Consider the following 57,671-nt stretch of genomic DNA (forward strand, 5'->3'; position numbering starts at 1 on the left):
ACAAATAGTTTATACTCTTTAATGCCGCTAAAACGTGCAATAAGTTTTGCTATGTTTGAAAGCTTTGAATCTAACTCTTCTCCATATAGTGTTATGTATGGATTTTTGCTTCCAATGGATAAGAAAATGCTGCCAATACCATAGCATGGATTATAGACGCATTCCCCATTATGTAATTCTAGGAGCATTATAAGGAGTTCGTTTACTTCTTTGGGCGTGGAATAATAATATAGCTTATTTGTAGTTCTTTTTTGTGATATGATGTGTAGAAATTGTTCTATATCAGATATTTCAATACGACTTGAGTATATAACTTTTAGCACTTTTAGGATATTTAATGTTTTGCTGATTGGAATATATAGTTCATCACCTATTTGCTCACGCAATTCAAATTCAAATTCTTCTTTTATAGGTTTTCTCTTATGTGCTTTTATAATTAACTCGGAGATATTTTCTTGTTTCTCCTTATGAAATACAAACAGCTCAAGCATGATGTTTACTACATCTAATATATCAGAATGATATTGTTTAATATAATCAAAACAATCAAGTAATTTTTTCACAAAAATCCCCAAGTGTTAGTAGCATTACAGAAGCTTCTGTAAGTTTAAAGTTTGCTAATTTTTCGAATATATTATATCTCAAATTTTTATGTAAGAAATTCACTATTATTGAAGTAGGAGGGATTCAGCTAATATTAGCACTTCATCAGGCGTTATGAGTTTCATGCAATTATGGTGAGAGAGTGGGCATACTCTCTTTTTGCATGGCATACAGGGGAGATTTTTTTTTAAAACAATACTAGAATCAATGCTTATTGTTTCTGTGTTTGATTCTATTTCAAGTTTTAAAACTTGATGTTTTTTGCTTGTGGATAAGTTGTTTGTAATGTTTTTGTTGCAGTTTGTGTATTTGTTCTTTGTATTTGGCATGAATTGTTCTTGGTAATATTTGGGATTCCAAGGTGCACACCAAGATAGTGGCATAGGACCAAAGAATATAATACTAGGTATTTCTAGAGCTTTAACAATATGCATAGTGCCACTATCATTACCAATATATAAAGAGCATTGTTTTAGTGAATAAATTAAATTTTGAATTGTGGTTTTTCCTGTTAGATTTTGTAATCTATTATGATGTTTTTTGTGTAATATATTTAGTATTCTATTCTCTATGTGTTTATTATATTCTTCTTCGCTTTTTGTGCCATAGATTCTAACTATATATCCCTTATTGATTAAAGTCATGGATATTTCACTAAAATATTCTGGAAGCCACATTTTTGATTTTCCATAGCTAGCGCCAGGGCTTATAGCAATAATTGGCACATCAGACATTTTTCTTTGTTCTTTAATCTCTTGGTTTGGTATATATAACTTACCAATTTGTGAGAAAAGCTTATTTTGTAGATTACTTGCGTTAGGATTAGCTATATAGTTAATCTTGTCTAGGTTTATCTCTTCAAAGAATGAAGCAGGTAAAATGGGCAAAATAAGATTAGCATAGTTTAAAACTTGGTGATTACAAGCAGGTGGGCGTCCGCTTTTAAACTTAATAAGATGCGTAAGAATAAATTTGCGCACACCAAATACATTTCTATCTCCATAGCCTATTTTCATGCCCACTTTAATTTTTGAGAGCAACATTGCAGAGAAAAGATTATTTTGTGCAGTCAATGCACAATCAAGTTTTAGATTTGATTGTTCTAGGTAAGTATTAATGCTAGTAGCTAGTGCATTTATAGAATCAATCCTTTTTATAACGTTAATGGCTTTTTTACTATCATCTATAAATATTTTCATTATATATTCATTTTCACAAAAAAGACCTGTGCTTATATCATTCCCTACTAAAATACATTTCATATTGGGATATACTTTATTTATTAATCTAATAGTTGGCATAAACATAACTGTATCACCTAGCCAATTAGGGAGTCTTATGAGAATATTCATTTGCAACCTTATTAATAAGCTATGATTCTATAATCTGCCCATAATTAATAAATTTTGTATTTTATATAGAATTGAATATCTAATTAGCTAATAACTTAGTAAAAATAATAGCAGACTTTAGCTTAATATAGCTTACATTAATATAGTGGGTCTATTCAAACTTTTGTATTTTAATTCTAAGTTAAGTTTTTTCATTTTTCTTAAATTGGACAATAATAAACAAAAATTTTCAGCATTATTAAATATTTAATGTGATTTTTAGCAGAATCAAATCTAACATTAATAAGAATGAATAATGTTACTATTAAATTGCTAATATGGCATTTATATTACTATAAGTTACATTTGAAAATTTCAAAACACAATTACATGATAGCTAACTAAGCAAGTAAGTAATTTTTATAGTAAAGTTTAAAATTCAAAGCCAGAGAGAGTGCTTTAGAGATTTAATATAAGGAAATAATGTATGGAAAAGATGGCAACTAGACAAAATGCTGTCATAAATCACCCCCAAACTTCTGATAGCAAAAGAGTAACACTGAATTACACCCAAAACCCACAGGGAGACAATCTAGAATTCACTACTAAGAAAGGATTATTTCGCAAGATTAAGGCAAGGTTAGAATCTTTATCTAAGTTACCATATTTGCGTAAAGATAAGAATAAAGAGGAGTTAAGTGAGGTCTTATTAAAAAAAGGAGTGCAAAGACGTGATTTCATGAAATGGGCAGCAGTTATTACTACATCGCTAGGACTTCCAGCATCTTTTGCGCCGCTTACAGCTAGGGCTGCAGAACTTGCTGGTAGAGTGCCTATTATATGGCTACATATGGCGGAATGTACAGGCTGCAGTGAGAGCCTTCTTAGGTCTGAAGATCCGGGTATTGATTCGATAATATTTGACTATGTGAGTATGGAATATCATGAAACTATCATGGCGGCATCTGGCTATCAAGCAGAAAAGAGCCTAGAGGATGCAGTAAAGACATATAGCGGACGATATATTATGATGGTTGAAGGTGGGATTCCAAAAAATACAGAATACTTCCTAACTGTTGGTGCACATGGTAGGACTGGTGCAGAGGAATGTAGGCATGTCGCCGAACATGCTGCGGCAATATTTGCTATTGGGACTTGCTCTAGCTTTGGTGGGGTCCAAGCAGCTGCACCAAATCCTACAAATGCCCAACCTCTAACAGAGATTATTTCAAAGAGAGTTATAAATATACCTGGTTGTCCTCCAAGTGAAAAAAATATTGTAGGCGCATTGATACATTATATACTTTTCCAAGAGTTACCCGCAGTAGATGCATTTAATAGACCAAAATGGGCATATGGGCATAGAATTCATGACCTCTGTGAAAGACGTGGACATTTTGATGCTGGGGAGTTTGTTCAAAGTTTTGGTGATGAGAATGCAACAAAAGGATTTTGCCTCTACAAAGTTGGATGTAAAGGTCCATATACATTTAATAACTGTTCTAAATTACGTTTTAATTCCCATACAAACTGGCCAATTGGCGCAGGGCATGGTTGTATTGGTTGTAGTGAGCCTAATTTCTGGGATACTATGAGTCCATTTGAAGTGCCTCTTGGCAATCGCTATCAAACTGCGTTTAGTGGTGCTGGAGCAGATAGGACTGCAGATACAGTTGGCATTGTTTTGCTTGGTGTTACTGCCATTGGAATTGCAGCGCATGCGGCACTCTCTGGCGTAATAAAACCCAAATAGAACTATTAATTTTTTGAATCAAATTTTACATTAGCCCATTATTGAAGGAAATAATTATGTCAAAAAGAATTGTTGTAGATCCTATTACTCGTATAGAAGGACATTTGAGGATTGAGGTTGTTGTTGATGATAACAATGTAATAACTGATGCTTTTTCTAGTTCAACATTATGGAGAGGATTAGAGACTATTATCAAGGGAAGAGATCCAAGAGATGCTGGATTTATTGCTGGTAGAATATGTGGCGTTTGCACTTATTCGCATTATAAGGCTGGAATTACTGCTGCTGAAAATGCTCTTGGCATTGAGATTCCATATAATGCTAAATTAGTGCGAACACTTATGAATCTAGCTTTATTTTTCCATGACCATATTGTTCATTTTTATACTTTGCACGGACTTGATTGGTGCGATATTATAAGCGCGTTAAGTGCCAATCCTGCAAAGGCTTCAAAGCTTGCTTTTGAATATACAGATAATCCTATTGCAACAGGTGAAGATGAGCTTAAGATGGTGCAACAACGTGTGAAGGACTTTGCTAGTAAAGGCTCTCTTGGTCCATTTGCTAATGGATATTGGGGACATAGTACATACCATTTTAGTCCAGAACAGAACTTAATTGTTTTATCTCATTATCTTAAACTTCTTGAGGTTCAAAGAGAGGCAGCCAAAATGATGGCAATCTTTGGCGCAAAGCAACCGCACCCACAAAGTTTAACCGTTGGTGGCGTTACATCAATTATGGATATACTAGATCCAACTAGATTGGCAGAATATAAGTTTAAATTTGAAACTGTGGCAGATTTTATTAATAGAGCATACTATCCAGATTTGATTATGGCTGGTATGGCTTATTCTAAAGAGCATAGTGTTTTAGTTGGTTGTAATCTTAAAAATTTCTTAAGTTTTCAAGAGATTCAAGTTGCACATGATGAATATTTACTTAGCAGCGGATATGTGCTTGATGGCGATATTAGTAAGGTAGATGATGTTAATCTTGATTTGATAGCAGAGGAGGTAACCAATTCTTGGTATAAATATGAAGGCAAGCATAGCGATGGAACTCCTATAAAACCAACAGATTTATTACACCCATATGATGGGCAGACAACACCAAACTATATTGGAATGCAAGATGGTATGAGTATTGGACCAAGCGGTAAGGAAGAAAAAACCAAACTTCTTAAAACAGATTCTAAATATTCATGGATAAAATCCCCTAGATATGATGGTAAGCCGATGGAAGTTGGACCTTTAGCTTCTATAGTAGTAGGACTTGCAAGAAAGAATCCGCATATACAAGAGGTAGCAGAAGACTTTTTGAAAAGGACTGGATTAACAACAGCACATCTATTTAGCACATTAGGTAGAACCGCGGCTAGAGGATTAGAAGCTAAAGTATTAGGTGATTATGGTCTAAAGGCATTTGATGAATTAGTTAAAAATCTCAAGGTAGATACAACAACTTGTGCTCCATATGTGATTGATAAAAATAAAGAATATAAGGGATATTATATAGGAAATGTACCAAGAGGAATGCTTAGCCATTGGATGCGTATATCTGATGGAAAGGTGTCAAATTATCAAGCAGTAGTCCCATCTACTTGGAATGCAGGACCAAGAGATTCCAAAGGACAAAAAGGTCCTTATGAGATGAGCTTAATTGGGACTAAGATAGCTAGCCTTACGCAGCCTTTAGAGATTATTAGACATATTCATTCATTTGATCCATGCATTGCATGCTCAGTTCATGTAATGGATATAAGTGGTAATGAGCTTGGTCAGTATAAAGTAGACCCTTCATTCGCCAAATTCTAGGGGTTAGGTTTATCCTTAGGATTTAAGATAGTCATAGATTCTATATAAATAGAATTTGTTCACATATAGTTTACATTATTTAAAGGAGCTAGTATGGTTTCTACAGGAGACAATAAGGCTATTAAAAAAGAGCTAGAACAGCACTTAGAGTTTGGTGGCGCAACTAGATTTTTACATTGGGTACGTGCCTTTATGATTATATTCTTAATTGCAAGTGGATTTTATATTGCCTATCCTTTTTTGCAACCTAATGCCAATAGTGAGCCTACTGGTTTTTTACAAGCATATAGTCGAGCATTTCATTGTATTGCTGGTTTTGTGTTGATTTGTGCATCAATTTTTAGGTTGTATTTGTTTTTCTTTGCTAGATCAAGCAATCCAGAGAGAGTTTCAATCTTGCAAGTCTTTAATCCGATAGTATGGTTTAAAACAATAGGCGCATATCTCTTTATAGCTCGTCATCCTCATATTAAAGGAGCATATAATCCTTTGCAATTCTGCACATACTTAATGCTTAGTGTTTTAACTTTAGTTATTTGCATTACAGGAGTATCTTTATATAGCAATGTTTATCATAGTGGTTTAGGTGCTTTTTCTGCAGCTTGGTTTGGTTGGGTTGAAGTTGTATGTGGAGGATTAGCAAATGTAAGGGCTATTCATCATATTGTTACATGGGTATTTATTATATTTATACCTGTTCATATCTATCTTGTTATTTGGAATTCTGTGAGATATCCAAATGGCGGAGCAGATGTTATGATTAGCGGTATTCGTTATGTAGATAAAATACGTGTATAGCCCAATAAATAGAGTGTAAAGTGAAGTTACTTGTGCTTGGAATAGGTAATATTCTGTTTGGTGATGAAGGGATTGGTGTGCATCTATGTAATTATCTTAAGGTGAATTATGAATTTAGTTCTGATTCTGATCCAAATAACAAAATAGAGTTTGTTGATGGTGGAACACTTGCAAATGCTTTAATCCCACTCATTGTGGAATATGATAATGTGCTTATTCTTGATTGTGTAAATGTGAATAATGCCAAGATAGGGGAAGTATATAGTTTTCCATTTGATAATGTTCCAAACTTTATTACTTGGGCTGGTAGTGCGCATGAGGTTGAAATGCTTCAAACTCTTCGTTTAACTAAACTCATGGGAGATTTACCCTATGTCCATATTATAGGTATAATACCTGAAGTAATTGGCGAAGATACTGCTTTTACTCTAAGCTTAGAATTATTAGAAGGTGCAAAAATTATGGAAAATGAGGCTATATCATATATTACATCGCTTGGTTTTGGTGTAAAAAAAATAGCTCAAACTAACTTACAAGAAATTGCAAATAATTCTTACAAGGGTTTTTAGGATATTTCAAATCTAAATTTTATTAACTTATTTATTGATTTAAGGCTTTTGTATTGAAAGAAGAAGTAATTTTTATCAAAAATCAAGAGTATGATATACTCCAGTCCCAAGATTCTAAATCCCAAGAAATAGAGTCAAGAATTTTGGCTTGTATAATGGCATTCCATTATACAGATTCGCTAAGTTCTAAAGCTCTTATTGACTTATTAAAGAATCTATCTTGCAATTTTTTGTTTTGCGCTATAAAGCAACATCAAAACAGTGAAAAAGATAATGTAAATAATCAGAATCATAATGATGACAAAAATTTCCAAGATATACAAATAACAAAAAATCAAGATTCTGTAGTTCAAGATAACTGTATTTGCCTACGATATGAGACACAAGATATTCCAAATCATATTAATTCTTATTCAAATCTTTTTCGCATTTTTATATATGCCAATTCAAACTTAATTTTAGAATTTTGCGACATGCTGTCAAACGAGCTACCATTATCCCTAAATTTTACTTTTAGCTCCTTTGAGGAAATTAATGATAGAGATCTTCAAGTTATTGATATTAGCAAATGGAAAAGCTTTGATATATTACATTCCTCCCTTATAGATAACAAAGATAATATATATAAAAAAAGTTTGATTCCAACAGTTAAAAACCTAGCTCAAATTATAGATTCAAATGATGCCAATTTTCATCAAATAAGCCCCTTTGTCACATTGCTTGATTGTAATATAGACTCTTTCAATAAGCTCTATAATATAGATGATTTTTCTCTTGTTTCATGTCAAGAGATTCTAATTGAATCGCTAGCTAATGAATTGCTAACTAAACAAGAGATTATTTTGCAATGTAATGATTTGTATTACATGTTGGGTATAAATCCAATGAACAATGATGGTAACTCCTATGTTATATTTGTTGATTTGTATAATGCTACAAGCTATTTGCGTTTAAATGACGCACAAAAAAAAGCCCTAGCTAGCATAGAAAAGCCTTTTATCATGGCAAATTGCAAGGAAGTTTTTGCTAGGAGTTTAGGCGGAGATAGATCTGATAGAATATTTGCTGGTTTACCTAGTGATTGTTTGTTATTATTATTGCTTAATTTATTGCAATCTAAACATGGCATGGATTATATTTTCTTTTCATTAGTTAGATTAGATATCAATATGCCAAAGCCTCTTGTTTGCTACAAGGAGAATCTAATAATAAATAGTGATAAAGCTCTAGGTTATATTGTTGTAAATAGTCCTCCTTATTATTTACCCTATAAGCGATATGGTGATAGTATATTTGAATTAGTCAATGCTAACCCACTAAATGCAGGACAAGGCAAAAAGAGATTAATCGTATGTCTATCCCAAACAAATCCGAGTGCTTTTTGGATTGAAAGCGTGGCTGGAGAGAGATTTCAACAAATTTTAGATATTAACTTGTCTCTTAATCTTGCGGAACATATTAAAAACTTATATGGCTATAAGAATGGAGATAGATTATTGCATAATTTTGCTAAGAGTAATGCTGGCTTAGTGCAAACATGGGGATTAGATTCAGAATTATTAGAACTCATTATGCAGGGCAATTCTAAAGATTTAAATGCTAGTGCAAATTCTTTAGAATCTAATCTAATAAGAGATTCTGAACATTCTTCTCATTCATTAAAATCCAATAATCTAATTGATATATTTGCGCTTATAGAGCAGATGTTGCAACTTGATATAAGCCTTATTGAATATGCCAGTAAATGTGTAAGAGATAGAGGACCTCGTATTGATTATAAGCTAATTCGTGTAGGAGATTCTATAATATTAGATTATCCGCGTATATTGCGAAGCATGCTAAGCTTTCATTTAGCAGGAGTTGAAAAAGAATTGCTTTGCTATGGTGCTGTAGAATCTCTAGCAGAGTTTATAGGAACATTAGCGGGTGATATGCTTGTAAATTATGGTATTGATGAAATTTTTATTTGTGGAGATTTGCTTTTGTGGCAATGTTTCCTAGATAAGATTGTTTATGCTATTCCAAAAAATATTTCTTTATGCCTACCTAATCAATTAGGTATAGATTATAATGCATTACCTCTAAATACAAACTAAATCTATCTTGTTGATATTAGTTTACTCTTTGCGTCTCGTTATGAAAGCGTATAAATAGTTATGGAGGGTTAGCATGTATATATTAGGCATTGATCCAGGAAGCAGAAATTGCGGATATGGAATTATCCAAATTCAAAATTTTAAACCATTCTTGGTTGATGCGGGTATTATCAAAATACAAACTAGGGATTTACAATCTCAAATAGTGGAATTTGTTGAGGGTATCGACTTAATTTTAAAATCCTGTGCAATTAATCAAGTTGCAATGGAGGATATATTTTATGCTTATAATCCAAAGACAGTAATTAAGTTAGCGCAATTTCGTGGTGCAATTAGTCTTAAGATTCTCCAAGATATTGGGAATTTCGCGGAATATACACCCTTGCAAGTTAAAAAATCTCTAACAGGCAATGGCAAAGCTGATAAGAGCCAAGTTGCATATATGGTAAAAACCTTACTCAATATTTCAGTTGATATAAAACCTCTAGATGTGAGTGATGCTCTAGCTGTAGCCCTAACACATGCACAGAGCATGAGGTATGGGGCTATATATAGTAGATAATATTAAGGACATATATCACTAAACTAGCTAATCATAGATTTAGCAAAGGATTGATTTCTTACTATACCTTAGCTTACTTTTCTTCTGTTGTGTCTTAGCCCTTTCTTTCCTTGTGATTTAAGAATCTTTGGGTGAAGTTCTTAGAATTTTAGAATTTATATTTGATTCTCTTAGATGTTTCGGCTATGCCTTATATATTCTGTAAGTAACATGACAGAGAGGTTGGACACAACAGAATAAATACTCAATACGATAAGAAAATACATCGACAATAATATGACACATATTCATTTATTCATTGAAATTAGCTATATGAATTTATTTGATATGGATTTTAATATAAGCTTATTCCTGTTTCAAGCATTATAGTAAAGTTGTTATTTGCGGGATATTGTATCCCATTTGTAATCTCAAAAGCTTTGTTTATATAATAGATTCCTTTTAGTTTTGCATAAAGATATGCCTTATTCCCTCTTTGAAATTGTCTATTTGTATAGTATATCATGCTAAAAGAGGCTTCGATTCTATGTGAATTATTATTTGTTGAAGTTATGTCAATGCGACTTAGTTCATAGCCTCTCAATACACTATAAGCATATCCAGCGGAGTATTCTATACCAATTTTATCATCTAGCATATAGCGATGATAGATATTACCACCTAAAAATAGAGTGGACATTATAAACTTTTCTGAATTTGCATTAGTAATATATGCTTCTATTGGCATAGAAAAAGAGATAACCAAAGGATATTTGAAACTCCCTAGATTAAGCCCAATATTTGGTGTAGTTATTATAAGAAAGTTTTTATTATTACCTATTCCAAATGCTCCTTCAATAGCAAGAGATAGCCTTGCTGCATAATATCTTGTATCTAATGGGATATATGCGCCTATATTGTTTAAATCTCTAGTAGGAGTAGAAAAAAAGCTATAATATAAACCTATCCCAAGCTTTGCTTCAATGCAATAAATATCATTACATTGATAAGCTGAGGCTCCGTTATATAAGGCTAGCAATGATAGTATAATCTTGCGTAGCATATTTGTATGCTAGGGAAGTGGGTATTTGAAGTTAAATTTTATGGTTGCATGCCTATTTTTCAATATATAACGATTGAATCCCCAAATTACAAGATTTCCTAAAAGTGGCAACCAAAACTCACCCTTAGTTTCCATCATCTCCTCATTTGAAAGTATATATACATCTACTTTCTCATCTCCAAATAAAAACTTATAATCTGCTTGTTGTAATTCATTATTTGCTATTTGGTTGGCGTTAAGGGAAGCAATATTTAGACTAGCTAAAGCAATTAAAATAATACAAAATTTTAAAATTTTCATAATATATCCTTTATGCTAATACTAATTAATTAGTATTAAAGCCTTAAAATTACTAATTAATTATACCTAAAGAAGCTTAAGTCAATCTTAATATATAATATTTGTTAATGGCGGCTTGTTATCAATATTAGGTGCTTTAAGTGGCGGTAGCATGTCATGAGTGCTTGTATCGTAGCTTTCAAATCGACTATTAAGATGTGAGGCGATACCAAATTCAAATAAAATAGCAAAGCTATTATTTGCAGGATAATTTATTGCCTTTGAATTAACAATGATTATATCTGAAGCATTGACATTTCGATAGATTCCTTTTAGTTGTATATAAAAGTCTAGTTTCCTATCTATTTCAAATTGACTTAAATTAGACATATCTTGCCTTAAAAGCATTCCAATGCTAGCTTCAATCCTATGTCCACCGTTTAAAAATGATTTATTACTCATGGCATGTATTTCATAAGCACCACCAAAAATATAGCCATATCTTAAACTATATTCTATGTCTATATTTTTGTTTATTGTCTTTAGTCCAGCAACGCTAGTTCCAATAAATGGCATGGATATGCCAAGCTTATGCTCTCTATTTCTCCATGCTAAATCATATCCATCGCTACCGACAGTTAGCAAGAGTAAAATAGGAGTTTTTAATGAGCCCAGATTAGTGCCAATAGAGAAATCAACACCAATAAAACCACCATAATTTTTTACTAATAAATTATTATTAAATACATTAGAGCTACCAATACCAAGATTTATATTTGTATCAAAGGCAGCCCACTTCCAATATTTTCCAGCGTATATTGATAAATACCCTCCTGTGTTATTGTATTCCGCTTTGCTGCCATTATCATAATTGAATTTAAAATTACTATGAAATGCTCCTAACCCTACTCTAATATCGCTACATGAAGTTTCTTTACAACGGTAGGCATGTGCATCATTTAGGAGAATAGTAGAAAAAATAGCTGAAAATATTAGTGATTTATATCTTTGTGCCATTGTATTTTTCTAAAACTTTGTATTGTTTTGATAGTAGAAATCTGGTTTTTTGCTACAACTACCACCTATGCAAGACATCGCCCAGCCAATCCCTGCTACACCTATCGCAGTTAGTAATCCCAAAACTCACCCTTAGTTTCCATCATCTCCTCATTTGAAGCATATATACATCTACTTTCTCATCTCCAAATAAAAACTTATAATCTGCTTGTTGTAATTCATTATTTGCTATTTGGTTGGCGTTAAGGGAAGCAATATTGAGACTAGCTAAAGCAATTAAAATAATACAAAATTTTAAAACTTTCATTATATATCCTTAGTAATAGATTTTAATAACATTAAAATCTATAATTAATCTAAGTGTTATTACTCATTATAGTTTAAGATAATTTAAACTATACTTAATTAAAATTTAGATTCCACGTTAGTTATAGCACTTCTTTAATGCTTTGATTTATATCTATTATTTGATAGTATTTGTCTTTGCTATCTGTGCTTTTAGCTTCCATATTAGAATTATTTTTGCTTGAATCTTTATTTGAATAATCTTTTTCTTCTAAGTCTTTTTTGGAAATTTTTGACATGTAATTATTAAGATTACCAATATAGCTAGAGATTGAGCCTCTGCCATTTAGCTGTGTGTCTGCTTTTTGGTATGCTGCTTTGGCACTCTCAAGAGATCTTTCAATCTTTTCCATGCTTTCTTTGAAGCCATCAAATTTTTTGATAAGTTTCAGGCACTCATCAAGTATTTTTTCTGTGTTTTTATCTCTTGCTTCATTTTTCCATAGATAATCAATAAGTCGCAATATAACCATTAATGTGGTTGGAGCGGAGATAACAATTCCTTTTTGGTAGGCTTCTATAAATATTTTCATATCTTCTCTTAGAATCTCATTGTAAGCCCCCTCGCTTGGTAGAAACATAATAACAAAATCTAGCCTATTTCCTTTTGTGTGGTCTTGGTAGGATTTTGTAGAAAGATTCTTGATATGGGATTTAATACTATCTAGGTGAGATTTTAAATAACGCTCTTTTTCTGTTGAATTATCCGCATTGCTATACTCAATATACGCACTAAGGCTAACTTTAGAATCCACCACAACAAGCCGATTGTTTGGCAAATGTATAATAGCATCTGGTCTTAAGTTTTGCTGATTATCATCTTTTATTGTAGCTTGCAAATAGTATTCTCTATCCTTTTCTAACCCACTATTTTCCAAAATCCTCTCTAAAACTACTTCGCCCCATTGTCCTTGTTTTTTAGAATCTCCTTTCATAATGTTGGCTAGATTATTTGCTTCTTTTGAAACTATATCATTTGCTTCTTTTAGTAACCTAATTTCTGTTATTAAGCTTGTTTGTTTTTCTTGATTCTCTTTTGTATTTTGTGCTATTTCATTCTTGAATCTCAAGATTTCTTCAGTCAATGGTTTTAGGCTTAAAGCCTGTTTTTCTTGGAATTGATTGCCTCGTTGCTCAAGCAATGAGTCGCTAATCTCATAGAATCTTTGCATCATTAAAGCCTCTTGCTTTTCACGCTCTATTGCTAATGTACCTTTTAACTCTTCTTGCTGGATTTGATATTGAGCATTTAGCTTTTCTTCTTGTTCTTTTAATGCTTTGCTTAACCTTTCTTGGAGCTCTATTTTATGAGATTCTTGAAGTTCTTGTATTTGTTTTGAGTTGTAAATATATGATTCTTGCAAGGCATTATCTTTATCTTTCAGTTTATATTCATATTCTTGCTTTAGTGATTCTATATTGTGCATAAATTCTTCATGTAGTCTTTGATTGTCAGCTTGGGCTAGATTTAGCATGTCTATATTGTGCTGTTCTCTTAGTTTTAGTTCTTGGATAAGCAAGTTTGCGTTATATTGCTTGGACATTGAATCTTCTTGTATATCCCTTAAATTTCTTTTGAGATTAGCAATATTATTTTTCTGCAATACATATAATATTGCCAAAATAATAACAACACCTAGCATAGCATAAGTAGTGATTGTAGGTTGATCAAGTAATATTTCCATAAAAATCTCCTGATAATCTTTAAATTTAAGTATATTAGCATTAAGGGCACGATAAATGCTTAGCACCTCAGTATAGCATTTCAATGAAATTTTTTTTGTCGATTTGCTTATGTCTATTTATTTAGACTAAATAAATGATTAAGGATACACAGATGAAAAAGTTAATACGAGGAAACTTGAGAAAAACTTTTTTTGCCAGCAGTACAGCTCTAGTTATGCTAGCAAGCTCTGCTAATGCTATAGAGATCACGCCTTTTGGTAAGGTAGGGGCAATAGGAAACCTTGCTTTTGGTGATAATACAATTGGCGACAAGAAGCTAACTGGATATTTAGGGGTAACTGGGCATTTAGGTGTAGATTTCAATTTTAATGGATTTAGATTAGGCGTTGGTGCTATGGCTGGTTTTGCTCCATTAAAGATTGGCGTAGATGGCGGATATGGCAGTAATGTTTTTGTAAATGTTAATGGTATATATAAAAGTCCATATGTTGATGCGTCTGATTTATATGTAGGTTATTGGACAGAGGAACTTACATTCCTGCTAGGTAGATATAATGGCAGTAAGGCAATACCTAATGCTGATTGGATTGGTGGATATAATCAAGGTGCGGCATTTGCCTATAATAACGAATTTTTTGGTGTATGGGCTACTTGGATAAATGATTTCTTACGAAACGGTTATAATGCCAATGCTAACTTTAATATAGATGGTCGCTATGGAATGGACTTATCTGGATTTAGTGGATACAGCTCAAGTTGGAATAACTTTAACTTAAGGAAAGAGTTATTTGCTGCTGGAGTAGATGTTAGGATTGGAGAGTTTTTTGAGTTTTCTCCATTTGCACATTATTGGTTATTAAGAAAAAATGATAATTATCTGCAAGCTGGGGCAAGAATGGCATTGTCATTCGACCTTGGAATTCTTAAGAGTACAACAACACTTAGAGGAATGTGGACACGTAACCTTGATAAAAACCGAAATGGTGTATTTTGGCAGGCTGACGAAGAATTATTATTCCTTGACCTCATTAAGCTTGGTGGAGGTTTTCTTAGCGTTGGTGGTATAGGGCTTAATGGTTTGACTCTTATTGATAGAACTAGATTCTATGGTCAATACCTATTCCCTGTTACATTTGATGGCACAGGTATTGGATATAGAAATTACTTGAATGCAGCTTCTAAATCTTATTATGTATTTACTGGCTTTAAACTTGGAAGTTATGTAGATTTAGATATTCTTTATGCCAATGGTGACTATAAAGAGTTCTCTGCTATTGTTAATTATAATATCATAGGCGGAAGTATTGATGATGAAGGCGGTGAGAGTGGGATTACTTGGTCTGTTGGTGGTGGTTATGTAACTGACAATTTCAAATCTCATGCTGCTTTAGTTTATACAAAACTAAAGTTCTAGGATTGTTAGTTATAGACTATTATAACTTTGACTATAAATCATCATGATAGTTTGGATTCCATATAATTTATTTATATGGATTGATGGTTAATTTTGTTTTTACGAATAGATTTAGTTTGATTTTAGATTTATCGGGGCTATTTCATGTTGACTTAGCATACTTTCTAGCATTTTTAATATTTGCTCTATTGATTCTATTTCTTGACTTTGACTTATTTCATTTAAGGGCTTTTCTAAGAAAATATATTTCTTATTATGGGTAGCCCATCGCCTTGTATCATACTTGGGATATACGCCAATAGTTGGGATCCTCTGGTTACAGGCTACGTGGATAGCACCTGTGCTAGGGCTTATTACTAGGCTTGTTTGCGATATTAAGCATACTAGATTAAGCAGATCATCATTATTTTCAAATATTATGATGTCTTTTGTATCTAAGCCTTCTTTCTTGACTGTTTTCATAAACTGTTCATGCACCTGTGGATATGTGGCAATTATTGGTATTAGCTTCATATTCTCCGTTTCTTTAGGCACTTTTCTAGCAATTTTTCTTGCTAATTCTATCCACTTATTTAGATGTAGACTATATGGACACGCTTTATTGAATGGATTGACTAGAATCAAAAATACCTTATCTGTTGTGTTTGTAAGGTTTTGCACTTTATCTTGGATTTGAGATAGGACAAATTGCTTATGTGTTTTGGTATACGTAATCTTTGCCTGGCTTAGGTCTATCATATTTATCTTAGAATCATAATAGCTAGGATTTATTTTTCTTACATAGCTTAATAATAATTCTCTCTCATCTAGATTCTCATATTTCTTACAAAAATAAATTGGTACAGTCTTGCATTTTATTGAAAATAGGCTAGTGATTTTGGTAGCACAGATGATACATTTAGCATTAGTTCCTTTTGCAAAATTGATAAACCAGCTCTTAGAGTTACTTAGAATCAAATAGTCGACATTTTGGCTATTTATATCATTTGCTTGTGTTGGCAAACATAAATCTACAAAATTACAATATTCCAATAGATTTTTCATACATTCTTGTCCAAAAACTACAAGCTTTGCATTATAGACTTTTTTTATAGCATAAAATGCCTCAAATCCTATAGCAATCTCACCTAGCCCTAATTGTGAGAATAAGAATCCAACTACCATAACATTCTTATGCCTTTAGATTTTACGTAAATATGTGCTTTGTGTAATGGACAATCCAAGACTAAAATCAATATTGCCTTTGGCATTTTTCTTTAAAAATAATGGCAATTCAAGCGTAGCGCTTACGTTTTGCGCTTGCAACTTTGGCACAATATCTAATATTAGAGATAAATTATTTATACCAACTTCTCCATCAATACTATATTTGGTCTTTTTTAGTTGATTTTGAGGAATATTTTCTTCACCAATCCTTTTGACATTAATCTTTAGGAATCCTTGTTGCACAATTTTATGTATGCCTGCAGCATTTGTTGATATGGAAAATGTATCTAACTTTTGAGCATTTCTTGAAATAGAATTTATTTTTTTCTTAGCATCTTCATTAATGGAGCGAGTTTGTTCAAGTGTGCTTTGGGTTACTCTATTGTGCCTAATCTGCTCTTTGTATTGATTTGATTCTGACATTATATAGTTATTTATATAATACCCTGTGCCAGTGATAAAAAGAACGCTCCATACAAGATGTCTAAATATAATGTCTGGTTCTACTTCATTAAATAATTCCATACTTAATCCCCTTCTTTTATCACATTCCTTAATTACTTGTGCGCTGTAATAATCCATCGCCCTCCATAGTTTGGCTAACAGATTCGAAGTTATACCAGCCTGATGGTAATTCATAAAAATTTGATTCGCTTTTTGAATACACTGCTCTTAGTTGGGACTGCAATGAAGTTTCAAATATTTCTTTGCTAGAGGTTAGCCCACGCATAAATAGTCGATCATTATCAAATCTTATTTCAGAAATAGCTACTTGTGCTGGAATCATATTTAAAATATTTCCTATTTGTTGACGCAGTTTCTCATCTTGGTTTTTTACTTGTGTAATCACATCAAGTTCATAATACATTCTTTCCCCCTCTTTTGCTAGAGCCTCAGTAGAGCGTTTAATATGTTCTTGTTCAACTCTCATGAGCTCTTGATCTTCTTTTAAATCTTCGATTTGTAATATTAAAATAACTCTAAAATACATAAGGATTCCAAAGGCTACAATAAAATAAAACACCCATACCTTTGTTGCAAGCTTAAAGATATGTTTTGAAATGGGCTTTGTAAAGCTATACTTCATCATAACACCTCAACTATCAAGCTCGATTTGGGACAAATTTATAATTTCTTTGGGCAAATCTATAGGAATTAATGATACATCTATCATAAGATTTGATTTAATATTATGAACTGATTGTGATGACATTCCATAGCAGTCAAATATGACAATCTCCTCTACAAAATCACTGTCATACAGTGTATTTTGATAGAAATCTCTAAGACTTGATTGCAGTAATTGAATAATACTAGTAGATCTTCCTAAATCTTGCAGGTTATCTCCTGATGAGACGATTTGCTTCTCTCCTCCCCCTCCTGCATCTTCTTCTACATTCATATCTTGCATCTCTAGCTCGCTAAAATCAAAGGAATCAAAGTCTTGCAAATCTTGCTCTAAGTCATCTAATTCAGTATCGAGATTTTTAAGGTCTTCAGAGTTTTTTGCATTACTTTGGACTTTAGATTCTTTGTTTGATTGCTCTTTTGTGCTTGCAATTGTTGTTAAGTTTTCTTGCGAGTTAATACGGAATAATGAGCCATATAAAATATCCTTTCTAGTGGCAATCAATGTTGCTAGATTTTCCTTTTCTTGTAAGACAAACATTTTTGGTCTATTGCCTGTGATTGTTTTGGATTTGAGAAATAATAAAATAAAAGGAGAGAACAAGAAATCAAGCCCTTTTGCTCCTTTGAATGTCTTTTGATAATTTAATATTTCGTCTTTATGTATAAAGATAGATGAATTTGGAAGTTTTATGCTTTTAAATTCTTTGTCATTTACGCCGAAGTTTGGAAAAACATCTTTTTTAATGCTCGGGACTAAAACCTGATCTGTATTCTTGCTAAGTGTTGCCAGATAGCTATAAGCATAGCGTTTCTTGAATTTGTTAATGTATTTGATTGTTTCAGCAGATGGCTCTCCGTTTATGATTTTAAATTCTTTCCTTATGTCGTCTACTATAGAGTCGCCTCGTTTTTTTATTACATGCACTACACATACGTCTTCATCATGGTTAATACTAATGAGCACCGTTGCAAAAAGAGGGCGAAGAATTGTTCCAATAATGCTCATCAATAAACCTCAAATTATGTTTTATTATAAAGTTAGATAGCAAGACCATATCACAGTCTAGCATTTTTACTTTGAGTATAATAATAGCATTTTTTAAAAATATCATTTCAAAAATAATCACAAAAAGATTTTAGGAAAATAAATGAAAGACCTTTTAGAATCTCTAAATACTGCCCAAAGAGAATGTGCCCAGCATATAGATGGCTCGCTATTGATTTTAGCAGGGGCTGGCAGTGGAAAAACCAAAACTTTGACTACTAGATTAGCTTATTTACTAAGTGAGATAGGAATACCAGCACAAAACACTCTAACTCTTACATTTACCAATAAGGCAGCAAGCGAAATGCGAGAGAGAGCCTTACAGTTAATTGCAAAAACAAATCTATCTATAGCCACTACCCCATTGCTTTGCACATTTCACAAATTTGGCTTATTGTTCTTGCAAAGATATATACATTTATTAGAAAGGAAACAAAGCTTTATCGTAATAGATGAAGATGACAGAAAGAAGATTCTAAGAGATATAAAAAAGCAAAACAAACAATACGATATTCCTAATTTATCTAGCCTATCAAGCTTTATTTCAGATTCTAAGAATGCCAATATTATGCCTGATGATATTACGAGTCAAGATATATCATTGGATTTTCAAGCAAAAATAAAGACAAGAATTTATAAACAATATCAAGATTCCTTAAGAGAGTACAATTTAGTTGATTTTGATGACTTGTTGCTGCTTCCATATAGAATCCTTTGTAATAATAAAGAGCTAGCAATAGGCCTTAGCAAAAAATATCAATACATCATGGTTGACGAATATCAAGATGTAAATAATTTACAAGCAGACTTTTTAAAGCTTCTTTGTGTCTCACATGAGAATCTTTGTGTAGTTGGCGATGATGATCAAAGCATATATGGTTGGCGTGGGGCAAATATTAGCAATATACTTGATTTTGATAAGCAATTTAAGAATACAAAAATTATCACACTAGAGCAGAATTACCGTAGTACACAGCAAATACTAGACATTGCAAATAAACTAATATCATATAATCCACAAAGATATAACAAGACTCTTAAAGGACAAAAGCAAGGAGATAAGGCTAGAATTCTAAGTAGTATAGATGATAAAGAGGAGATGCGCAAGGTAATCTTAAGCATTAAAGAGTTAGTGCAAAATGGTTGCAAATATAGCGACATTGCAATTTTATTCCGACTTAATCCCCTTTCTTTGAATGTGGAGAAATCCCTATCCCAAGCCAAGATTCCTTATCAAATGATAGGCGGAATTAAATTTTATGAGAGACAAGAAATAAAGGACGCCTTAGCCTATTTGCGATTAGGGCTTGATAGCCATGATGACTTTGCACTTCAAAGAATCATTAATAAACCAAGGAGGGGCATTGGAGAGAAAAGTCTAATAGATATTATGGATTTGTCTAGCATTCATGGAAGTGTTTATGAGGCATTTAAAAATAATGCCTACAAAGATAGCAAATATCAAAAAAAACTACAAGATATTTTTGAAATCATAGATTTGATAAAGGAATGTATACGAGATAATCTTCATTTTTTAAGCCAGATTTTCTCTACAAGAATTAAACTTTACCATGAAGACGATAAGCCAGATTTTACAGGTATTAGCAATGCAGATAGGCGGAAGAATATTGACGAATTGTTTAGGCAATTTTGGGAATATTGCGATGAGATTAATCCATTGTCATTTTCTAATCAAGAGGATATTTTGCGAGAATTTTTAAATAACATTGCTCTAGCTTCGCCCATAGATAAGGTAAATGAGCAAGGCGTAGTGTGTATGAGTATCCACAATAGCAAAGGACTAGAATTTGAGCATGTCTTTTTAATTGGTATGGAAAGGGGATTATTTCCGCTATATGATAGATATGATGATGAACTAGATGTTGATAGTGGTCAGATAAGGCGAGCCGATATATTTGAAGAGAGGAGATTAGCCTATGTAGCATTTACTCGTGCTAAGACAAATCTTATATTGAGCTATGTTAATAAACGATCTTATAGGGGACAGACTAGAGAGCGTGAGATTTCACAGTTCTTTATAGAATCTAGTGCAGCTAGTTTTATTGATTTTGAAAATACAATAACAAAGAGTAGCTGGGATAATATGATTGCTTCTCTTGGATTTGACAATAAGGCTATCAAGAATAAAGAAGATTTAGTGCACTTAGGCAAAGATAGTTTAAAAGAAGAATCTTTTAGTGCTGGTGACTGTGTGCAGCATAAAGTCTTGGGATTTGGCAGAATTGAGAGTATAAAGGGAGTAGGGGCACAATCTCGAGCGGTAGTGAATTTTGGAGGCTTAAGGCGTGAAATCTTGCTTTCTTTTCTAATAAAATTATAGAGTTTAAGTATAGATTTTAAAATCTATACTTAAATTTTGGTTTTAGATTTTTTATCTTATGTTTTGAAGTTATTTTGTGCTTAATATTTAGGACTTGGAATCTTATTTTTAGTAAGCTTGCCCTAATGTATCTCTGGTTTTTTATCTTATAACTTTTCATATATATTTATATTTGCAAATTACGCCTTATTTCATTATATTGAGACCTTGCTAATCCTAGCCAACTCTAAGTCAATAAGATATAATCATAATTTAGTATTTAGTGATTTTTTAAGAGTTATTAAAGCATCAAAGTTTATTCGTTTGTGTTTGTGGCTTGGGTTGATTTAGTTTATTTCTTGTTTGATTATAATATTTTGGTAATACACAAAAGCTCTCTACAATGCAGTTATGAATAGTAAATATATTATATTCCTCTTCATATTTGTATGATAGTTCTAGATTCTGTGCATCTAATGCGCTTTTCACAATATACATACCAAGCCCAAATCCTTGTGATAGTGGATTTTTTATATCCTTTAGGTATGGTTTGAAATATTCATTAATATCTAATGCTAATGGATTTCCCTTATTTTTAATGATTATATCTTTCTTTGTTACATCAATGATAACTTTAGAATCTGTGCTATATTTAAGTCCATTGTCAACTAAGTTTTTAACCACTAGGGCAAATAAGTCAAAATCTGCTTTTATTAAATCATTATTGTGATTGATTATTATTTTATCTTGAGTGCTTCTATCTGCTAGAAGCATATCTTCTACTTCTTCTATCAAATCAACTAGTAGAAATTCCTTTTTTTGTATATTATAATTTTTGCTTGCTAACTCTTCTATCTTTGCTAATTCATCAATAAGTCTATTCAACCTCTCAAAGACATTGCAAAGTTGACTTTGTTTCTTTTCATCGTTTATGGTTTCAGCTACGATTCTCCCTTTTGTGATTGGAGTCTTTAGTTCATGCATGATTGAGCGCAAAAATAGCATACGAGATTTTTGGTTTGACTGTAACTTATCTACTATGTGGTTAAATTCTCGCACTAAATCACCTATTTCATCATGATGGTTTGTAGCACATACAATTTTTTGTATATTTTGATTCTTAACCATGTTAATTAACTCTTCTTTAATGCGTCTAATTGGCATTAGTCGATTGATTATAGCTATGTATACTAGCACTAGCACGATTGATCCTAGAATGATTATTGCATGATATTTCGTCCATGAAAAGTCAATGTTGTCATGATATACAATGAAATATCTTGTAGTATGTAATGTTATAAAGATGTTTTTATTCTCTTGGGTGATGTTTATGTTTAGGCTGCCGGGTATTGGCTTTTGGCTTGATTCAATAATTTTGTTTTTAAAGCTTTCGCTAGGCATAATTTCGCGGAAACCCTGCTCTTCTAAAAAACTTCTAATTTCGTTGATATTGGCATTAAATTGCTTCATCTTGCCAATAGAATTTACTATGCTATTGTATTGGGCTATGCTCTCTAAATCAAGTTGAATCTTTACATAAAAGATTGAAACTGCTAGAAAGCTTGCAAATGCAAATGCAAATAGAATGCCCACTTGAAATAGTATTGATGAATTTTTCCGCATATTGTGCCTTGTAGTTTTGTTGCTAAACGTTATAGTGAGTTTTGCGCAATGAATTCTATTATAAAGATAGCCAAATATAACTGCTATATTATTTGCTCAGGATTGTCGTTTGATATTTGAGTGTTGTGTGCTAATGTCTGGGTATTTCTAGTGTTACATTAATATTATTATTGAAATACTTTTTATGTTAATGCTAATTATATTTGAATATTTCTTGTGTAATATTGAGCTAGACTAACGCTATCTAATAACAAATAGCCTAATATAAGCAATGAGCATGTAGATTATGCAAAACTAATGTCATATTTCCTTAAATATTTTGATAGTTATTACTGTTTTTTTGGCTGCTAGTAGGAAATATGATTAGAATATAAAGATTATTTGTGTGCCCATTGTTCTCATAGTATATTTTTGGACTCATTTAAGAATGCTTATATTGGTTTATATACATAAAAATAGGTTAGACTACTTTATTTCTGTGTAGAAAGCGTTACCTTGAATCTCTTTTATTTTTTGTATATTGCTATTAGCTTCGACTTTAGATGAATATGGACCAATTAAATATTTCACTATTATTTTGCCATCTCTGTCATCTGTTTTAATTCTATATGGATATTTTGAGATTCTATTTAGGAAATTTTTATCTACATTTCCTGTAAAAGAGCCTACTTGTATATAATGTCCTTTTGTTGCTGCTTTGCCATTATTTTCGATTTGCTGGGTCTTTTTTTCTATGATGTTATCTGATTTTGGCTTGTCAGAACTATTTGCTGGGTTTTGGGCAGGCTGCTGTCTTTGTGCAGTCCTATTGTCTGCTGTTTTCTTATCGTCTATTTTTTTATCATCATTTTTCTTGTCATTTGGGCTTGGATTCTGTCCTTTTGTTTGCGCATCTTTAGCTTGTGTATTTGGAGGCTTTATATCTGGTTTGATTGTATTTTGTGTATTTTTTGAATCTATTGCTTTTTTTTCTTCTTGTGTAGGATTTGCTTTATTTTCTGCTAATCGCGCTTCCCTTGGGCTTGGAGCTGGAGCTTTTTGTGCTACTGTAATTGATTTATTGGAATCTTTATCAGCTTGTGCACTCTTGCTTTTTTCTAAATGTTTTTGTTGCAATTCTTGTAGTTTTGCTTGCATTTTTGGATCATTGTCCATTTCATTGGTTTTTTGTGATGAACTAGTTGTACTTAACATTGGAATGTTTGTAGGAATAGTTGTGGGCGGAGTATCAGACATCTTTGTCGCGCCTATGTCAAATGGATCTAGCATTGTTGTTTGGGCTTCATTGTTGTCTTTGTTCTCATTTATGTTATAACCATATGGTGGTTGATTTAGCACTTTTGTATTTTGATTATCTTCTGTTAGCTGTATTGATTCTATTGTATTATCCCTTGCCATTACCCATGCTATAATAAGAAAGGTTATTATAAGAATCATTGCTACTATAGTCAATAACAGTATGGTTTTTGTTTTATTGTTTTTGCTATTTTCATTCTGAAATATGTCATTTACATTGGATTGATTTTTCATTAGATTTTCTCCTTAGTGGACATTCAGGCTTACATATGTTTAGACCATGCAGCTCCGCGCTCCTTGGCATATACTTCATACGGTAATGCAAGAATATTAAATTGTTGTGGCATATCATCATTAGGGAACATGTGCCATTCAACAGCACATTTTGTAGATAGCTTTAAGGATAAACTTTTTGCCAATCTCTTGCCCTCTTCTAAGTCTGTGTGTCCTTTGTGGACATATAAATGCAGATGACCAGGAGTTTTTGTTGTATATGCAGTAAAATTAATAAAGCCTTCATCGCGTAGCATAAGTTGCGCCCTATGGTAGAATCTCTGTGGATCCCTACCATTGTAGTCAAATACAATGTTTTCTACTTTGTTTCCACGTAAAATCAATGAATGCGCCACAGTGATTTCCTTGCGAAAATGGCTTTGTATAATTTGTGAGCTTAATAATGAGTTTACCCTTTCAAACTTATCATAGAAGACTCTTCCGACATGAACTGTCTTTTTTCCTAAGCCTTTGCTTTTAATATAATAATGGCTTGTATCTATTTTAATTAACTTTAACTCCATTTCAGTCATTACAATTCCTCTATTTTATAATACATGGCTATAATTAACTTATTACTTAATTTTAACATATTCTATCAAATATTAGATTGTATATATTCGTTAGGCATGTGCTTAAAATATTGGCTTTTCGTATATTGGAAATTGTTTATTTAATTCCTTTATTTCTTGTTTGATTTTTTCCTGCAAGGAAGTATTATTTATATCTGATAGAATTAGTGCTATTTTTTCTCCAATCCATGTAAATTCTTTCTCTTTCATTCCTCTGGCTGTCAGTGCTGGAGATCCTATTCTCACGCCACTTGTTACAAATGGTGAGCGAGTCTCCCCCGGCACAGTATTTTTATTCACCGTAATTCCAGAATTGTTTAGTGCTATATCGGCTTGTTTTCCGCTGAAACTGTTTTTTAGGAAACTCATAAGTATAAGATGATTATCTGTTCCACCGCTAACTAAGTCAAAGCCCCTATCTACTAACACTCTTGCTAATGTATTTATATTGTTCTTAATCTGCTTAGCATAGTTTTTCCATTCCGGTTTAAGATTTTCTTTAAATCCTGTTGCTTTGCCCGCTATAACATGCATAAGAGGGCCGCCTTGCATGCCTGGAAAAACCATTTTATTGATTTTTTGCGCTATTTCTTCATTGTTTGTTAGAATCATGCCCCCACGCGGACCTCTCAATGTCTTGTGTGTAGTAGTTGTTACTATGTCGCAATGTGGAAATGGACTTGGATATTCTTTAGCTACAACAAGTCCGGCTACATGCGCTACATCAGCTAGCAATAGTGCGCCAGTGTTATCTGCAATCTCTCTAAATTTTGCAAAATCAAGTTCCCTAGTATAAGCAGAGAATCCACATACAATGATGTTTGGCTTAATTAGTTTTGCTATCTCTTGCAATTTATTATAATCAATTCGCCCATCTAGCTCTACGCCATAGAAAAAACTTTGATACATCTTACCTGTGATACTCACTTTAGAGCCATGACTTAGATGCCCTCCATGTGTTAAGTCCATACCTAAAATCTTATCATAAGGGTTAAGTAGTGCCCCATACACAGCTGCATTTGCTTGACAACCTGAATGCGGTTGGACATTGGCAAACTTGCAATTAAAAAGTTTTTTAGCACGTTCTATTGCAATATCTTCTATTTTGTCTACAAATTCACAGCCTCCATAGTAACGTTTACCAGGATAGCCTTCAGCATACTTGTTGGTTAGAATGCTTCCCATAGCTTCCATGACGCTAGGGAAAGTATAATTCTCGCTAGCGATCATCTCTAAATGGTCATTTTGTCTTTCTAGCTCTTGTTGTATAAGATTAAAAATTTCTGTATCTTCTGTTTGTATATAATAAGCCATGATTACTCCTTATTTATATTATAGTTTTCAGTTGTTGGTTTCATAGCAGGGAAGAAAATAACATCTTTTATGCTTTTGTTATTTGTTAAAAGCATGATTAATCTATCAATACCAATGCCTTCTCCTGCAGTAGGTGGCATACCGTGCCCAAGTGCCCATACAAAATCTTCGTCCATATATTGCGCTTCCATATCGCCCTTTTCCTTTTCTGCTACTTGAGCTTTGAATCTTTCTAGCTGGTCTATAGGGTCATTTAGCTCTGAAAATCCGTTGGCAATCTCTCTGCCACCTATAAACAATTCAAATCTATCTGCAATGCTTAAATTAGAATCATTCCGTCTTGCTAGAGGACTTATATCAATAGGGTAGTTAATAATGAACGTAGGATTAATTAGTTTAGATTCTACAAAATTATCAAATGCTTCAGATAGTAGCTTATCATAGCTAAGATTTGATTCTATCTTAATATTGTTTTGTGTTAAGAAAACCTCTAGTTTTTCTTTATCTTGTATGATACCGGGGTCTATTTTGCCAATTATATTAAGAGATTCTTTATAGTCTATTATGTCAAATTTATCAAAGTCAATTTGCATATTATCAAATGGGATAATCTTAGGTAGATTTAGTGATTCTAAAAGATACACTAATAGGTCTTTTGTCAAATTTATTAAGTCATTAAAATCGCGATAAGCCCAATAAAATTCAATCGTGCTAAATTCTGGATTATGACTATGATCTATGCCTTCATTGCGGAAATTCCTGTTTATCTCAAATATAGCTTCAAAACCTCCTACAATAAGCCTCTTTAAGTAAAGCTCTGGTGCGATTCTTAAATACCTTTCGACATTTAAAGCATTATGATGCGTAATAAATGGACGTGCATTGGCTCCACCTGGAATAGGGTGCAGCATTGGTGTTTCTACCTCCAGGAATCCTCTATGTTCAAAAAACTTTCTCAAAGCAGAAATAATCTTGCTACGAATTATGAAGGTATTTCTTACATCTGCATTTACAATCAAATCTACATATCTCTGACGATAGCGCAATTCAATATCGCTTAAACCATGGAATTTTTCAGGTAACGGTATAATGGACTTTGTAAGCAGTTTAAATTCCACAGCATGAATGCTTAATTCCCCTGTTTTTGTAACAAATGGAAATCCGCATATATTTACTATATCGCCTACATCGAGATTTTTCTTTAGGATTTTGAATAAATCCCCAAGTTCATTTTGGGAAAAATACACTTGTAACAATGCAGTAGAATCTTCCACTTTGATAAAACTAGCCTTTCCCATTAGTCGTAAGAATTTAATCCTACCTTTTATCCAGATCTTAGCATCAAAATCTTGCTTTTTATCTGATTCTATATCCTTAAGATATGAAAATTTTTCTAAAAATTCCTGATTGTGCATACTAACACAAGAGTCATTTCTGTAGGGATTGATACCTAGTTCTCGTAAGGCATTTGCCTTTTGTATTCTTTGCTGTATATAGATATTGTCAAACAACTATTATCCTTTCGTTTATAGATCCATTAATATATAGCTTTGTGCTGTGTTTCTATTGCCGTCTTTCTATTGTCAACATCAGTGTAACAACTTCTTTTCTACTATTTCTTTGATAGACATCTGCCTTTCTTCTTTGAGCTTCCTAATGCTATCTTGCATATCTTTCAAATTTATAATTTTGTCTGCTACTTCGTATGCTATTGGGTAGATTCTAGTATTTTCTGTAGAGTTCTTAATAGATGGTCTGACAAATTCAACTTGAGAAGCTAAATATGTAATCAAAGATAAAATTACAAACCATTTTAATATTGATGATATATAACCACCGCCATAATTAATAATAGCCAATTGTGGAATTCTAACTATATATATTGCTATTGTTGCTCCAATTACCAGCATGCCAACCCATATCAATCCACATATAATAATAAATGCTAATATCCAAAGTATAGTTTCGTTTTGGAAATTAAGTCCAGCTAATTCTAGCCACTTACCTAGCTGTATGCAGTTTTTTGCGCCGAAGTAAGTGCCTAGAATAATTCCGACCATACTACTAAGCTCATGAACAAGACCATTTTTTATTCCAGTTAGAGCAAGCAACAAAATAATTGCCACCACTCCTATATCTATATAATCTGCGGTTTCCATGTTATGTTGAGACCCTCTACATTATGTGATTGTCAAAATCAATATTTTAGCTTATTTTAATGCATTAACACACAAGAGCAATCTAGTTATGTTTTGAGACTTCTTCTAGGATAGATTCTATACCTTCGTTTTTTAGCTCATTTACCATATTTTGCAGTGCATAACATACATTATCTTTATTGCATATTTTTTTATTTCTTAGGATTCTAGTCGCGCTAAGATTGCCTGCTATGCACTCTATTTGCATCATATTTGAATCTATGAATTTAGCGTGGATTCCAATTGGAGATTGGCATCCGCCTCCAAGCAGTTTGATAAATGCACGTTCAGCAAGGCAGCATATAGCATTTTTTTCATCATGTAAAGACAACAACGCTTGATATATCGCATTGTCTCTAAGGCTTGCGGAATATTTCACATCTCTGCACTCAAGCCCTAATGCTCCCTGTCCCATGGCTGGTATCATTTCTTCTGTGTTAAATGGCTTTATATATAGTTCATTGCGTGTATTTATATCTGTGCTATCTGCATAGATTCCCAAACGTTTTAATCCTGCTACAGCAAGCACTATGGCATCGAAGTTGCCGTTTTCTAATCGTTGCATTCGCGTTTGCACATTGCCTCTTAGGCTTTGTGTGTCTATGTCTGGCCTGCTAGCCATTAATTGCATGCTACGTCTAAGAGATGTAGTGCCAACTCTTGCTCCTTTGGGTAAATCTTGCAAAGATGGATATAATTTGCTTATAAAGCAGTCTCTACTATCTTCACGTTTGGTAATTGCAGCAAGGCACAATCTAGGTTCAATATTTATGGGCACATCTTTTAAAGAGTGTACAGCTAAATCTATATCACCGTTTAAAAGGCTGCTTTCAAGTTCTTTCGTAAATAATCCCTTACCACCAATCTTTGCTAACGGAGTATCAAGGATTTTATCCCCTTTTGTTTTGATGATGCATATCTCAACTTTTATTCCATTAAGCTCTAGTATATTTTTTATATGGTTTGCTTGCCAAAGTGCCAACATAGAACCTCTTGTGCCTAGTTTTAATGGGAGTTTCTGTAGCTCTTGGAGATATTGCTGAGAAATTTTTAATATCGCTTTGTTGCCTGTAAAATAGTCCATTTATACATTTGCCTTCATGGTAGTTAAGCTTACATTCTACTATAATTTTGTTTGTTAAAGCAATCCTATGTTTTTAATGCTGTGTGATTAGAGTTAAGAGAGTTTTTATATAACATAACCTAAAATGTCGAAATTTTACAGAAAGTAGGGGCTATTAATGTTAGAGATTCTTATGATAGAGGATGATATTGAATTAGCAGAGGTTCTAAGCGATTATTTAAAACAACATGATATTAATGTTACAAATTATGATGAGCCATATACAGGCATGTCGGCTTTGGCAACAAAGCATTATGATTTACTGCTTTTGGATTTGACATTGCCTAATCTTGACGGATTGGAAGTGTGTAAGAGAGTTGCCAAGCAAAAGAACATCCCTATTATTATTTCATCGGCAAGAAGCGATATAAATGATAAAATCGAGGCTCTTAATAGTGGGGCAGATGATTATATACCTAAGCCTTATGATCCCAAAGAGCTAGTAGCTAGGATTCAATCTCTATTGCGCCGTTATTCACAGAAGCTAGCAGAGGAAAAAATTGCAAGCAAAACTGTTACATTTCGCATTGACAAGGATACAAGAGAAGTTTATTTTAAAGATAAAAAGCTTGAGTTAACAAGGGCTGAATATGAGATTCTGACATTGCTTATTAGTAAAAAAGGGCATGTATTTAGCAGGGAAGCAATAGCTATAGAATCAGAATCAATTAATCCAGAATCTTCAAATAAAAGCATTGATGTGATAATTGGCAGATTGCGTTCTAAGATAGAGGAGAATCCAAAATCCCCGCAATATATCATTTCTGTACGTGGGGTTGGTTATAAACTTGAATCGTGATTTATATTTTTAATCTCAATTATAATAATGTTCTTATATTAAGAAGATTTTAGACTACTTTGTATGAATATTTATTTGAGTGTATTAGTATAAAAGCATAAAAACAAATTAATATTTTGCTAAAATAGCTATCAATACTTCCACAATATTATAGAAAGATGTTCAAATGCAGCATTCAGGTCAGGAATCACCTCATATAACTACAGTAAATAACCACGAGTCAAGGAATGGTGTAGTTATAGCAATTACATCTGGAAAAGGTGGTGTAGGGAAATCAACAGCAACAGCAAATATTGGTATTGGTTTGTCTCAACATGGAAAGAGGGTAATAGCTGTTGATTTTGATATAGGGCTTCGTAATTTAGACATGATATTGGGACTTGAGCGGCGTATTGTTTATGATGTTGTAGATGTTATGGAGGGAAAATGTAACCTCTCCCAAGCTATTGTTAATCACAAAAAAGCAAAAGATCTCTATTTCCTCCCTGCAAGTCAAAGCAAAGATAAAACAATCTTAGATAAGGATAAAGTGCAGGCTTTGCTTGAAAATCTAAAGCGTGATTTTGATTATGTTCTACTTGATAGTCCAGCAGGTATTGAGAGTGGTTTTGAGCATACTGTATTTTGGGCAGATAGGGCACTTATAGTCGTAACACCAGAAATTAGCTCTGTAAGAGATAGCGACAGAGTGATTGGGATTTTAGATTCCAAGAGCGATAAGGCTAGGCAGGGCAAGGAAATAGAAAAACACATCATCATTAATCGTTTGAGATCTGATTTGGTAATTAAACATGAGATGATGAGTTGTGAAGATGTCAAAGATATTTTAGCTCTACCAATAATAGGTGTTGTACCTGAAGATGAGAAGGTAATAGGGGCTACAAATAATGGAGAACCCACAATCTTTGCTAGGACTATTAGCGGATTGTCTTATGAACGGATTGCTAGACGGATTTTGGGAGAAGATGTTCCTATTGCTACATTTGATTCCAATCAAGGTTTTATGGAAATTTTTAAGAAGTTTTTTGGTATTAAAAGAGGTTGATCATGTTTTTTCGTAGTAGAGATAGTAATGTTTTTAATACATCTAATTCCGCAGGTAATGCTAAGCAAAGATTACAAGCAATACTTAGCAGCGAGAGAGTGATTACTAAGGGTTGTCTTGATGATTTGAGAAAAGAGATTTCTATGTCTGTTGAGAAATATACAAAGTCTTCATGTCTAATTAATATGAAAGCAGATAGGAATAATTGCCTAAACATTACAATCACAGATGTAAATGTGAATCTAGATTCTTAATCGTTATAGTTAAATTGGGTGATTTTTGCTTCTTTTGCTATATCTATGGCTTAAGCTGTTATATCTGTAACTATTTTGTATTAACTTTATATGGGTCATATGTGCTTGACACTTGTTTTTTTGCAAATCCCTACTTAAAATCAAAATACAGAATATTTTCTATAGGCAGATTTTGTAATAGATTCACAAATAAGAGTCAAATATAGATATTGATGATTATGTAATTCTTTAAAACTTTAGATAGACACATCTTGTTTAGATGAAATAAATAAAAGATTTATTAATGATTTTAAAGACAATGAAAGTTTGATGATGTTATTGCAAAATCACAAATAATAAGAACAAAGAATATTTTGCTTCTATAGGCGTATTCGCATTGATTGAGGTAATATAATCTGCTTTATTAGATAGAATAGATTCTAATATGCTTATAGCTAATTGCCAATCTTACTATCTTTTGCACTGTATATCCTTAAGTAAAACCAGAATTTCTATTTTACTAGTAAAAGTTTTATTCTGTAGTGATTTATAAGTTTATAAATATTGTCTCTGAGCTTGCCAATATCTCCCACTAATATAACATTTTGTAGCTGCTTACCAGAGATAGATAACGTATGACATTAATAATTCTAAATTCTTTGGAGACGATAGGCTATTTGCAAGATTTGGTGAATAATGTATAAAATAAAAAAGCATTCGTCAGTGAATTGCTATATTTAAATATTGAACTGACGTTTTATATATGCTTGTAGTCTTGCATTGTTTATAGGGAGAATAAATCACTAATTTCAACAAAAGGAGTTTTATATGCACTCTCATTATTTGCAAATAATTCCTTGATTGTTTTACATTTCTTGGGGCTTAGGCGAGTTGCAATTGCGTTATTGAATTTATTAATAAGCAAAGGAATCCCCTCGCTTCTTCTTCGCTTATGTCCAACCGGGTAATCAATTTCTACCTTTTGGCTTTTCGACCCATCTTTATAAAAGATTTGAATGGCATTTGCGATTGAACGCTTGTCTTCTTCCAAATATTCTTTTGTGTATCTATTATCTACTTCAACAATCATCTTTTCACGAAGCTCATCAATTATTGGATTTGCAGCTATAGAATCCTCATAATGTTCAGCTTTTAGCTCACCATAGATAAGCGGTATAGCCACCATATATTGGATGCAGTGATCCCTATCAGCTGGATTTGCAAGCTCGCCTACTTTATTGATGATTCTGTGTCCAGACTCTTGTGTAGCTATAACTATTTTTTCAATATAGTTGAGCCTATCCTTAACCTCTTTGTGTAACTTCAGTGCGCATTCAACTGCTGTTTGAGCGTGAAACTCGGCTGGGAAAGAGATTTTGAATAGGATGTTTTCCATGACATAGCTACCAAATTTCTGCTTTACAACAATTTTTTTGCCTTTCATGTTAACATCTTCAAATCCCCAAAATTTAGCTGATAGCACGGTTGGGTATCCCATTTCACCTTTTAGTGCCTTTAGAGCGAGATTTACGCCCCTAGCAGTTGCATCTCCAGCTGCCCAGCTTTTCCTTGAACCTGTATTTGGCGCATGGCGATAAGTTCTTAGTGAACATCCATCTACAAATGCTAGAGATATAGCATTTCTCACTTCTTCGAAAGTTCCTCCTAGCATGTGGCATGCAACAGCTGTACTAGCAATCCTAACCAATAGCACATGATCTAATCCAACAGAATTAAATGAATTTTCTAGTGCCAATACTCCTTGAATTTCATGCGCCTTTATCATATATGTTAGCACGTCTTTTAATGTTAAACCAGATTTTCCATCTCTGATATTTTTGCGGCTTATATAATCTGCTACAGCGTATATGGCTCCTAAATTATCGCTTGGATGTCCCCATTCTGCTGCTAGCCAAGTGTCGTTAAAATCAAGCCAACGCACCATAGTTCCAATATTAAATGCCCCTCTCTCTGGCTCTAGTTTGTAGCTAGTTCCGGGGACTTTTACGCCTTGTGCAAATTCTGCACCATCAACAACTGGACCCAGAAGTTTTGTGCATTGAGGAAATCCAAGTGCCAAAAGCCCGCAACCTAAAGTATCCATGAAACAATACTTAGCTGTTTCATAAGCTAAATCTGAATTGATTTTTTCCTCAACTACATATTTTGCTATATCTGTTAATAGTCTATCGAACTCGGCTCTTTTTGCTTCTAAAATACCCATATTTTCCATTGAATAATCCTTAGTTATGATTGTTATGTATAGATTCTAAACATAAAGATCGTATTGTTTTGACAACAAAAGTGTTGCCAAAAGTTAGAAATCCCTAGGAAATCTATGATTATTCTAACTTAAATACATTTTGATTCAATGGAACAAAAAGTAGTAAAAATACACAAAATCTACACATACAAGAAAATAATGTATAAAAAATATCCATTCTTATTTTTCTTATGGATTTAACGTTTTAACAGCGAGCTTTATTGTATTATAATGTGCTATGAATTATAGTAGTTTTGTGTTGTATTAAGATATATGCAAGGAAATATAATGGTTGTTTGTGCAGGCAATGGCGAATCATTTGAATTTGCTAAAAGTATCGGTGTGGGAATTATTAATAGTGCTATGTGTCTTACTAGGATTTGCTTACAATATATGCCCAGAAATCTGCTGTTTATTGGGAGTGCGGGGAGCTATGATTCTAAATTAGAGATAGGCACATTATTTTTTAGCACACATGCAACACAAATTGAAATGTCTTTTCTACAAAATCAGTCTTATACACCAATTGACAATAGCATATCTGTAGAGCTTGATGGTTTCGTTTCACATGAAACACTTATAAGAGCCAATATATTGCAAGCAACAGTTAATTCTAGCAATTACATTACCAAAACATCGACATATAACGCAATGATGCTATCTGCAAATATTTTACTTGAGAATATGGAGGCATTCAGTGTCTTTAGTGTTGCTAGATATTTTAATATTCCATGTTTGGCAATATTGTGTGTTAGCAATGTTGTATGCGAGGATTCTCATCAACAATGGATTAGAAATAGAGCATTGGTTGCTACTAGGTTTGAGGAAGTTATGCAAAGATTCCATATATTTTTGGATTCATAAATTAGAGCAGAAATTTTATGTAAGCGTTCCCATGTTTTTATTAGATTTAATAAATTATTAAAGGAATTGGATGTGTATAAATGCAAAATATCAAATGGATATGAATTATTGTCATTCCTAAAAGCGCACTATTGTGTAGGTGATAGTGCTTCGTGGTGGTGGCCAAGCTTCCAATCTAAAAAGATCAAAGATGGAATAGAGATATGTGGCGGATTATATTCTAGTGCTCCTAATCTATCTTTCTGTCTTGCTAGTATATTGGGACAAAATACTAGATATTCTAATGCTTGGACATCATTAATCAATCTTTATTCATATTTTTTTGATATGTTAGATTCCATGTATAGTTTTAATCGTAGCGATGTGTTAGCATTTCACAACTATGAATATCCTAATCTTGCATTTATTTCTAGCTCAAAATGGCATGACTGTTTACTTAATATTATTTGTAATATGAATTTGTATACCATGGCGAGACTTATTTCTTCATCTGGATTTTATAATCAAAAATCTCATAGAATTATATTGCTATCAAGAAACATATTATATGATTTTGGCGGATTTGATAGATTCGCTAGGGAAGTTGATAGGACATGGTTACTTGAACAAAAAGGTATTGGCAATGAAAGTGCTTCTAGTATATTGAATTATGCTCTTAAACGAGATGAGATAGTTGTTGATAAATATACTCAAAAGTTGCTTGCTAGTTTGGGGCATGAATATATTAAGTATGAAGATATGCAGGCTTTCTTGCGTGAGAATCTAGACAATGCTAGGAATCTATATGACTTTGATATATCATTAGCACAGATTATGGCACGCCTGCACGGCAAGATTGTAGAGCATTGTAAGCGACATAAGATAGGAAATTTTAATACGATTAATAATGTTTAAGGCTGGTTTGAGCTATTGTTTTTATAAAGATAATTGATTTAATATTAGGAAGTTTTAGAATCTGCATAAAGATAAACATTTCTTAATCGTATTAATTTCTAAATAATCATCATTTTTGAAGTTTTGTATAATAAAATCCTAATGCACTAAGCAAAATTTTCTATAGTATCAAGATATTATTTATTGGCTTTATTTAGAACAATAAAATTTTATTGTAATCAATATGTAGATTCTGGTTAGCCTTATCTTTGGTAATTAGAGTTGATTTGTTTTATAATGATGATCTTTATTTAGTATTTATCTCATAAATATTTGTATTACTGCGCCTAAATGTTTGTAATCAGACAATATGGCATGGTTTTTGCTTTTTCAAGAATGAATGCAAGGTTTGCATATATTTGAAAATAAGGATATTTACAATGAAAACAAAACTTCTAATAGCTTCAGTTCTTTCGACAATGATTTTAGCTGGTTGCATGGATTCAGGCTCAAGAGCAGATAATTCTGAATTAGTTCCGCCTGTAGCTGGAGGACCATCTCTTGCTCCATTGGCTGTGCCAACTTATCCACCTGTTGGTTATAATGCTAATCCAAACCTAATGGCATCTTCTCCTGTTGGACATAGTGGAATAATAGCACAGCCTACAACTCCACCTATGCCATCAATACCTGTATCTCAGCAATATGGTGGTATGCCAATGGCAGCAGGTCCTATGTTGCCAGCTTCTCAGTATGACTATAATCCTGCTCCAAGATATGATAGGGGAGATTATTCTCGTAACACAAAAGGCAATCATGGTGGATATGAGCATGGTGTTGAGAGGACAAATACACGCGATAGTTTTGATGATATGAGAAAAGTAAATGATAGCGATGTTTCTGTCGGGATTCAAAATTCTCCTTTGCTTACACCAAATAATGTTATTGAGATTCAAGCAGTAGGAATGGGTGTAGCTCCAGAATCAACCATATCTCCAGCCCAAGCATTAGCTTTAGCAAAGAGAGCTGCAATTGTTGATGCCTATAGGCAGATTGGTGAAAAAATGTATGGTATTAGAATCAATGCAAACGATACAATTCGGGACATGATTGCACAGAATTCAACTATAAAAGGTAGAGTTCAGGCTTTAATAAAGAACGCTGAAATTACGGAGACGGCCTATAAAGACGGATTGTGCCAAGTGAATATGGAGGTTAAGCTTGATGGCAGAATTTGGCATCGTGTGTTAAATAATGGTTAGGATTAGATTTAGTTAGATTCTATAAGAACGGAATTTGCTTAGCCCCTTAGATTTGTTATGGAAGTTTTTGTATCTTATTAATTACATCAATTAAGTATGTTGTTGGTTAAACAAATTAATGGGGGGGGTCCCATTAGATTTGCTATAATGTTTACTTATCTGATTGGCAAGTAAGCTTTAGAATCTCCTGGTGTTGGTCGATTTGCTAATTGCAGTAAATATAACAAAACAAAAAATAATTTGTTAAAGAGGTTGTGAATGTATCGCTTGGTTTTACGAGGTGCTATTGTATGTGCGTTAGGATTCATTATAAGCGCGTGTGCAGGCAATGATCCGGAATTGCAAATGCAAGGGAATCTTGATGGGATTCACTATAAAAATCCAAATATGGCATCAGGTAGTTATACTAAATCTGATACTACTTTCACTCCTCAAGAGCAAGAGCCTCAAAACATCATCACTAGCGAAGTGAAGTTGCTGTATATTAATACTGCTCCATTTAGGTTTTATGATTATGCTAGGCTAAATACTTATCAAAGCGGTTTAGTTAAGCTCGAATTATTCAAGTATGCTCAAACCATTGGCAGCATTAGAGTTAAGGCTGGGAAGATGTGTGTTTTAACTGAATGTAGTTTTAAGTGGGTTATTTCTAAAAAGTTTTTTGGTGCGGTAAGTTATGGCGATCTATTCGAAGATATTGTGTTTGGGCGTGATATTTTTGGCGGTAAGGGCAAACAAGTCGCTGGAAATGGTATCGTAGTGCAGAGGTTTCAGCAATCAGGCGAAATGATATACTATGAGAGGCAACCAGGACATACCTTGTTTAAAAATATGACAACAGGTGTTACAATAGGCGTTGATAATTATGAGCCATTGTCTGTTGATAATGGTGTTCGGAATTCTCTATCCATACCACAGTGATTCGTGTCCACTATATATTTTTGGAATCTGTTTTTTATTTAAGATTCATTATAATATAGCCTTAATTTGTATCATATATTGCAAGGGGCTATATTATGAGTGTGCTATTTATTTTCTCCATTTATTTCTTCTTGTATTTTGCTAATGCTTCTAGCCTTGAAGGCATAGCATCTAAAAATTACTATGCGAATATTGCATATAGTATTCAGGTTGGCAGCTTTAAGAGTTTGGAAAATGCATGGAATTTGTCTAATCTTCTTAGTAAAAAAGGACTTGATGCATTTTTTTTCAAGCAAGATGGCGTATATAAGGTTAGATTTGGTAATTTTTCAAGCGCAGATATTGCTAGAAAACAGGCTATGAATTATAGGAAGCATGGAATAATAAGTGATTTTTTTATTGTAAATCCAAAAACCTATGCCATTAATTTAAAAGAAAATCAAAGTAAAAAGTTTCATATGGTTCGTAAGACTCTTGTGGAAAATGCTCATAGTTATATGGGCACACCATATAAATGGGGAGGATCATCTTCTAGCGGTTTTGATTGCAGTGGATTAGCTAGGGCTGTTTACAGATTGAATGGATTAGATTTACCACGTATTTCACAGGATCAGTTTCATGCGGGTAAGTTTGTTTTAAAGGCAAATTTACAACAAGGCGATTTGGTCTTTTTTACTACTAACAATGGCAAATCAGTTAATCATGTCGGAATCTACATTGGAAATGGAGAATTTATACATGCACCAGGCACAGGGAAAACTGTAACAAAGGCAAAGCTTGATAGTGCGTATTGGAAGAAAGTCTACAAAGGTGCAAGGACATATTTATAGCAAGTAAATAGATTTGTTGGAGTATTAATGATTAAACGAGTCTTAATTAGTAAATCACCTACATTGTCTTATCTTGATATGGATTTTAATCCCGGATTTAACGTAATTAGTGGCGTAAGCGGTAGCGGAAAGTCTGTATTCCTTAACACAATACTTAGTGCCTTTGGGTTGAAAGAGCCGCAGGCAGAATTGATTGAGATAGGCTTAGAAATAGATCTTGATGCGTTTGGTATAGATTTAGAGGATTGGGGAATTTCTAATGAAATTGTTGATAGCGATAAGGAGATTGTTGTATCTATCTTAAAAAAAAGCAATACAAGATATTTTTTTAATAGACAATCAATTTCAAAGAAGAAGTTAAGTGAAATTGCTAAACACTTTATACATCATATAAGCATAAAGGATGCTAATGAGCTTGAGAGTAAGCAGATGTTGAGCATATTAGACGACATCGCCATTTGCAAGAATCCTAAACATCAAGATGCTTTATTCTTATATCAAGACGCATTTATAAGACTTAAGGAATGTCACAAGGATTTGCGAGAGTTAGAATCTAAAGAGAAGAATATAGAGAGTCTAAAAGATTTTGCTCAATTTGAGATTGATAGAATCTCAAAAATAAATCCATATCCTGGAGAATATGACAAGCTCTTGAATGATAAAAAGTTATTAAGTAAAAAAGAAAAAGTTTTGCAACACTGCAATGAAGCATTACAGGCACTTGATAGATTAGATTGTATTTATAAGGCTCTTGAGATATTAGAGATAGATTCTAGTGTTTTTGAATCAACATTTCTTGAAATTACGGAGGGCATTGAGAGCGGGATTGATAAATTTAAAAACTTGGATTTAGACCCAGAGAAATTATTAGAACGTATTTCCCAATTGTCCGACATTAATCGCAAATATGGTAGCGTAGAAAACGCGCTTACGCATTTAGAGTTACAAAGAAAAAAGCTAATGGAATATGAAAATATCTCTTTTGATAAAACTCAACTAGAAAAGCAGTATCAAAAATTATTACAAAATGCGCACGATCTGGCATTACTCTTGCATAATAATAGATTGGAATCTCTTGTGCTATTTGAAAAGCAGCTTAATAGATTTGGCAGGGATTTGAAGTTGCAAGCAATTGCTTTGCAATTACAATGTGCTATAGATATATCGCAAGAGATAGGTTATGATTCTTATGACATATCAAGCTTTAGTGAGAGTGGATATGATTCTTTGGAGATTTTTCTTGATTCTGCTCCAAAGAATCTGATCTCATCGGGAGAATATAATCGCTTGCGGTTGAGTATGCTATGCGTGCTTGCACAAAGCAGCAAGCAACAAGATAGTGCAAGTCATAACTTTCAATATAAACATAGAGGTATTCTTATACTTGATGAAATTGATGCTAATCTTAGCGGCGAGGAGAGTGAGGGTGTAGCAAATTTGCTTAGCTTTTTGTCTCAAAGTTATCAAATCTTTGCTATTTCTCATCAGCCTTTCATGCCATTGCTTAGTGATTTTCATTATTTGGTAAGTAAAGATTCTTATAACAATAGGCATATTGTATTGCTTGATGATGATGGAAAGATAGCAGAGATTGCCCGTATGATTAGTGGCTCTAATTTGGATAAAAATGCCTTAAGTTATGCAAAAACTTTGCTTGCACAAAAAAGAAAAAATAAATAGGATATAACATGGATATTTTAAGTAATGCTGTTGTTGTGTCTGTATTGGTTATGGTTGTGCTATGTGTATTTCGCTTTAATGTGTTGTTATCCATTCTTGTAGCCGCTTTATGTGCTGGGCTGTTTTCACATGATTTGTTGCAAGATAGTGGAGATACTGAGTTTTTGGCAGTTGACTTCTTTTATAACTTTCTTAACTCAATTGTTACAACCTCTAATATTCTAATTGGCGGTATGTCAAAGAATCTAAATGTAGCCCTTAGCTATATTCTTTTGGGTGCAATAGCTATAGCTATCGCTAATACTAATATTATGCATGCTATGATTCATACTGTTGCACGGGGTATTAGTAATAATAATATTGTGTTTATATTAAGTATTGCTTTTTTTGCTTGTTTCTCTCAGAATCTTATTCCTGTTCATATTGCTTTTATCCCCATTCTTATTCCACCCCTTCTTCATCTTATGAATAAGTTGCAGATTGACAGGAGGGCAGTTGCTTGTGCGCTTACATTTGGATTACAGGCGCCTTATATAACTTTTGGATTTTGTTTTGGACTTATTTTTCACACAGTTATTAGAGATCAAATGTTAGCTAATGGCGTAGAAATTAGCTTAAGCGATATTGCTGGCGTTATGTGGATTGGTGGACTAGCAATGCTAGTTGGTTTGTTATTGGCCACTTTTGTTTTTTATAGAAAGCCTAGAATATATCGAGCTTCCATAAAACAGAGTCTTGCTACGACAAATATGGGTTGGAGAGAATATGCTGTATTATTTGGGATTATTGTTACTTTTGTTGTTCAGCTGTTAACAGATTCTTTGGCACTTGGTGCATTAATTGGACTTTTGAGCATGATTGCCCTAGGTGGTATTAAGTGGGGTGAGATTGATTTAATTATGGAGGGCGGTCTAAAAATGATGGCTTTTATAGCCTTTGTTATGTTGGTTGCTGCTGGATATGGAGAGGTTTTGAGAGAGAGCGGTGAAGTTCAAAGCCTTGTTAGTTTAATGTTTGGCATGGTTGATAGTAAATTAACTGGCATTATTTTCATGCTATTAATTGGGCTTTTGATAACAATGGGTATTGGCACTTCATTCGGGACTGTGCCTATTATAGCTGCTGTATATGTTCCGCTAGGAACCAGTTTGGGCATTAGTACAGAGTCTATGATATTGCTTATTGGTATAGCTGGCGCATTGGGGGATGCTGGCTCTCCTGCTAGTGACAGTACACTCGGACCAACATCTGGACTAAACGCAGATAATCAGCATAACCATATTAGCGACACTTGTATACCTACATTTTTAATGTATAACACTTCTTTGTTGTTGTTTGGTGTTGTGGGTGCAATGATATTGTAGAAATTTATACTAATCTATAAGTTTTGATTTAAAATGGTATGAATTTTGCTATGCCAAATAAACATGATTACAATCATACTACAAGGAAGTAATCAATGGGGATATTTGCAGGAGGCAATTCATGAATGATACTATGCTGAATGCTGTTAGTGGAATCAAAACTCATCAATTTGGTCTTGACAGCATTTCCAATAATATTGCAAACGTAAATACAACTGGCTATAAAGCGAACTCTCCAGAGTTCAAAACGCTTTTTTCGCGTAGCATGGAGACATTAAATTCATCTACTGTTACCAATAATGATTTTAGTTATGGTGTTACGGGAGGTAGTAACAATATCATCTCAAAGATGGGCAATCTTAAAAAAGCAGATAATGATACCGCAGTTGCATATACAGGTAAGGGTTGGTTTGTTGTTGGCAAAAATAAAGAAGGACAGTTTGAGATCAATGAAGATGATTTTAACTCCAGCAATGAAACTTTCTTTACAAAGAATGGAGATTTCACTGTTGATTCTGATGGTTATCTTGTTAATTCTGAAGGATATTATCTATATGGTGTTAATTTAGGCAAGATTCAAGATAATAGCTTTAAAGCTTCTCAGGATCCAGAAGGTGATTATAAAGAGCTTGCAAAGGGTGTTATGAAGCCAATTTCTATTCCGCCTCAAATTAGTTATCAACCTGTCGAAACCACAAAAGTAGATTTAAGTGTGAACTTGAATCGCACAGGAGAATTGAAGAATATCGTTCAGGCTTATACTACAAATGGAGTATTTAATGAGATAGGCTTTTTTAATCATGATTTTAATGCATTGGCAAATCGAGATGGGGATATGTTACGTCCTAATAATTTTTCAAAAGCAGATATTGAGGTAACCATGCCCGATGGCACATTGCAGGTTGTGCATTATGAGTATGGTGATGGAACTTCTTCTCAAGGAAGATTTCACACTGTAGGGCAATTACAATATCTTATCAAAAGAGATACGGGGCTTGATTTAGAGCTTAATAGGGGCAAAGATGGTAGGATCGATCCAAATGGTGTTTTGGTGTTAAAGAATAATACAAATACACCTGTGAAGGTTAAGGTTAGTGGTAACTTCTTTGAGAAACTGCATATCACAGGAGAGATGGATCCTATGGGCAAGGACGACTATATTGCAGGGACAAATCTTAGTGTGCCTAGTTTTACTAATACTACAGAAGTATTTGATGAAAGTGGTAAAAAGTATGCTTTAAGGAATGAGTATTTTCTAATCAATGCTGGAGATGGTGAAGGAATACAACGTTTTCCAGAAACATGGAATGTTCGCAGTTTTGTGCATGAGTTTTCAGGCGATAGAATGCTCGTTAGCTCTGAAGTAAAAGAAGGCAAGATATTTTTTGATGCACAAGGTAAGGCAGATGCTGATGAGATTCTAGTTCCCTTCTTAGATCAAAAAGATATCACTCTAACCTTAAACCGTAGCACAAATCGAGTATATCAAGAGTCTGGCACAAATAATACTGAGCAGGACGGCAAGAATCGTGGTGAAATGACAAATGTTAGAATCAACAATGAAGGGGTAATTTCCGTTTCTTTTACAAATGGACAAACAGAGGCTATTGGTAGAGTAGGGCTTGCCATGTTTGCTAATGATCGTGGGTTAAAGAAAGTAGGTGGAAATCTCTTTGCTCTTAACCCAACTACAGTAAATGGTGAAGTTGTGCAACAAAGCGGGAATCCAAAGCTTGTGTGGGGTGATGATTCTAATCTAAAACAGGGCAAGGTTTTGCAAGGATATGTAGAAACTAGCAATGTTGATGTTGGAGATGCTTTAACTAACCTTATCCTTATGCAGAGAGGTTATTCTATGAATGCAAAAGCTTTTACAACATCTGATGACTTGATTAAAGAGGCTATTGCGCTTAAAAGAGCCTAATATTCTGCTATATTTGATATGGCAAATTTCTAATGATGTTTTGTCTTAAATTAAATGCATATATTTTGCAAATATTTTTAAATCCAACTAAATCTATAGCGATTTGTAAAATGAAATTTAACATTTGGTTTTTTATTTAATGTAGCTTGATGTATTTTTGCGTTTTGTAATTTAAGTATGGTTTAATACATGTAACAATTATAATATAGTCAAAATAGCCTAATATTGCAGGCATTCCTGATAAGGATACATTATGAAGATTATAAAAGTTTGCATTATCGCATCGGTTTTTCTCGTATCAAACACCTTATTGCTTAGTGCTAACCATATGAATACGTCGCAACAAGCAGATTATAAGTTCCTTTTTGGAGATGAATCGGTAGATGTTGAAATATTATCAAATGAAGAAATGATAAAAACCAAAGGTGAATTTGGAGTCCAATTGTAAAGGAGGATTCTTTTTGGTGGATTATCTTGGCTATATAGCTGCACATTTTTACATAAGGTAAACAAAGAAGTGTTAATATAAAATATCCATTGCTATACTTTAAATAAACATGCGCTTTAGGTATGAAGATGTTGCGCAAAGCTATGCTTCCATTCCTAGATTTAGAATAGGTTGGTATTACAGCACATTTGCTACCACAATGAAATATTTGGCAGATAATGGTTTATACATCTCAGGAGATATATTATTGGAAAGATTTATACGTCAGCATTGAATTAGCATTTGGAGTTGTAAATATAAAGATTCAAAATGGCTTTGCTACATCTACAATACATTCTGGATATAATCTTGGGACATTAAAAACCCTTTGTTTATTTCTTTTGCATATCCAGTAGAAATATATACTGATGCTAATTAAAAAAGATTTACAACCGGCAGCTTGTTCTTAGGTGCAAATATATTTGCTCGTTATATGATAGATGATAGAATTAGTATAGAGCATAATGCTGGATATGCCTACAATATAGGCAAACGTTATAGCTTAGCAGAATCTAGTATGCTAGCAATGGGAAATCATGGTCACCGACCTGAGCTTTTTGTTGGTTTAATCTATCGTAGAAATAACGATTACACAAAATTAAAATGAATCTATCACTACAATAAATCTTTTGACATGATAAACCAATTCCAATATCCATCAAATAATGATTTTACACTAACTCTTGAGTCCGGTATGTCGCTCTACTAAAATCTAGAGCATATTATAAAATCTTTAATTCTATGGTTACTTCGTCTACTTATAGTAGATATATTCATCTTAAGCAAGTGAGTTTTAAAAATACTACAAATCGTAATGTAAGTTAAATATCAAATAGGTTCACATTTAAGATTCTAAAAAAACATAACAATATTAAGTTGCCAATTGGATTTTGCAAAACTCCTGCTATATTAAGTAACATGGGCAGTTCTATCGGTTCTATGCTGCTTATTGGTGTTTCAAGAAGCGCAATAATCTTTTGTCTTTATATTGTGAATCCATGGATGAAATCAAATTGAAGGATTTGTGCGCTATAGACTTTAATTTTATATTCACCTAAATCTATTGCTTGTTTAATTACATGCTTACCTGTTTTTATCTCGTTACTGTAAACTGTTTATTGTTCCTACCATATCCGTATGGCTTTTAACGGATATAGCATTGGAACATGAATAATTTATATTATCAAAACCACTCGTATAATCTCACATTTTTGCAGTTGTGTGGGTTCTAGCATTCTTGTATCGAATAATGTTTATAAAAATGCACCATTATGTCAAAAAGCTAAATGAAAGCAGTTATTTGTATATCATTTGTAGATTTATAGACCCTTTAAAAAATAAATTCATGTTTAAAAGTGCTTCAATACCCTTGAAATTATGTCTTGCTGCACTTTTTAGCTTATGTATATGACTTTGTATAAGTGTATAAAATATAAAAAATTACTTAAACAATGTATAGGATTTTTAAATAAAGTCCAAAAGATTCTAACATCATCTCGATTCTAAACGATATTTCGCAGATTTTTATGATTAAAATCATAGATGTATTACAAATATTATTTATTTTAATTGTGTTTTTATTAATTTGATATTAATATGTGGTTATGTGGGATTTTGATTTTAAATATTTTAAAGTTAGCTATTGCATAGCTATTAAGTCTATTTCATAGCCATAAGTTTGGTGTATTCAAATTTTTCGCAAAATATCTAGTATGCTATCTTCCTAATTCTTCTTGGTGAATTTCTCTCCAAGCCTCTAGCAAGCCTCTAGCAACATTCATAACGATGTCAATTTTCTCAACATTGTTTTCCATATTTGCTTGTGTTAGGAGCTTTATTTGATGTGTGTAGAGCCCAGTAAGATATACAGCTACTTCGCCGCCTCTATCATAATCTAATACATTGAGCAATTCTGTAAAAATATCAGTAGTTCTATTTATATAATATATCTTTTTTTCTATATCTATATCTTCTTCTTCCATATATCTTCTTGCCTGACCTAAAAATCTTAAGATACCTTCATATAGCATTTCTATTAGCTTTGCTGGACTTTCCACGCTAACAGAGGCTTGCTGGTACATGTTGTGGGCATTAAAGGCTCTCATGCTTTACTCCTTATTTCTTTTTGTCATTTGCGGCGGCTTGGTCAATCATCATCTGAACAGCATTGAAAGAATTGTTAGCTTTGGCTATTTGTTCGTCAAAAGCGGCAAATCGTTGTGCCATAGTGTCATATCTAGCATCTAGCATTTTCTTTGCCTTTTCTTTTTCGGAATTATAGTTCTTTAACTCTCTTTCAAGTGTTTGTTCAAAGGTTTTTAACTTAGCGTTTCCACCTTCTACTAAATCGGCTAGAACTTTATTTACTTTTGTAAAAACTCCATCATATTGATTAAGTTTTCCCGAGCTATCTTTTATTTCGCCTCCATAGAATACTTGCTTTGCTTTTTCTGGATCAGCACTAATTGCACTTGCTAGTTTTCCTGCGTCTAGGAACATTACGCTTTTGTCATTAAGGGATATCCCATAATCCATTAAGCTTCTGACATCTAATCCATTTGTTATGCGTTGTGTTATAGCTTGGTTTAGATTTGGTCTTATATTTCTTATGATTGATTCCGTATTAAATACACCACCTCTCTTTGTATCTGGATCAAACTTTGTAACAGCGTCAAGCTTTGGCACGGTATCATTATATACCTTCACAAATTCTTGCACTTCTTTTAGAATCTCATCTGTGCTAGGTGTTATGCTAATTGTATCTGACTTACCTTCTTCAGAAACTTTTTGCAGATTGATAGTTAAGCCGCTTATGATGTCATCGACGGTATTGCTAGGCCGTTTGATTGTGGCACCGTTATAGCTCATTTCAGAATCTGATGCTGTTTGAATATTCTTTGCTTTTAACACGTTCTTTTGTAACACGGCAAAGTCTGTATATTTCCCCGCCTTTAACCCCGCGCTATTTAATACGGAATCTTCTCCTGTTACATCGATTGTTGTGCTATGAGAGTTAAGCGTGATTTTGTCATCTTTGGTAGCAGCCATTATGCCTTCAATTTTATTTAATGCTTCTACGATGGCCTCTGCATTTTCCTTTGCGGTATTTTCTTTTTTGGTTATTTCTTCTAATTTAATTTCTGTTCCATTGACTTTAAAAGAACCGCTTAATAGTCCCTCTGCTACCGCATTAGTTCCATCATATAGATCTTTTGTTTGAGATTCCTTTTGTGAGAACCCCAGTTTACCTATATTCTCTCCACCTACTGCTACTTTGTATCCCCTTTTATCATTTATGATTAAAGATTTACCACCATCTCCTAGTCCTATATTTATGTCTCCATTTTCTAGTAGTTCTTTGGTAAATTCATTTGTTAGTAGCGCGTCCCTAAGCTTTTCTCGAATAAATTCTGGTGCATCAGATACTGAGTCGGTTACATCAATATCTAGTGAAATTTTTTGCAATTGTCCATTGCTGCCCTTAATTTCTACATAAAAATCTTTTTCTCCATTTAGCTTGAATGGGAAGTCGCTAACACGTTCTGATTTTAGCACCGTGCCAAAGTAGATTCTATTATCTTCTCCTGTCTCTTTGCCATTTATCATTAGTTGATATGGCTTTTGTCCGCCTGTTTTCATTATTACACCAATAATCTTGGCATTAGTAGAATCTGTGATTGCTTGACTTACTTCTCCTAGTGTCATGCCCGCTTTAATTTGTATATCGTAGTTTGTGCCATTAGAGTATATGTTTAACGTGGTATCCTCATTGCTAAAGGCATCGTCCCTTGATGAAAATTTTGTTCCCACTTCATTAATATCACTTTTTGCTAGCCTTTTAACTTCTATGCCTATGTCTTGTATAGGAATCCCTGCTGCTGCAGTAGCCTTTATGCTATCGCCAGATACATTCACATTTCTATTTAAGAATGTTGAATAGTCTGATAGTCTTTTTGTATGTCCCTTTAACGTGGATAGTGCAGTGAATATCTCTACAAGTTGTTTTTGCTTTTCTAGGTTAAGCTCTAATTTTTTATCGACAGGCTTTATTAAGTTGTCTTCATCGGCTTTTTTTAGCTTATCTATGACATCAGCATTTAATACGGAGCTTCCAAGCCCAAGAGAAGTGATTTTGCCAGCCATAGTACCCTCCTTGAATGGTAATTGCATCTTAGTTAATAAGAAATTTACATTCCAATATCTATATCGACAAATAAAATTATATTTTAAGATGCAATATCTTAGCTTTGGGGTGGGCTTAAGTGTTTATGGTTATATTTTCTTTATAGTTTTTCCCATTCTGTAATTCCACCAGCTTTATCCATTAATAATATTTCTTCTTTCTCTAGCTGCTTTCTAATTGAATCGGCTAAGTCAAAATCCTTGCTTTGCTTTGCTTTGGTGCGCCTATTAATTAAATCTTCAATATATTCTTTTTGTTTAGCACTAACCCCTAGTTGAAAATATGTCAAAAAGTCTAGACTACCCAAGCCAAATACAATATCTATGAGCTCCAAGTTAGCGCAAACTTTAATTTTATATGCTTTATCTTTTGGATTGGAATCTAGATATTCGTTTGCCTCTTTTAAGAATTCCTCAATAACGCTTAATGCCAATGACACATTTAAGTCATCACTTAGTGCCAATATGAAATTCTCCCTAAATGTCTCATCACATTTATTTAATAATTGTTTTAGCTCACCTTGTTTGGGTTTTATGTCTATTGCTATGCTTGGAGTAAATATTAATCTTTTCTTTAAGCGATATATCTTATCTAATCTCTTTTTAGAAGCCAATAAATCAATTTCATTAAAATTCAATGGTAATCTATAATGTGTGCTTAAGAGATAGTTTCGTATTATTTCACCATGATAGGATTTTAAAGCGTCTTTAATAAAAAAGCTATTTCCTAGGCTCTTGCTCATCTTTTCGCCATCGATTGTAACAAATCCGTTGTGCATCCAATATTTTGCAATTTCTTTATTGGTATAACAACGAGTTTGGCTTGCTTCATTTTCATGATGAGGAAAGAATAAATCTGCGCCGCCCGCATGAATATCAATGCAACATTGTTTATCATTATATGATAACACAGAATCTACCATAGCCGAGCATTCTATATGCCAGCCCGGTCTACCTTTGCCTAAAATACTCTCATAACCTATGTCACCTTCTCCTTTGTATGCCTTCCATAGCACAAAGTCTCTTGAATCTCTTTTGCCATCTTCAACAGCTACTCTATGTATGGTGTTATCATCGTGTGTATGATTGCTTAGATTTCCATACTTTAAATCCTTTGCAACCTCAAGACAAATATCCCCATTTGGAAGTCTATATGCTATTTGCTTATCAAGTAAAACCTGTATAAATGATGAAATAGATTCTAAAAAGTCTGTTGCTTTTGGCTCAATATCTGCACGGCGCACATTTAAGGATTGCATGTCTGATAAATAACTTTGTATATATGTATGTGCTAGATTATCTATAGGAATATTTGTTTGCAAGGATTTATTAATTAGCTTATCATCAATGTCTGTAAAATTCTTTGCCATTATTACCTTATATCCTAGTATCTCTAGGAATCTTGCCAATATGTCAAAAATTATTGCGCTTCTAGCATGTCCTAAGTGTGCGTTATCATAAACTGTTGGACCGCAAACATAGATTCTGATTTCGTCAGGCTTTAGTGGAACCAAATTAACCTTTTCTTTTAGATGGGAATCATAAATCTTCATGTTTCTCCTTGGTTGTCAATAGATACGAAATAGGTAAAAATTTTTAATATTATAAATGTAGCGCATAGCAGGACAAAAAGTATCAGGCTATATTTTTTATGTTTAATTATATCTGAAAAATTGGCGATACCAAATTCTTTGATAGTAAGTAAAAGCAAAACAACTCCACCTATACTACCAGATAATGCTATGAAAAAATATCTTAATTCCCAAATAATTCCATTTGTTATTTCTACATAGCGTATTATTAGTATAAATATGCCAGCTAAAGTAGTTCCTACTAAAAGTGAAATCACAGAAAGTTTTGCTGCTTTTGCTTGTTGTTTGTTAGCATAGAGCCAAAGAGAAAATATTTTTGCAAGACCAAATGGCAATAGCCCTACCATATAGCCAATAAAAGCATAGCCTACTAGGATTGTGTCCTCTCTTGTAAAGTTGCCCCTTTCAAAGAGTAACCAAATAATCTCATTTCTAAGCATGAATCCGCCCAGCACACATATTGTGAGAGCGATAGATAGAAACCAGAATGCCATTTTGAGATTTTGCATTGCTTCTTTGGAATCTCCATTTTTTATTGCCTTTGCTACCATTGGAAAAAGAGTGCTAGAAATGGCTATCGCAAATAAGGCAAGTGGCAATTGAAATACCCGATTAGCAAAATTTAATATGCTTACACCTCCATCAGAATTTGGCAGTAATGTTACAAGACTAGAATCTATAATAGCAATGATTTGTGCGCTTGAAGCACCAAGCATAGCTGGTATAAAAGCTTTAAAAAAAAATCTTATATCAGACAATAATCTAAGAATATTTCTTTTTGCTCTGATATACATACTTTTATCTAAAGAATTTTGTTTTGCGGCAAAATCATCATATTTACCAAAGTAAATTCCAAATGGTTTTTTGTGGATTCTGAATGTAAGGTTGCCTTGTTGTTTCCATTGTCTTAGTCTCTTAAGTCCAACATATTGTAGTCGCCACATTTTTGAGGCATATAAGGGGTAGAAGTGAACTAGAATTTGACATGCCCCACCAATAAGCACGCTATAGCTTAACATATATACAGCCTCTAATAATTCTATTTGCGTGAGTTGAACAAATATCATAGAAAATATCATAGACAGGTTGAGCAATACTGTATTGTAGGCATTTACCCAGAAGATATGCTTATATTGTAGCAATGTGCTAAGGTATGTTACAATGAATATTAGGATTAGATACCAAAAGTGTATTTTTACAAGCGGTAGGGCTAGGGAGATTCTAGATGAATCATACCCAAGTGCTAGAATCTTAGTGATAAATGGTGCACATAACATCACTAATGTTGTGAGTATAAAAAGCAAAAATATAAAAATACTAAATATGCTAACGCTAAAAGCTCCCTTATTTTTGGCACTAAGGAAGAATGGTAAAAAGCTTTGCACAAAAGCTCCTTCGCTGACTACTCGTCTAAACATATTTGGAAACTTAAATGCAATAAAGAAAATATCACTATAAATGCTTGTGCCAAGGATGGAAGCTTGCATGGCATCGCGCAGAAAACCAAAGATTCTAGATATGAAGATACCGCTTGCATTGGTTAAGAAAAATTTAGTGAGTTTGTTTTTTTTTCTAGGAGGATTTGATCTTTTGGATATGGATTTGTTTATATGCTCATAGAGATTGTCTTGCGAATCTTTTTTATACATTGAAAATTACACTTTTAACTCAAAAAATGGTAGAATGTTAACAAGGTTGAATATTAATATCTTTGAAGTTGGCTTTAGAAAAAACTTCATATTTTAGCTTAATTTTTATGTCATTTGGGGTGTTGATGAAATTTTTTTCAACAAAGAAGATTAGAGGAATCAAAGATTGGACTAGGCAGCTAGCGCAGTTTTGTACAGATTCTGACTTGAGTTTTAATGAATGTAATTTTCACGTGACGGCAGTTCGAACATTGCTTAAGAAAGATGACACAGAGCTACCTCAATCTTTTTTTAAAGATGACTATGACCAGACTAAAGAGGAGATATATCAAATCTTTGATGTAGAGGTTACTCCAAGTGAATATGATTTCTCCAAATTAAGTTTCACATTTAATGGCAGACACATAGAAGCAACGCTTATATTAAAAGAAGGATTCTTAGTTGATGATGGTGAGAATTATATTCCCCAATTATCAGATTTCATTATTTCCTCTCTTATACAAAGAAAAGTAATTATCGTAAGTCGCAAGTCTATGAGGTCTCGTATAGAAAAAATTATTGCTGATAATTTCAATCCTCCTTGCACTATTGTAGAGGAGAGGAGATTTACTTTCTTACGCTCCAAACCATCTAACACACACAAAGGTTTTACCAATCTCTTAAAAAAGAGATGGTGCAAGGAAAATAAAGAAGATGCTATTTTAGGGGCGTTATATGCTGTTAGTGAAGGTGAGCCTATTGGGTTTTTCTTGAAAGATCCAATTGTTGTGTCAGGAAGAAACCTAAAAGGTGAATTCATAGATATGAAACAAATTTCCATGAATACTCCACAGCAAACAGATGATAATAATGGTAAGGTTTCCAAAGATCATCAGGCAGCTGGAATGCACTTTCGATATAAAGTCCCACCAGAAGCAGGCTCTGGTATAAAAAAAACAGAAGAGGGCGGGGTTGTCAAATATGAGGCTCAAGATAAGGGGATAGTTCGTCTAGGTGAAACGGATATAAGCCTCATGGATATTGTAACTTTACAACAAGTAAGCGTTAAGACGGGCTGTATACTTGGCGGATATCTTAAAGGAATAGAAATTGATGTTGATTGTAAGGACAATTCTAAAGATGCGGTGCAAATAGGTGCTATAATAGAAGCTGAAGTAGTAAATATAAAAGGCAACATAGGAGAAAGAGTTGTTATTCGCAGTAAGCAATTAAATATTAGTGGACAAACTCATCAAAGTGCCTTGATATATGCTGAAGAAGCTAGCATTACCATTCATAAGGGTATATTGCATGGCAATAGTATTGACGTAGATAATTTAGAGGGTGGTAAGATATATGGCAAAAATGTTAATGTTCTTAATACCCAGGGGGGCAGGATTGTGGGTAGCGATGTTGTAATCTCTAAGATGCATTCCAATAATTCTATTCAATTTAGCAGAAAGCTCCACCTAAAGGCTGTGCATGGCAGTGAAAACCAAATAAGCTTTGATATATTTGCTGATAGGCAGCAAAGGCAGATTTTATCTACTATTATTCAGCGAGATGCATTATTAAGGAGCAATATTGCAGCTAGGGTAGCACATTGTAAGTCTTTAGCCAATAAGCTACATAAGATTAAGCCAATCATAGAGAATCTAAGACCTCTTATAGATCGTAGCAAGAAAGAGGGATTCGAGCTTGAGGCTGGAACTAAGAAGACTTTGGGATTTTATGTAATGTTACTTAGGCAGATTAAAGAGCAAAAAGACTATGCCAATAAACTTCAAAAAGTGCTTGTAGAAAATGCACACAAGGGAGAAGATACAGAGAAGCTATTAAACGAAGCAAAAGTTACAACAGAATCGGGTTGGAAAGATAATAATATTATTGTCCTTACTCGCAGATATCCACCTTCAGAGAAAAGAATCTTTGCTAAAGACTCTGAAATGTTTGATGTGTATATCAATGACGATGGAGACCTAGATAAAGATTTGCATTAACTCTAAACTCTAGTAAGATGTATATTTTATTATAATACTTAGCAGTATGTTAAAGAATAGGACATGAAATCCAATTTTATTAGTCGCATAACAGAGCTAGAGACAATATTTTGGCAGTTAGGTTTTGGTTATGATTCTGGTATTGGTTTGTTAGACCTCTTAGAATCTATTAAAAGCAATCTTATCCATGAAGAAAATATTGCTTTTGTGGATAGTATGCAAGTTGCCTTGGATAAAGGTAACCCTCTCACAAGCGCGATAGATGAGCATAGAAAGCTTTGTGGAGACTTGGTTGTAGCACTATTTCATATTGCGGAAAAAAGCGGAAAAATGCAAGAAATGTGCCAGCTATGTGCTAAAGAGATACAACAACAAGGTGAGTTTTATCGCGCGGTTTTTAAATCCCTAATATATCCATGCTTTTTGATAATCTCCACATTTTTGGTATTCATGACTGTTTCCTTGTTTGTAATTCCTCAATTCGCTTCAATCTATAAAGATATGGGTGCGACATTAGGGCTTAGTTCTCGCATGGTTATATACATTGGAGAAGCTGTGTCACTTTATTATGTCCAGATATTAATTTTTATCTTGCTTATAATTGGCATAGCTTGGAGTTTTCTTAGTCGCAAGTTAATTAGAGATAGGTTAGTACTTAATTGTCCCATTTTGCGCGATATTATCAAAGATTATGAGTTATATCGATATTTTTTAGGATTGCACTATTTTTTAAAAAGTCAAGTTCCATTTGATGAGAGTTTGAGCATTTGTAACAAATTGGTAGGAAACATTATATTAAGACATGAAATATCATTTGTGTTAGATTCTGTTAATAGTGGCATACCATTTAGCCAATCTTTGCACGATTCTCAGGTTGGTATTGCTAATATGGGTCTAATACAGAGTGCAGAAAAAAGCGGAAAGTTACACAAGGCATTAGAGCTTAATGCAGAATTTTATAAGAAGAGATATAACAATGCCCTGGAATATATTTCCATATTAATAGAACCTGTTGCAATAATGCTAATTGGGATATTTGTAGCTTGGATTGCCTTTGCCATTATTAGTCCTATGTGGGGGCTACTTGATGTGGTGGGCTAAATTTTTGTTTTATATTTATATTACATCTTATAGTTTTTAGTTCAGACTTGCTTTCAATATATATTGCAACTTTTCAAGATAACTATTCAAATTGTGCTATTAAGTTTACAATTGGAATCAATTTTGCTTCTACCACTCAAACTATACTCTAAAGGATTTGTATGCTAAAGTCATTATGGTCAGGTGTTAGCGGGTTGCAAGCTCATCAAGTTGCATTAGATGTTGAGAGCAACAACATAGCCAATGTTAATACAGTTGGCTTTAAATATTCTCGTGCATCTTTTGTAGATATGTTGTCACAGGTCAAACAGATAGCTACTTCCCCCTATAAAAATGGACTAGGAGGTCAAAATGATTTTTCAGTTGGTATGGGTGTTGGAATCAATGCCACTACAAAAGTATTTTCACAGGGGAACACACAAAACACAGATGTAAAAACAGACTTAGCTATTGAGGGTGATGGATTTTTTATCATTAGTAGGGATAGAGGTGAAACGAAAAACTACACTAGAGATGGCGAATTTTTGTTTGATGCTAAAGGGAATTTAGTAACAAACGGCGGATTTGTTGTGCAGGGTTGGAATAGACCCCCGATAGACCAAGGTGCTGGTTCTACGATGACAGAGAACGAGTTTTTCAAGGTTGATAACACTGGTCCTCTTGAGAGCATTCAAGTAGATCCTGGTATGGTTATGCCTGCTCGCCCTACAAGTAAGGTTATTTTAAGGGCAAATTTGAGTGCAGGACGACATGTAGATGATGTTGTAAATGTTTCTGCATTAGATTCTACTACGTATACTGCAGCAGACGGGATTAGCCCTAAATATGATTCAAAGGGCAATCTTACTCAATTGGGAGAAGACTTTGGGGCATTGTTTAATGCTGATGGAGATTCCTTTGCCATTGGTGAAAATCAAGGATTTTGGATGAGCTATAGAACATCTAGGCTTACCAATAATGTAGTAGCTACTAAGGAGCCAAGTGTAGTTTTTATAAATGGGCAAAAAGTTAGCTTTACAAACGATTCTGCTCTTTCTGGAACCAGCACAATATCTGCTGCAGTATCAGCAATCAATGCAGTAAGGGATAAAACCGGTATTGAAGCTTATGTTGATAATGGACAATTAAGGCTTGAGAATCGAAATGAAATGGACGGTGATGTTAATACAAAAAACGTTGTTATTACCAAAAGCGGCACAGGAGCATTTTCCAACTTTGTAGAGGGTGATAAGGATATTACAGCATTTAGATATCGCTATACAAAGTCAAATGATCCAGATTCTACAACAGGGCAATTTAAAACCACAGAGGATTTACGTGCGTTAATGCAATATGATGCCAACATGATTAAAACGCCTGGTGTCCCATACAAAGATAGCACAGCAACAGTTAGCGTAACTCTTAATCGATATGGTATGTTTGAGATTCAAAATAAAGACAATGATGATGGCACAACTGATAATCTTCAAATAACTGCTAGTGCATACAGTTCTGGGCAGGTTTCCACTAACATTCTACTAAGAGATACTATGAGGGCGTTAAATACGGCATCGCTTATTGAGGGTGGGGCCAGTGTAGCTAGCGGCAAGCTAACACATGCCAGGCATGCTACTAGTGTAGATTTATTTGATAGTTTGGGAAGTAAACATACTATTCGTTTTGAATTTACAAAAAGTGGTGGCAAGGAATGGACATTTAGGGCTATTGTTCCAGAGCCAGCACAATTTGTTGGAGGTAGCCCGGACAATCCAAATATTCTTGAGGGCGGCAGAGTTTCTTTTAACAATGATGGAAGTTTAGCGGGCATGAATCCTCCTATGCTGCAATTTGATCCTAAGAATGGCTCTGAAGCCCCGCAAAGAATTGAACTTAATTTTGGTAAGAATCAAACCTTTGATGGGCTAACTAGTGTGGATAAACGTTCCGAAACATATAATATTGGACAGAATGGCTATAATGCAGGCGATTTGATGGACGTTAGATTTGATTCTAATGGCTCATTACTTGGTGCATTTAGCAATGGCAAAACATTGGCTTTAGCTCAAGTGGCACTTGCTAGCTTCTCTAATAGCTCTGGGTTACAAGCAGAGGGCAATAATATATTTTCTGAAACAGGCAATAGCGGAGAACCAATTGTTGGTGCAGCAAATACAGGTCGCAGGGGTGGAGTTAGCGGCTCTAAACTTGAGATGAGTAATGTGGATTTGAGTAGGGCTTTGACACAATTAATTGTAGTGCAAAGAGGCTTTCAGGCAAACTCAAAGGCTATTACAACATCTGATCAAATTCTAAATACATTATTAAGCTTGAAGCAGTAGATAGGGAGTAGAATATGGATATTGTTTTGGCAATGCTAGCAAGTAGTGCGGCAGAAAAAATCGAAGAGAGAAAGTGGGCTAAGTTCCCATATAACATACAAAAGAGTCTTGAATTTACCCAAGTGGAGCAAAATTTTGCCCTATATCGTTATCTTGTAAACAATGCTATACGTTATCCAAGGGAATGGCTAGACAATGGATATGTGGCAAGTGTTGTGGCCAGCATAGTAATATGTAGCCAAGATGTAAGTCTAAAGAATATAAATATACTACATAAGACAGATGGATTGAGTGAGACTACTATATTTAGCGAAGTTGAGAAGACATTATATAGGGCTAGGTATGATTTCCCTAATACATCTTCAAACATAGAGCTAAAGATTCCCATTGAGTGGAAAAGCATGAAGACATTTAAGCAAACTTGAAGATAGCTTATTCTTATTTTAATTGTATCTTGTAGTGCGTTTTCTCCATTGAATATTACATTCTGTGTTGATTGAATAATCTCTGATATATACTGATTATTGTATTATTGGGCTTGTTAATGGTTTAAAATCTTTGCTACTTCTTTGGTATGGTAGCTAATTATGATGTCTGCTCCTGCACGCTTGAAGCCTAAAAGAGTTTCTAGCATTGCTTTTTCATAATCAATTACTCCTAGCTTTTTACCTGCCTGTAAGATGGCGTATTCTCCGCTCACATTGTAGGCTGCTATTGGCAATAGACTTTTTTCTCTGATATCCCGAATTATGTCCATATATGCTAAAGCTGGTTTTACCATTAAAATGTCAGCCCCCTCTTCCTCATCATTAAGACTTTCAAGAATTGCTTCTCTACGGTTACATGGATCTTGCTGATAACTTTTTCTATCTCCAAAACTAGGTGTGCTTTG

General features: G+C 33.5%; 50 protein-coding genes (2 of these 50 cut by a window edge). 26 read left to right on the top strand and 24 right to left on the bottom strand.

Going from position 1 to position 57,671, the window contains the following annotated elements; all coding sequences use genetic code 11:
• Positions 1-563: the beginning of an N-6 DNA methylase gene (locus LS73_RS01240; protein ID WP_034559089.1), read on the bottom strand. It extends 1,123 nt beyond the left edge of the window; only the first 563 of its 1,686 coding nucleotides appear in the window; the start codon lies at positions 561-563; its stop codon lies off the left edge, out of view.
• 105 nt (positions 564-668) lie between these two features.
• A complete protein-coding gene (locus LS73_RS10100; RefSeq protein WP_052089887.1) occupies positions 669-1,955 on the bottom strand; it encodes a glycosyltransferase family 9 protein in 1,287 nt (428 codons plus the stop codon).
• Positions 1,956-2,421: 466 nt separating this feature from the next.
• Here LS73_RS10100 and LS73_RS01250 point away from each other — a divergent pair, with 466 nt between their 5' ends.
• The 6 genes from LS73_RS01250 (at position 2,422) to ruvC (ending at position 9,529) form a co-directional block, all read left to right on the top strand.
• Entirely contained in the window at positions 2,422-3,687 is a 1,266-nt protein-coding gene (locus LS73_RS01250; protein WP_034559086.1) for a hydrogenase small subunit, read from the top strand.
• Positions 3,688-3,743: 56 nt separating this feature from the next.
• The gene (locus LS73_RS01255; RefSeq protein WP_034559085.1) at positions 3,744-5,504 is read left to right on the top strand and encodes a nickel-dependent hydrogenase large subunit; all 1,761 of its coding nucleotides are present in this window, start codon (positions 3,744-3,746) and stop codon (positions 5,502-5,504) included.
• Positions 5,505-5,597: 93 nt separating this feature from the next.
• Complete coding sequence (gene cybH / locus LS73_RS01260; protein WP_034559082.1) at positions 5,598-6,302, top strand: Ni/Fe-hydrogenase, b-type cytochrome subunit; 705 nt, start codon at positions 5,598-5,600, stop codon at positions 6,300-6,302.
• 20 nt (positions 6,303-6,322) lie between these two features.
• Positions 6,323-6,871 carry a HyaD/HybD family hydrogenase maturation endopeptidase gene (locus tag LS73_RS01265; RefSeq protein WP_034559078.1) on the top strand — a complete coding sequence of 183 codons (549 nt, stop codon included), beginning with the start codon at positions 6,323-6,325 and terminating at the stop codon, positions 6,869-6,871.
• Positions 6,872-6,924: 53 nt separating this feature from the next.
• Positions 6,925-8,967 carry a hypothetical protein gene (locus LS73_RS01270; protein ID WP_034559076.1) on the top strand — a complete coding sequence of 681 codons (2,043 nt, stop codon included), beginning with the start codon at positions 6,925-6,927 and terminating at the stop codon, positions 8,965-8,967.
• A 73-nt stretch (positions 8,968-9,040) separates the two neighbouring features.
• Positions 9,041-9,529 carry a crossover junction endodeoxyribonuclease RuvC gene (gene ruvC, locus LS73_RS01275; protein ID WP_034559074.1) on the top strand — a complete coding sequence of 163 codons (489 nt, stop codon included), beginning with the start codon at positions 9,041-9,043 and terminating at the stop codon, positions 9,527-9,529.
• A 334-nt stretch (positions 9,530-9,863) separates the two neighbouring features.
• Here ruvC and LS73_RS01280 read toward each other — a convergent pair whose 3' ends face one another.
• From LS73_RS01280 to LS73_RS01295, 5 genes are all read right to left on the bottom strand, one after another.
• Positions 9,864-10,571 carry a hypothetical protein gene (locus tag LS73_RS01280; protein WP_034559070.1) on the bottom strand — a complete coding sequence of 236 codons (708 nt, stop codon included), beginning with the start codon at positions 10,569-10,571 and terminating at the stop codon, positions 9,864-9,866.
• A 9-nt stretch (positions 10,572-10,580) separates the two neighbouring features.
• On the bottom strand, positions 10,581-10,871 hold the full coding sequence (locus tag LS73_RS01285; protein ID WP_104692104.1) for a hypothetical protein: 291 nt from the start codon (positions 10,869-10,871) through the stop codon (positions 10,581-10,583).
• Positions 10,872-10,958: 87 nt separating this feature from the next.
• Positions 10,959-11,867, bottom strand: a complete 909-nt coding sequence (locus LS73_RS01290; protein WP_104692105.1) for a hypothetical protein — start codon at positions 11,865-11,867, stop codon at positions 10,959-10,961.
• Between the two features lie 142 nt (positions 11,868-12,009).
• Positions 12,010-12,174 (bottom strand): hypothetical protein, encoded by a 165-nt coding sequence (locus LS73_RS09790; RefSeq protein WP_158654955.1) that lies wholly within the window; start codon positions 12,172-12,174, stop codon positions 12,010-12,012.
• A 121-nt stretch (positions 12,175-12,295) separates the two neighbouring features.
• Complete coding sequence (locus LS73_RS01295) at positions 12,296-13,897, bottom strand: DNA recombination protein RmuC (protein ID WP_052089882.1); 1,602 nt, start codon at positions 13,895-13,897, stop codon at positions 12,296-12,298.
• 152 nt (positions 13,898-14,049) lie between these two features.
• Between LS73_RS01295 and LS73_RS01300 the strand changes: the two genes are divergently transcribed.
• Positions 14,050-15,312 (top strand): hypothetical protein, encoded by a 1,263-nt coding sequence (locus tag LS73_RS01300; RefSeq protein WP_233708852.1) that lies wholly within the window; start codon positions 14,050-14,052, stop codon positions 15,310-15,312.
• A 111-nt stretch (positions 15,313-15,423) separates the two neighbouring features.
• Here the strand turns inward: LS73_RS01300 and LS73_RS01305 are convergent, their stop codons facing one another.
• Genes LS73_RS01305 through LS73_RS01320 form a run of 4 tightly spaced genes read right to left on the bottom strand, consistent with a single transcriptional unit; the run spans position 15,424 to position 18,655 of the window.
• On the bottom strand, positions 15,424-16,476 hold the full coding sequence (locus tag LS73_RS01305) for a glycosyltransferase family 9 protein (protein WP_052089880.1): 1,053 nt from the start codon (positions 16,474-16,476) through the stop codon (positions 15,424-15,426).
• 15 nt (positions 16,477-16,491) lie between these two features.
• Entirely contained in the window at positions 16,492-17,100 is a 609-nt protein-coding gene (locus LS73_RS01310; protein WP_233708853.1) for a hypothetical protein, read from the bottom strand.
• Entirely contained in the window at positions 17,072-17,605 is a 534-nt protein-coding gene (locus LS73_RS01315; RefSeq protein WP_034559045.1) for a hypothetical protein, read from the bottom strand. The genes LS73_RS01310 and LS73_RS01315 overlap by 29 nt, the downstream gene beginning before the upstream one ends.
• A 9-nt stretch (positions 17,606-17,614) precedes the next feature.
• On the bottom strand, positions 17,615-18,655 hold the full coding sequence (locus LS73_RS01320; protein ID WP_034559043.1) for a hypothetical protein: 1,041 nt from the start codon (positions 18,653-18,655) through the stop codon (positions 17,615-17,617).
• 142 nt (positions 18,656-18,797) lie between these two features.
• On the opposite strand from LS73_RS01320, the gene LS73_RS01325 reads away from it, so the two are divergent.
• Positions 18,798-21,035: an ATP-dependent helicase gene (locus tag LS73_RS01325; protein WP_034559041.1), complete on the top strand. Its 2,238-nt coding sequence runs from the start codon at positions 18,798-18,800 to the stop codon at positions 21,033-21,035.
• Positions 21,036-21,323: 288 nt separating this feature from the next.
• Here LS73_RS01325 and LS73_RS01330 read toward each other — a convergent pair whose 3' ends face one another.
• The 7 genes from LS73_RS01330 to hemC form a co-directional block, all read right to left on the bottom strand.
• Positions 21,324-22,637: an ArsS family sensor histidine kinase gene (locus LS73_RS01330; protein WP_114985910.1), complete on the bottom strand. Its 1,314-nt coding sequence runs from the start codon at positions 22,635-22,637 to the stop codon at positions 21,324-21,326.
• 465 nt (positions 22,638-23,102) lie between these two features.
• The gene (locus tag LS73_RS01335; protein WP_034559039.1) at positions 23,103-24,167 is read right to left on the bottom strand and encodes an SPOR domain-containing protein; all 1,065 of its coding nucleotides are present in this window, start codon (positions 24,165-24,167) and stop codon (positions 23,103-23,105) included.
• Between the two features lie 29 nt (positions 24,168-24,196).
• Positions 24,197-24,739 (bottom strand): DUF1882 domain-containing protein, encoded by a 543-nt coding sequence (locus tag LS73_RS01340; RefSeq protein WP_034559036.1) that lies wholly within the window; start codon positions 24,737-24,739, stop codon positions 24,197-24,199.
• 102 nt (positions 24,740-24,841) lie between these two features.
• A complete protein-coding gene (locus tag LS73_RS01345) occupies positions 24,842-26,092 on the bottom strand; it encodes a serine hydroxymethyltransferase (protein ID WP_034559034.1) in 1,251 nt (416 codons plus the stop codon).
• A gap of 2 nt (positions 26,093-26,094) precedes the next feature.
• The gene (gene lysS / locus LS73_RS01350; RefSeq protein ID WP_034559032.1) at positions 26,095-27,603 is read right to left on the bottom strand and encodes a lysine--tRNA ligase; all 1,509 of its coding nucleotides are present in this window, start codon (positions 27,601-27,603) and stop codon (positions 26,095-26,097) included.
• Positions 27,604-27,681: 78 nt separating this feature from the next.
• Positions 27,682-28,251, bottom strand: coding sequence for a CvpA family protein (locus LS73_RS01355; protein ID WP_034559030.1), 570 nt, complete (start codon positions 28,249-28,251; stop codon positions 27,682-27,684).
• A gap of 82 nt (positions 28,252-28,333) precedes the next feature.
• Positions 28,334-29,374 (bottom strand): hydroxymethylbilane synthase, encoded by a 1,041-nt coding sequence (gene hemC, locus LS73_RS01360; RefSeq protein ID WP_081955644.1) that lies wholly within the window; start codon positions 29,372-29,374, stop codon positions 28,334-28,336.
• A 157-nt stretch (positions 29,375-29,531) separates the two neighbouring features.
• On the opposite strand from hemC, the gene arsR reads away from it, so the two are divergent.
• From arsR to LS73_RS01375, 3 genes are all read left to right on the top strand, one after another.
• Positions 29,532-30,212: an acid response regulator transcription factor ArsR gene (arsR, locus tag LS73_RS01365; RefSeq protein WP_034559028.1), complete on the top strand. Its 681-nt coding sequence runs from the start codon at positions 29,532-29,534 to the stop codon at positions 30,210-30,212.
• A gap of 166 nt (positions 30,213-30,378) precedes the next feature.
• Positions 30,379-31,257, top strand: coding sequence for a septum site-determining protein MinD (minD, locus tag LS73_RS01370; protein WP_081955643.1), 879 nt, complete (start codon positions 30,379-30,381; stop codon positions 31,255-31,257).
• A 2-nt stretch (positions 31,258-31,259) separates the two neighbouring features.
• Entirely contained in the window at positions 31,260-31,511 is a 252-nt protein-coding gene (locus LS73_RS01375) for a cell division topological specificity factor MinE (protein WP_034559026.1), read from the top strand.
• Positions 31,512-32,274: 763 nt separating this feature from the next.
• On the opposite strand, the gene prpD is transcribed toward LS73_RS01375, so the two are convergent.
• Positions 32,275-33,723 carry a 2-methylcitrate dehydratase gene (prpD, locus tag LS73_RS01380; protein ID WP_034557111.1) on the bottom strand — a complete coding sequence of 483 codons (1,449 nt, stop codon included), beginning with the start codon at positions 33,721-33,723 and terminating at the stop codon, positions 32,275-32,277.
• Positions 33,724-34,041: 318 nt separating this feature from the next.
• Here prpD and LS73_RS01385 point away from each other — a divergent pair, with 318 nt between their 5' ends.
• The 11 genes from LS73_RS01385 to LS73_RS09800 all read left to right on the top strand — a co-directional run bounded on the left by LS73_RS01385 (position 34,042) and on the right by LS73_RS09800 (position 44,565).
• On the top strand, positions 34,042-34,617 hold the full coding sequence (locus tag LS73_RS01385; RefSeq protein WP_034557112.1) for a 5'-methylthioadenosine/S-adenosylhomocysteine nucleosidase family protein: 576 nt from the start codon (positions 34,042-34,044) through the stop codon (positions 34,615-34,617).
• A 72-nt stretch (positions 34,618-34,689) separates the two neighbouring features.
• Complete coding sequence (locus LS73_RS01390) at positions 34,690-35,511, top strand: hypothetical protein (RefSeq protein ID WP_052089499.1); 822 nt, start codon at positions 34,690-34,692, stop codon at positions 35,509-35,511.
• 656 nt (positions 35,512-36,167) lie between these two features.
• On the top strand, positions 36,168-36,752 hold the full coding sequence (locus tag LS73_RS01395) for an LPP20 family lipoprotein (protein WP_407918746.1): 585 nt from the start codon (positions 36,168-36,170) through the stop codon (positions 36,750-36,752).
• Positions 36,753-37,010: 258 nt separating this feature from the next.
• Positions 37,011-37,673, top strand: coding sequence for an HP0838 family lipoprotein (locus LS73_RS01400; protein ID WP_034557117.1), 663 nt, complete (start codon positions 37,011-37,013; stop codon positions 37,671-37,673).
• 95 nt (positions 37,674-37,768) lie between these two features.
• Positions 37,769-38,503 carry an NlpC/P60 family protein gene (locus LS73_RS01405; RefSeq protein WP_081955499.1) on the top strand — a complete coding sequence of 245 codons (735 nt, stop codon included), beginning with the start codon at positions 37,769-37,771 and terminating at the stop codon, positions 38,501-38,503.
• A 27-nt stretch (positions 38,504-38,530) separates the two neighbouring features.
• On the top strand, positions 38,531-40,183 hold the full coding sequence (locus LS73_RS01410; RefSeq protein WP_034557119.1) for an AAA family ATPase: 1,653 nt from the start codon (positions 38,531-38,533) through the stop codon (positions 40,181-40,183).
• A gap of 8 nt (positions 40,184-40,191) precedes the next feature.
• Entirely contained in the window at positions 40,192-41,547 is a 1,356-nt protein-coding gene (locus LS73_RS01415) for a Na+/H+ antiporter NhaC family protein (protein WP_172458466.1), read from the top strand.
• Positions 41,548-41,668: 121 nt separating this feature from the next.
• Entirely contained in the window at positions 41,669-43,471 is a 1,803-nt protein-coding gene (locus LS73_RS01420) for a flagellar hook-basal body complex protein (protein ID WP_034557122.1), read from the top strand.
• A 253-nt stretch (positions 43,472-43,724) separates the two neighbouring features.
• Entirely contained in the window at positions 43,725-43,919 is a 195-nt protein-coding gene (locus LS73_RS01425) for a hypothetical protein (RefSeq protein WP_034557123.1), read from the top strand.
• A gap of 218 nt (positions 43,920-44,137) precedes the next feature.
• Complete coding sequence (locus LS73_RS09795) at positions 44,138-44,314, top strand: hypothetical protein (protein ID WP_158654956.1); 177 nt, start codon at positions 44,138-44,140, stop codon at positions 44,312-44,314.
• 77 nt (positions 44,315-44,391) lie between these two features.
• Positions 44,392-44,565, top strand: a complete 174-nt coding sequence (locus LS73_RS09800) for a hypothetical protein (RefSeq protein ID WP_158654957.1) — start codon at positions 44,392-44,394, stop codon at positions 44,563-44,565.
• A 1,108-nt stretch (positions 44,566-45,673) separates the two neighbouring features.
• Here LS73_RS09800 and fliS read toward each other — a convergent pair.
• The 4 genes from fliS to murJ all read right to left on the bottom strand — a co-directional run bounded on the left by fliS (position 45,674) and on the right by murJ (position 51,381).
• Complete coding sequence (gene fliS, locus LS73_RS01430) at positions 45,674-46,063, bottom strand: flagellar export chaperone FliS (protein WP_034557124.1); 390 nt, start codon at positions 46,061-46,063, stop codon at positions 45,674-45,676.
• Positions 46,064-46,073: 10 nt separating this feature from the next.
• The gene (gene fliD, locus LS73_RS01435) at positions 46,074-48,101 is read right to left on the bottom strand and encodes a flagellar filament capping protein FliD (RefSeq protein WP_034557125.1); all 2,028 of its coding nucleotides are present in this window, start codon (positions 48,099-48,101) and stop codon (positions 46,074-46,076) included.
• 140 nt (positions 48,102-48,241) lie between these two features.
• Positions 48,242-49,693 carry a cysteine--tRNA ligase gene (gene cysS / locus LS73_RS01440; RefSeq protein WP_034557127.1) on the bottom strand — a complete coding sequence of 484 codons (1,452 nt, stop codon included), beginning with the start codon at positions 49,691-49,693 and terminating at the stop codon, positions 48,242-48,244.
• Positions 49,690-51,381, bottom strand: coding sequence for a murein biosynthesis integral membrane protein MurJ (murJ, locus tag LS73_RS01445; protein WP_034557129.1), 1,692 nt, complete (start codon positions 51,379-51,381; stop codon positions 49,690-49,692). The genes cysS and murJ overlap by 4 nt, the downstream gene beginning before the upstream one ends.
• Positions 51,382-51,506: 125 nt before the next feature.
• On the opposite strand from murJ, the gene LS73_RS01450 reads away from it, so the two are divergent.
• The 4 genes from LS73_RS01450 to LS73_RS01465 all read left to right on the top strand — a co-directional run bounded on the left by LS73_RS01450 (position 51,507) and on the right by LS73_RS01465 (position 57,204).
• On the top strand, positions 51,507-53,360 hold the full coding sequence (locus LS73_RS01450; RefSeq protein WP_034557131.1) for a hypothetical protein: 1,854 nt from the start codon (positions 51,507-51,509) through the stop codon (positions 53,358-53,360).
• 63 nt (positions 53,361-53,423) lie between these two features.
• A complete protein-coding gene (locus LS73_RS01455) occupies positions 53,424-54,461 on the top strand; it encodes a type II secretion system F family protein (RefSeq protein ID WP_052089500.1) in 1,038 nt (345 codons plus the stop codon).
• Between the two features lie 161 nt (positions 54,462-54,622).
• Complete coding sequence (gene flgE / locus LS73_RS01460) at positions 54,623-56,779, top strand: flagellar hook protein FlgE (protein WP_034557132.1); 2,157 nt, start codon at positions 54,623-54,625, stop codon at positions 56,777-56,779.
• A gap of 14 nt (positions 56,780-56,793) precedes the next feature.
• Positions 56,794-57,204, top strand: coding sequence for a hypothetical protein (locus LS73_RS01465; protein WP_034557133.1), 411 nt, complete (start codon positions 56,794-56,796; stop codon positions 57,202-57,204).
• A 116-nt stretch (positions 57,205-57,320) separates the two neighbouring features.
• On the opposite strand, the gene hemB is transcribed toward LS73_RS01465, so the two are convergent.
• A protein-coding gene (gene hemB / locus LS73_RS01470; protein ID WP_034557134.1) for a porphobilinogen synthase crosses the window boundary here: on the bottom strand, positions 57,321-57,671 show its 3' portion. It continues 630 nt past the right edge of the window; the window shows 351 of its 981 coding nt (coding positions 631-981); its start codon lies beyond the right edge, outside the window — the gene reads right to left on this strand; its stop codon occupies positions 57,321-57,323.

It is taken from the genome of Helicobacter muridarum (genome assembly GCF_000765805.2).
Lineage (GTDB): Bacteria > Campylobacterota > Campylobacteria > Campylobacterales > Helicobacteraceae > Helicobacter_A > Helicobacter_A muridarum.

Coding starts and splice junctions, on each gene's coding strand:
- LS73_RS01290 (WP_104692105.1), bottom strand. CDS start 11,867: ATGGCACAAAGATATAAATCACTAATATTTTCAGCTATTTTTTCTACT.
- LS73_RS01300 (WP_233708852.1), top strand. CDS start 14,050: ATGAAAAAGTTAATACGAGGAAACTTGAGAAAAACTTTTTTTGCCAGC.
- LS73_RS01400 (WP_034557117.1), top strand. CDS start 37,011: ATGTATCGCTTGGTTTTACGAGGTGCTATTGTATGTGCGTTAGGATTC.
- ruvC (WP_034559074.1), top strand. CDS start 9,041: ATGTATATATTAGGCATTGATCCAGGAAGCAGAAATTGCGGATATGGA.
- LS73_RS09800 (WP_158654957.1), top strand. CDS start 44,392: ATGATAGATGATAGAATTAGTATAGAGCATAATGCTGGATATGCCTAC.
- LS73_RS01395 (WP_407918746.1), top strand. CDS start 36,168: ATGCCATCAATACCTGTATCTCAGCAATATGGTGGTATGCCAATGGCA.
- LS73_RS01405 (WP_081955499.1), top strand. CDS start 37,769: ATGAGTGTGCTATTTATTTTCTCCATTTATTTCTTCTTGTATTTTGCT.
- prpD (WP_034557111.1), bottom strand. CDS start 33,723: ATGGAAAATATGGGTATTTTAGAAGCAAAAAGAGCCGAGTTCGATAGA.
- LS73_RS01335 (WP_034559039.1), bottom strand. CDS start 24,167: ATGAAAAATCAATCCAATGTAAATGACATATTTCAGAATGAAAATAGC.
- LS73_RS01285 (WP_104692104.1), bottom strand. CDS start 10,871: ATGAAAATTTTAAAATTTTGTATTATTTTAATTGCTTTAGCTAGTCTA.
- LS73_RS09795 (WP_158654956.1), top strand. CDS start 44,138: ATGGTTTATACATCTCAGGAGATATATTATTGGAAAGATTTATACGTC.
- LS73_RS01255 (WP_034559085.1), top strand. CDS start 3,744: ATGTCAAAAAGAATTGTTGTAGATCCTATTACTCGTATAGAAGGACAT.
- LS73_RS01410 (WP_034557119.1), top strand. CDS start 38,531: ATGATTAAACGAGTCTTAATTAGTAAATCACCTACATTGTCTTATCTT.
- LS73_RS01320 (WP_034559043.1), bottom strand. CDS start 18,655: ATGAGCATTATTGGAACAATTCTTCGCCCTCTTTTTGCAACGGTGCTC.
- LS73_RS01355 (WP_034559030.1), bottom strand. CDS start 28,251: ATGGAAACCGCAGATTATATAGATATAGGAGTGGTGGCAATTATTTTG.
- LS73_RS01425 (WP_034557123.1), top strand. CDS start 43,725: ATGAAGATTATAAAAGTTTGCATTATCGCATCGGTTTTTCTCGTATCA.
- LS73_RS01375 (WP_034559026.1), top strand. CDS start 31,260: ATGTTTTTTCGTAGTAGAGATAGTAATGTTTTTAATACATCTAATTCC.
- fliS (WP_034557124.1), bottom strand. CDS start 46,063: ATGAGAGCCTTTAATGCCCACAACATGTACCAGCAAGCCTCTGTTAGC.
- LS73_RS01385 (WP_034557112.1), top strand. CDS start 34,042: ATGGTTGTTTGTGCAGGCAATGGCGAATCATTTGAATTTGCTAAAAGT.
- LS73_RS01315 (WP_034559045.1), bottom strand. CDS start 17,605: ATGAAGTATAGCTTTACAAAGCCCATTTCAAAACATATCTTTAAGCTT.
- hemC (WP_081955644.1), bottom strand. CDS start 29,374: ATGGACTATTTTACAGGCAACAAAGCGATATTAAAAATTTCTCAGCAA.
- LS73_RS01310 (WP_233708853.1), bottom strand. CDS start 17,100: ATGGATTATTACAGCGCACAAGTAATTAAGGAATGTGATAAAAGAAGG.
- LS73_RS01420 (WP_034557122.1), top strand. CDS start 41,669: ATGAATGATACTATGCTGAATGCTGTTAGTGGAATCAAAACTCATCAA.
- LS73_RS01250 (WP_034559086.1), top strand. CDS start 2,422: ATGGAAAAGATGGCAACTAGACAAAATGCTGTCATAAATCACCCCCAA.
- LS73_RS01280 (WP_034559070.1), bottom strand. CDS start 10,571: ATGCTACGCAAGATTATACTATCATTGCTAGCCTTATATAACGGAGCC.
- murJ (WP_034557129.1), bottom strand. CDS start 51,381: ATGTATAAAAAAGATTCGCAAGACAATCTCTATGAGCATATAAACAAA.
- LS73_RS01345 (WP_034559034.1), bottom strand. CDS start 26,092: ATGGCTTATTATATACAAACAGAAGATACAGAAATTTTTAATCTTATA.
- LS73_RS01325 (WP_034559041.1), top strand. CDS start 18,798: ATGAAAGACCTTTTAGAATCTCTAAATACTGCCCAAAGAGAATGTGCC.
- LS73_RS01295 (WP_052089882.1), bottom strand. CDS start 13,897: ATGGAAATATTACTTGATCAACCTACAATCACTACTTATGCTATGCTA.
- minD (WP_081955643.1), top strand. CDS start 30,379: ATGCAGCATTCAGGTCAGGAATCACCTCATATAACTACAGTAAATAAC.
- LS73_RS01455 (WP_052089500.1), top strand. CDS start 53,424: ATGAAATCCAATTTTATTAGTCGCATAACAGAGCTAGAGACAATATTT.
- LS73_RS01330 (WP_114985910.1), bottom strand. CDS start 22,637: ATGCGGAAAAATTCATCAATACTATTTCAAGTGGGCATTCTATTTGCA.
- cybH (WP_034559082.1), top strand. CDS start 5,598: ATGGTTTCTACAGGAGACAATAAGGCTATTAAAAAAGAGCTAGAACAG.
- flgE (WP_034557132.1), top strand. CDS start 54,623: ATGCTAAAGTCATTATGGTCAGGTGTTAGCGGGTTGCAAGCTCATCAA.
- LS73_RS01465 (WP_034557133.1), top strand. CDS start 56,794: ATGGATATTGTTTTGGCAATGCTAGCAAGTAGTGCGGCAGAAAAAATC.
- LS73_RS01415 (WP_172458466.1), top strand. CDS start 40,192: ATGGATATTTTAAGTAATGCTGTTGTTGTGTCTGTATTGGTTATGGTT.
- LS73_RS09790 (WP_158654955.1), bottom strand. CDS start 12,174: ATGAAAGTTTTAAAATTTTGTATTATTTTAATTGCTTTAGCTAGTCTC.
- arsR (WP_034559028.1), top strand. CDS start 29,532: ATGTTAGAGATTCTTATGATAGAGGATGATATTGAATTAGCAGAGGTT.
- LS73_RS01305 (WP_052089880.1), bottom strand. CDS start 16,476: ATGGTAGTTGGATTCTTATTCTCACAATTAGGGCTAGGTGAGATTGCT.
- LS73_RS10100 (WP_052089887.1), bottom strand. CDS start 1,955: ATGAATATTCTCATAAGACTCCCTAATTGGCTAGGTGATACAGTTATG.
- LS73_RS01450 (WP_034557131.1), top strand. CDS start 51,507: ATGAAATTTTTTTCAACAAAGAAGATTAGAGGAATCAAAGATTGGACT.
- cysS (WP_034557127.1), bottom strand. CDS start 49,693: ATGAAGATTTATGATTCCCATCTAAAAGAAAAGGTTAATTTGGTTCCA.
- fliD (WP_034557125.1), bottom strand. CDS start 48,101: ATGGCTGGCAAAATCACTTCTCTTGGGCTTGGAAGCTCCGTATTAAAT.
- LS73_RS01340 (WP_034559036.1), bottom strand. CDS start 24,739: ATGACTGAAATGGAGTTAAAGTTAATTAAAATAGATACAAGCCATTAT.